Here is a 55242-nt window from a genome sequence, read left to right on the forward strand (position 1 = left end):
CCTTCCCGAGGTCGTCGACGGGCAGCTCGAGGTTGCGGGCGAGCAGGTTGCCGGTGCCGCCGGGGAGCAGGCCGAACGGCGTGCCGGTGCCGATGAGCTCCTCGCCGACGGCGCGCACCGTCCCGTCGCCTCCGAGGGCGCAGACGAGGTCGACGCCCTCCTCGAGGGCCTGGCGGGTCTGGCCGTAGCCGACGTCGTGCACGGTGGTCTCGAGCATGAGCGGCTCGTCCCAGTCGTGCTCGGCGCAGACCGCGGCGAGCGTGCGCCGGGTCTCGTCGAGGTCCTCGAACTTCGTCGGGTTGACGATCACCGCGACCCGCTTCTTCGGCGGGGGCTGGTCATCGGCGCCCTGGCGGAAGGAGTTGCGGGCCGGCCGGGAGTCGGGCCGCGCCTGGCGTCCGTCGTCGCGGGAGGTGATGAGGAGCACCGCCCCCGCGATCGCGAACACGACGGCGACGCCGATCCCGATGTACGTCCACGTCTCGCCCGACACAGACGCAACGTACATGAGGGGCGGCGACATCGGGCTATCGCCGTAGGCTCCCGGACATGAGCGACCCCGGCGCGGGCGAGATCCGGCCCGACACCAAGGACTGGACCTGGACGCTCGAGCGCGCGTGCCCCGACTGCGGGTTCGACGCCGCGACGGTCCGCCCGGACGACCTCGCCGGGCTCGTCACCGTCCTCACCGACCCGTGGCCGCAGATCCTCGGGCGCGACGGGGTGGCCCGCAGGCCCGACCCCGGCACGTGGTCGCCGCTGGAGTACGGCTGCCACGTGCGCGACGTGTGCCGGGTGTTCGACGAGCGCACCCGCCTGCTCCTCGACCAGCACGACCCGACGTTCGCGAACTGGGACCAGGACGAGGCCGCGGTGGCGCAGGCGTACGGCACCCAGGACCCCGGCACGGTGGCGTCCGAGATCCGCAGCGCCGCGGCCGGCTGGGCGGCCACGGTCGCCCGCGTCGGCCCGGACGAGTGGGACCGCCCGGCCACCCGGTCCAACGGGTCCCGGTTCACCACGCTCAGCCTCACCCGGTACGGCCTGCACGACCTCGCGCACCACCTGTGGGACGTCGGGGTCTCCCGCTCGTGAGCGCCACCCTCGTCTACGTCCTGCTCGGGGCGGCGCTGCTGCTCGCGGCGGTGCTGCCGCGGGTGCTGCACCGCTGGGCCCTGTCCGCGCCGATCGTGCTCGTCATCGCGGGGATGCTCATCGGGCTGCTGCCGCCGACCCGCTCGGTGTCGGTGGACCCGGTGGCGCTGCGGCCCTGGATCGAGCACCTCGCCGAGGTCACCGTGCTCGTCGCCCTCATGGGGGTCGGGCTCGCCCTCGACCGGCCCCTGCGGCCGCGGCTGCGCGCGTCGTGGGCGACGTGGTCCCCGACCTGGCGTCTGCTGGGCATCACGATGCCGCTGACGATCGCCGGCGTGGCGCTGCTCGCGTGGGGCCCGCTCGGGGTGGCGCTGCCCGCGGCGCTGCTGCTCGGGGCGGTGCTGGCGCCGACCGACCCGGTCCTCGCCTCCGACGTCCAGGTCGAGGGTCCCACCCTGGAGGGCGACGGTGGGGCCGTCGACGAGGACGACGAGGTGCGGTTCGCCCTGACCAGCGAGGCGGGCCTGAACGACGGCCTCGCGTTCCCGTTCGTGTGGGCTGCGGTGTTCCTCGCCGCCGGGGCGCCCGCCGGCGGGGTGTGGCGCTGGGTGGGCTGGGAGCTGGTCGGCAAGGTCGCGGTCGGGGTCGCCGTCGGAGTGGTCCTCGGCTGGGTGCTCGCACAGATCGCGTTCCGGTCCCGGGCCCGCTCGCTCCGGCTCGCCGAGACGGGGGAGCCGCTGCTCGCGCTCGCCGCGCTGCTGCTCGCGTACGGGCTGGCCGAGGCCGTCCACGGCTACGGCTTCCTCGCCGTGTTCGCCTGCGCCGTGACGATCCGCTCGGTGGAGCGGCAGGACGAGTACCACCAGCAGCTGCACGACGTCGTCGAGCGGCTCGAGACGCTGCTGACCCTGGTCCTGCTCCTCGGGCTCGGGTTCGCCTTCACCCGGGGGCTGCTCGCCAACCTCGACTGGCGGGGGGCGCTCGTCGGGGTTCTCCTCGTCTTCGTCATCCGGCCGCTCGCGGGCTACGTGGCCTTCCTCGGCCATCGCACGCGGCCCGGCACCGCGGGGATCGACCGTCGCGAGCGGCTCGTCATCGGCTTCTTCGGGGTGCGCGGCATCGGCTCGGTGTACTACCTCGCGTTCGGGGCGGGGGCGGCGGCGTTCTCCGAGGAGCGCTGGATGTGGTCGACCGTGACCTTCACGATCGCGCTGTCGGTGCTCGTCCACGGGGTGCTCGCGACCCCCGTGATGCGCCGGCTGGAGCAGCACCGCCGCAACTCTGGCCGGGTGCATGGGCCCCCGCGGTCGGCGGGCGTCGATGGCTGACGGGCCCCGCCCGTCCCTGGAGGTCCTCGTCGTCGTCAACGACCCGGGCAGCGGGCCGGGGCGCTTTCCTGCCTGGCTCGAGGGGCACGGCGCGCGCCTGACCACCGTGGCAGGGGACGGCATCCCCGACTCCCCGGCGGGGTACGACGCCGTGCTGCTGCTGGGCGGCGGGTTCATGCCCGACGACGACGAGCGGGCGCCGTGGCTTCCGCGCGAGCGGCTGCTCGCCCGCCGGGCGCTGCGCGACGGCGTGCCCGTCCTGGGGATCTGTCTGGGCGCGCAGCTGCTCGCCCTCGTCAGCGGCGGGACCGTCGTGGCCGACTCCGGCCGCCCCGAACGCGGCTCGGTCATGATCCGGCGGCTGCCCGAGTCCGCCGCGGACCCGGTGCTCGGCGGCCTGCCCGACGAGTTCCCCGCCATCCAGCACCACCGCGACGAGATCGTGACGCTGCCGCCGGGGGCCGTCCACCTGGCCTCGTCCGAGCGCTGCCCGGTGCAGGCCTTCCGGCTCGGCGAGGCCGCCTGGGGGCTCCAGTTCCACCCCGAGGTGGCCGCCGAGCGCCTCGACCGCTGGGACGCGACCCGGCTCGCCGCCGAGGGCGCGGACCTCGACGAGCTCCGCGCGACGGCCGCCGCGGCCGAGCCCGCGTCGTCCGCTGCGGCCCGCGCCCTGCTGGACGGCTTCGTCGCCGTCGTCCGGGCGCGCGCGGCAGCCCGGCCGGCCGAGGCTCGGGTCAGCTCCGGACCAGCGAGCGGCCCGGGATGGCGTCGATGAGCCGCCGCGTGTACTCCTCCGCAGGGGCGGTCAGGATCTGCTCGGGCTCGCCGTGCTCGACGACCCGGCCATGGCGCATGACGTAGACCTCGTGGGCCACGAGCCGGACGACCGCGAGGTCGTGGCTGATGAAGAGGTACGCGAGCCCCAGGTCGCGCTGCAGCTCGACCATGAGGTCGAGGATCTGCTCCTGGACGAGCACGTCGAGCGCGCTCACGGCCTCGTCCAGGACGACGAGGTCGGGGCCCAGGGCCAGTGCCCGGGCGATCGCGACCCGCTGCCGCTGCCCGCCGGACAGCTCGTGCGGGCGGCGGCCGGCCAGCTCGGCCGGGAGTGCGACCTGCTCGAGCAGCTCGGCCACCGCCCGGCGCCGGTGGGCGCGGTCGCCGATGCGGTGGACCTCCAGTGGCTCGGCGACGACCTGGGCGACGGTGTAGCGCGGGTCGAGGGAGGCGTACGGGTTCTGGAAGACCGGCTGGACGGAGCGGCGGAACCCGAGCAGGTCCTTGCCGCGCAGGCCGGCGACGTCCCGGCCGTCGAAGGTGACCGTGCCGCCGTCCGCCGCCTCCAGCCGGAGCGCGAGCCGGGCGGTGGTCGACTTCCCCGAGCCGGACTCGCCGACGATGGCCACGGTCCGGCCGCGCGGCACGGTGAGATCCACGTGGTCGACGGCGAGGAAGGGCTCGGCGCGCCCCGGCATCGGGTACCGCTTCACCGCGCCGGTGAGCCGCAGCAGCGGTTCGCCGTCGGTGGCCGGCGCCGGCCCGCCCCCGGCCGTCACTGCCACCTTTCGCTCGGCCAGCCCGGGCGCTGCCGCGAGGAGCCGCCGGGTGTACTCGTGCCGGGGCCGGGAGATGACCTCGTGCGCCGGGCCCGACTCGACGATCTCGCCGCGGTACATGACGACCACCCGGTCGGCCCGCTCCGCGGCCAGGGCGAGGTCGTGCGTGATGAGCACGACGGCCGCGCCCACGTCCGCCGCCAGCTCGGCCATCTGGTCCAGGACGAGCCGCTGCACGGTGACGTCGAGCGCCGAGGTGGGCTCGTCGGCGAGCAGCACCTCCGGCCGGCAGGCCAGCGCCATCGCGATGAGGACCCGCTGCCGCATCCCGCCGGAGAACTCGTGCGGGTACTGGCCGAAGCGGGCGTCGGCGTCGGCGATGCCGGCGCGGGTCAGCAGCGCGACCGCCTCGGTGCGCGCCGCGGGCCCGGAGGCGCGGCCGTGGACCTCCAGCGCCTCGACGATCTGGGCGCCGACCCGCATCACCGGGTTGAGGCCGGTCATCGGGTCCTGCGGCACCAGCCCGATGCGGCTGCCCCGGACCCCGCGCAGGGTCCGTTCGTCCGCGGCCGTGATGTCGAGGTCACGCAGCATGACCGACCCGGACGTGATGCGCCCGTTGTCGGCGAGCAGCCGGTTGACGGACGCGGCGAGGGTCGACTTGCCGGACCCGGACTCACCGACGACGGCGACGGTCTCGCCGGCCGCGACGTCCAGGTCGACCCCGCGCACCGCCTCGACGTCACCGCGCGAGGTGGAGAACGCCACGGTGAGGTCGCGGATCGACAGGACGACGTCGGCGGCTCCGGGGTCGGTCATGGCAGGGCTCCTTCGGCCGTCGGTGCTGTCGTGGCGGCGTCGAGCACGACCCCGGCGATCTCGTCGCCGGTGGCCACCCCGTGCAGGGGGTCGGCGGGGTGCGCCCCGGTCGCCAGCGGCCCGACGGTGCCGTGCAGCCGGGTCGCCCCGCCGGCGACGACGGTGCCCGAGCGGGGCTCCACCGCCCAGAACGCGCCGGGAAAGCCGCCATGCCACAGCCAGGTGACGGGACGGCCGCCCGGGCCGGACCGGACGCTGCGGCGGAAGCCGAGGGCCTGGTCGGGGGCAGCCGGGGTGGGCCGCGCGGCGATGTCGAGCAGCTCGGGACGGACGAGGGCCCCGTCGCACAGGGCGGTTCCGAGGGTCAGCAGGTCGGCGACCGGGCCGAACGCGCCCGCGTGGCCGGCGACCCCGCCGAGGGCGTGCGCCGTGTTGCCGTCGTGGACCTCACCGCGGACCGGGCCATCACGCCACCCGGTGAACGAGCCGGCGTCGGGCGGCACGGGGTAGGGGCGGCCGGTCGCGACCATCGTCTGCTCGACGACGTCGGAGTCCGCCGTCGTCGCGGCCAGGTCGGGGGCCACCGGGCCGAAGCGCAGCGCGAGCCCGAGAGGCTCGGTCACGAGGTCATGGAGGGCGGCGGCCAGGCCGAGCCCGGTGACCCGCTCGACGACGAGCCCGGCCAGGAGCGGGCCCAGGTCCGAGTACCGGTGGGCGGTGCCGGGCGCCGCCTGCAGCGGCAGCGCCTGCGCCCGGGCCAGGGCGCCGTCCCGGTCGGTCGTCTCGGCGTAGAGTGGCCACCAGGGCGGCAGCCCGGCCGTGTGCGTGAGCAGGTCCGCCACCCGGACCCGGTCGGCGCCGGGCACCGCGAACCCCGGGAGATAGCGGGTCGCGGGATCCGCCAGCGCGAGGTCACCGCGATCCACGAGCCGCAGGACGAGCACGGTGGTCACCGCGACCTTCGTGACCGAGGCCCAGTCCAGCCACGTCGTCGGGGTCATGGGGACGCCGTCCGTGCTCGCCGTCGGCAGGGCCGCCCAGCCCCCGGCCCGGACCTCGGTGCCGGCCGCGGACCGGAGCCCGACGACCGCGCCCGCCGGGTGCCGGCCGTCGGCGCCGAGGGCCAGGAGCCGGTCGATGCGCTCGGCCACCACGGTCACGAGGCGGGCCCCGGGGCATCGACCCGCAGCGCGTGCGGCCAGCGCGCCAGGGGCGGCGGCAGCTCCAGCGCGCGGCCCACCGGCGGGGTCACCCGGCCGAGGACCCGAGGGCCCGCGGCGCCGGTGCAGCTGGGGACGTTGCCCGGCAGGCCGGACGCGGTCGCCCACCCGATGAGCGCGAAGGCGACGGCCTCCTTCTCGTCGGCGGGGACCCCGAGGTCGTCGGTCCGGAGCACGTCGACCGCTCCGACGAGCTGGGTGAGGCGCCGCATCAGGGTGGTGTTGCGGACCCCGCCTCCGGAGACGACGAGCACGTCGAGCCGCGCGTGCACGGTGGCGTCTGCCACGGTGCGGGCGGTGAGCTCGGTGAGGGTGGCGACGAGGTCGGCGACGTCGGGCCGGCGCCCGAGGCGGTCGAGCGCGGCGTCGACGTAGCCGCCGTGGAACAGCTCCTTGCCCGAGCTCTTCGGTGCCGGCAGTGCGTAGTAGGGCTCGGTGAGCAGCTGGTCCAGCAGGTCCGGCAGCACCGTGCCGGCCGCTGCCAGGGCGCCGCCTGCGTCGTAGCTCTGCTCCCCGTCGGTGGCGGCCGTGACGACCGCGTCGACGAGCGCGTTGGCGGGGCCGATGTCCCACGCCACCGGCTCCGCGTCCGGGGCGCAGACGGTGACGTTCGAGATGCCGCCGAGGTTGAGCGCGCCGGCGCGCCGGCCGTCGGCGACGAACGGGGCGAGCAGGAGGGTGTCGAGCACCGGGACGAGCGGGGCCCCGTGGCCACCCGCCGCGATGTCGGCGGCGCGCACGTCGGAGACGACCGGGGCGCCCGTCGCCTCGGCGATCCAGGCGGGCTGGCCCAGCTGGAGGGTGCCGAGCGCTCGGCCCCCGTCGACCCAGTGGAACACCGTCTGGCCGTGGGTGCACACGAGGTCGACCGGGCCCGGGGCGGCGGCGACGGCGGTGCGCGCGGCGTCGGCGAAGGCTTGGCCGATGGCGGTGTCGAGCTCGCAGACGACGTCGAGGCCGACCGGCGCCGGCGGGAGCGCGCACCGGAGCCGGTGGCGGAGTGCGGGCTCGTACGGGATGAGGGCGGTGTGCTCCAGCCGGGCGTGCAGGACGTCGTCGACGACGGCGAGGTCGACGACGGCGACGTCGATGCCGTCGTGGGAGGTGCCCGAGATCATGCCGACGACGCGCATCAGCGGTCCGCCCTTCTGGGGTCGAGCGCCGAGCGCAGGCCGTCGCCGAGGAGGTTGAGCCCGACGACGGCGAGCACGAGCGCGGCCCCGGGGAAGGCGAGCATCCACGGCGCGATGACGGCGAGGGTCTGCGCCTCGTAGACCATCCCGCCGAGCGACGCCGCCGGTGGCGGGGTGCCGAAGCCGAGGAAGCTGAGGGAGGCCTCGGTGAGGACCGCCCAGGACAGCGACAGGGTCGTCTGGACGACGAGGATGCCGGCCATGTTGGGCAGGACGTGCTCGACCAGCGTCGACAGCCGGCTGCGGCCGATCGCGTCGGCCGCGACGACGTAGTCGGCGGTCCGCAGGCTGAGCACCGGCCCGCGGGCCACCCGGGCGAAGATCGGCACGTAGACGACGGCGATGGCCACGCTCACGGTGACCCAGCTGCGCTCCAGGGTGGCGGCCAGGGCCAGGGCGAGCAGCAGCGAGGGGAAGGCGAACAGGACGTTGTTGACGACGCCGACGACCCGGTCGGCGAGCCCCTGGTAGTAACCGGCGACGACGCCGAGGGTGATCCCGACGACGCCGGACACGGCGACCGACACGACGGCGACGCGCATCGAGTTGGCGAGGCCGGACGCCACCCGGCTGAAGACGTCGCGGCCGAACTGGTCGGTGCCGAACCAGTGCGTCCCGCTGGGGCCGAGCAGGCCCTGGCTGACGTCCTGGGCGCGCGGCGACGCCGGGGTGAGCCCGAGCACCGCCATCGCGGCGAGGACGAGCACGCCGGCCATGAGGAGGACCCCGGCGATGCCCGAGGGCGTGGCGAACGCCGACCGCCAGGTGCCGCCCCGCCGACGGGCCCCCGCGCCCGGCGGGGACGCGGGCAGCTCGAGGCCGGTATCGGCGCTCATCGGACCCGCACCCGGGGGTCGACGAGGCGGTACACGAGGTCGGTGAGCAGGTTGACGAGCACGAAGATCGCGGCGATGACGAGCACCGTGCTCTGCACGACCGCGTACTCCTGCTGGTTGAGCCCGAGGAGCACCTGCCGGCCGATGCCGGGGATGGCGAAGATCTGCTCGGCCACCAGGGCGCCGCTGAGGAGAAAGCCGAACTGCAGACCCGTCATCGTCACGACGGGGATGAGCGCGTTGCGCAGGATGTGCCGGACCTGGAGCCGCCGCGGAGGCACGCCCTTGGCCCGGGCGGTCCGGACGTAGTCCTCGGCGCGGATCCCGAGGATCGCGGCCCGGGTCGTCTGGAGCACCGGCGAGGCGATGCTGATCCCGAGCACCGTCGCGGGCAGGAGCATCTGCTGGAGGTTCAGCCACGGGTCCTCGAGCAGGGTGCGGTACCCCTCGCCGTTCGGGTACCAGCCGAGCTGGTTCGCCAGGAACGTCGCCACCGCCGTGGCGAGCAGGAAGGACGGGACCGAGAGGGCGACGAGGCTGCCCAGCTGGGTGGCGCCGTCGCGTGCGCGGCCCGGGCGGCTGGCGGCGAGCATGCCGCCGGGGACGCCGAGCAGCAGCCCGACGACGATCGCCAGGACCGCCAGCTCGATGGTGTTCGGCAGGGCCTGCGCGGTGAGGGCGGCGACGGTCAGCCCCGAGTTGGCCGAGATGCCGAGGTTGCCGGTGAGGACGCCGCCGAGCCAGCCGAGGTACTGCACGGGCAGCGGCTGGTCGATGCCGTAGTACGCCTGGAGCGAGCGGATCTGCTCGGGGCTGAGCTCGCCGGCGGCGATCCCGTACGCGGCCGTGATCTGGTCGCCGGGGACGACGCGGAGCACGACGAACGTCAGCAGCGACACCCCGAGCAGGGTGATCGCGGCCTCCCCCACCCGGCGGGGCAGGGGGTGCGAGAAGGCGGTGCGCAGGCTCGTCATGTCAGCCGATCGAGGCCTTCCACAGGCCGGTGAGGCTCGCGTCGGTGCGCGGCTCGAGGTCCTGGACGGCGGAGTCGGCCACGAGGAAGAGTTTCGGGGTGAACAGCCAGACCCACGCGGCGTTGTCGACGAGCTCGGCCGAGATCTGCTGGTAGACCGTGGCGCGCTCGGCGGCGTCGGTGGTCGCGACCCCCTCGGCGAAGAGCGTGTCGAGCGTGTCCGAGGAGTAGCCGGCCACCTTGTTGAAGCTGCCGCCGGAGGTGAAGTACCGGGCGTACATCGTGTTCGGGTCGGCGCTGCCACCGTTGAGGGCGATGGCCGCGTCGAAGTCCCCGGCGAGCCAGCGGTCGACGTAGGCGCTGGAGTCCAGGCTCTGCACCTCGACCTCGATGCCGACCTCGGCCAGCTGGGCCTGGATGGCCTGCGCCTCGTCGACGGCGGTGGAGTACAGCCCCTGGGACGTCATCAGCTTCAGCGTGAAGCCGTCGGGCGTGCCGGCCTTCGCCAGGTACTCCTTGGCCTTCGCGAAGTCCTGCTCCGGGCACGGCTGGGCGGCCGGGTCCGACCGGTACTCGGGCGAGGTGATGGGCCCGGTCACGGCACCGGCCCCGAGGGCGGCCGAGTCGATGATCTCCTGGCGCGAGATCGCGCACTGGATGGCGAGCCGGCTGTTGACGTCCTCCAGGACCGGGGAGGCCGCGCGCAGCTGGAGCACGTGGTAGCTGAGCGAGTCGACCGGCGTGCTCTCGACGTCACCGGTCGCGGCCGTCCGGGCGGTGATGGGGTTGTCGAAGACGGTGACGTCGATCGACCCGGTGCGTAGCGCCGAGACCATCGCCTGCTCGTCGGGGATGACCCGGAACTCGAGCTCGGCCGCGCCGGGCTTGCCCTTGAAGTAGGAGTCGTTGCGGGACAGCGTGATCGACTGGTTCGGGGTGCGCTTCTCCCACGCGTAGGGTCCCGACCCCACCGGCGTCTTCTCGAGCGTGGACGGGTCGACGTCGGCGGGGACGATCGCGGTGTTGACGCCGGTGAGCCCGGACGGGAAGGACGCGTCCGGCTGCTCGAGGGTGACGACGACCGTCTGCGGGTCGGGCGCCTCGACGCTCTCGACCGAGCCGAAGTAGGAGGCCGAGGTGGCCTTGGAGTCCGGGTCCAGAATGAGGTCGAAGGTGTGCTTGACGTCCTTGGAGTCGAGCGCCGACCCGTCGGTGAAGGTCACGCCATCGGTGAGCGTGAACGTGTACGTGAGGCCGTCCTCGGACACCGTCGGCAGCTCGGCCAGCCCGGCGACGGGCTCGGCGTTCTCGCCGGTGTCGAGCAGGGTGCTGTAGACCTGCGACAGCACCTGGATCGCCTGCTTCGAGGTCACCGTCCAGGGCAGCGTCTGCGTGGGGTCGGCGGTGATCCCGACGACGATGGTGCCCTCGCCGGGGGTCGCCGAGTCCGGCGTGGTGGCGCCGGCCCCGCAGCCCGCGAGGGCGAGCGCGGCGGCGACGGCCAGGGGCCCGGCGGCCCGGACGGTCTGGCGGGGGCGGTGGAGGTTCATCGGACGTCTCCCTGGGAGGCTGGGGCGGGGCACGCGCGTGTCCGGGTCGTCGGGCACGGGTTGCGTCGATGCTAGGTCAATTAGTTCTCTCTGGGAACGTCTCGACGACAGTTTCTTACATCTCGAGCGGGCGGGCGCCGCTGCCGGGGCAGGGCAGGCGTCGCGTCCCTTCGGCGGTGAAACCGGGGTGACGACCGAGTGGCCGCGGCCGCACACTGGGCGGGTGCCGAGCCTCTCGAGCGTCCTCGCCTTCGCGCTGGCGTCCGTCGTCATCGTCGCGATCCCGGGCCCGTCCATCCTCTTCACCATCGGGCGCGCCCTGTCGGCGGGGCGCCGGGCCGCGCTGCTCACGGTGCTCGGCAACGCGGGCGGGATCCTCACCCAGATCGTGGCGATCGCGGTCGGCCTCGGCCCGGTCGTCGCCGCGAGCGTGCCCGCGTACACGGCGCTCAAGATGGCCGGCGCCGCCTACCTCGTCTGGCTCGGGGTGCAGTCGTTCCGGGCCCGGCACGCCCTGGCGGCGTCGATGACCGGCCCGCTGCCCACGGCGCGCGCGGCGGGCGCCATCCGGGCGGGCTTCCTCGTCGGGGTGACCAACCCGAAGTCGCTCGTGTTCTTCATGGCGTTGCTGCCGCAGTTCGTCGACCGGTCCCGGCCGGTCGCGAGCCAGCTGCTCGTCCTCGGGGCCGTCTTCGCGGTCGTCGCGCTGGCCATGGACGGCTCCCTCGCGCTCGCGGCCTCCCGCTTCCGGCAGTGGTTCGCGTCCTCGCCGCGCCGGCTGGCCCGGGTCGGCGGCGCGGGCGGGCTCATGATGGTCGGCCTCGGCGCAGGCCTGCTCGTCACCGGCCGTCCCGACTGACCTGCGTCGTTAGACTCCCCGGGTGATCGACATCAGGCTGCTCCGGGAGGACCCCGACACGGTGCGCGCGAGCCAGCGCGCCCGCGGCGAGGACGACGGTGTCGTCGACGCCGTGCTCGCCGCCGACGAGCGCCGCCGCTCCTCCCTCACCGCCTACGAGCGGCTCCGGGCGGAGCAGAAGTCGATGGGCAAGGACGTTGCCCGCGCCCAGGGCGACGAGAAGCAGGCCCTGCTCGCCCGCACCAAGCAGCTGGCGACCGAGGTCAAGTCGCTCCAGGCGGAGGCGGACACCGCCCAGGCCGAGCTCGACGCCCTGATGCGGACCATCGGCAACGTCGTCGAGCCCGAGGTCCCCGCCGGCGGCGAGGACGACTACGTCGTGCTCGAGCACGTCGGCACCCCCCGCGACTTCGGCGCCGAGGGCTTCGAGCCCAAGGACCACCTGGCGCTGGCCGAGGCGCTCGACGCGGTCGACATGGAGCGCGGCGCCAAGGTGTCCGGCGCCCGCTTCTACTTCCTCAAGGGCGTCGGCGCGCGGCTCGAGATGGCGATGCTCCAGCTCGCGATGCAGCGGGCCATCGGCCTCGGCTTCGTCCCGATGGTCACGCCCACCCTCGTCAAGCCCGACGTCATGGCGGGGGCCGGCTTCCTCGACCACCACGCCGACGAGGTCTACCGGCTCGAGGCCGACGACCTGTACCTCACCGGCACCTCGGAGGTCGCGCTCGCGGGGTACCACGCCGACGAGGTCGTCGACCTCTCGCGCGGCCCGCTCCGCTATGCCGGGCAGTCGACGTGCTACCGGCGCGAGGCCGGGTCGTACGGCAAGGACACGCGCGGCATCATCCGTGTGCACCAGTTCAACAAGATCGAGATGTTCGTGTACTGCCGGCCCGAGGACGCGCAGGCCGAGCACGAGACCCTCCTCGAGCTCGAGAAGGGCATGCTCACCGCGATGGGCCTGCCGTTCCGGGTCATCGACACCGCGGCGGGCGACCTCGGGGGTCCGGCGGCGCGCAAGTACGACTGCGAGGGCTGGGTGCCCAGCCAGGGCCGCTACCGCGAGCTGACGTCGACGTCGAACTGCACCACGTTCCAGGCCCGCCGCCTCTCGACCCGGTTCAAGGGCGAGCAGGGAAACGAGGTGGCCGCGACGCTCAACGGCACCCTTGCGACGACCCGCTGGCTCGTCGCGATCCTCGAGAACCACCAGCAGGCCGACGGCTCGGTCGTCGTCCCCGAGGCGCTGCGCCCGTTCATGGGGCTCGACGTCCTCACCCCCGTCCGCTGACGACGACCAATCCCTCCCTGGTCCAGGCGATCTGCGCTGCTCCTGGTGCGGTGGCGCCAGGAGCGGCGCAGATCGCCGGGACTAGGGGACGGTCCTGTCGTCTCCGATGGGAGCCGCCTGCCGCGAAGGACGTCGAATCCGGTCGGCATAGGCCACCCATAACCGGAACGCGGCCCAGAGCACACCCGTGACCGCGGAGGCGACCAGGACCACCACGAGGTCGGGCGCGAACAGGCGCAGCGTGCCCAGCGGGGTACCGAACAGCGACGGCACCAGTCCGACGAGGACCCACGCCGCCACGAGCGTGGTGAGCAGTGGGAACCACAGGCTGAACAGGCCGGAGAAGCCCCCGGTGACCTTGGCGCGAATCTGGCTGCGACGACGCCATGCCCACGCCATGCTGAGGAGATAGGTGATCGGCATGACCACCAGGCTGAGGAAGAACGCCTGGCGGGACCACGCGGACCCGTTGTCGTCGTCGAGGCCGAGCGCACGGGCGGCAATGCCGCTGCGGAGGTGCCCCGTTTCCCCGAACCCGAATCCACTGCCGCCGTTGACGAGCACGACGGCTGCCGTCTTCTCCGTGGGCAGCATGCTGGCGAGGGTCTCGACGCCCGGACTCACCCCGTCGTGCCACACCGCCCCGGTGCCGGGATCGACTCTCCAGCCGAGGCCGTAGAACGGCGACATGGCGCTCGCCGGGCGCATCATCAGCGACTTGCCGCCGGCGCTGAGCACGTCGTCCTGGCCGTTCATCATCATCCGGAGGTAGCGCGCCAGGTCGTTCGCGCTTGCGACGACTCCTCCCTGTGGGGCGCTGCCACGGCTGGTCCTGTTCCCGGGCAGCGGACGTTTCGTGCCGAACCACGGCGTGTGGCCGGTTGCCATCGCCTCGTGGATCTCGCCGTCGGCGACGAAGCTGTTCGCCATGCCCACCGGCTCGAGGATGGCCTCTGCGACGTAGGCCTGGTACTCCCGGCCGCTGACCACCTCGACCAGGCGGCCGAGGATCTCGTAGTTGGTGTTCGAGTACTCCCACTGCTCATCGGGTGGGTTCGCGGGAGCGACGTCTGCCAGGTGGTCGACGCGCCGCGCCAGCTCGTCCTGCCCTGGGGTGACGTCGGCGTGGGACGCGTTTCCCTGCACGGTCGAGTACCCGCTCGTATGGCTGAGGAGCTGCCGGACCGTGATGGCGCCTGCGGGCCGATCCGCGAAGACGTCGAGATAGCGAGAGAGCCTGGCGTCCAGATCGACCTTGCCCGCCTCGACCAGCTGCATGACCGAGAGCGCCGTGAAGCTCTTGGAGATCGACCCGGTGACGAAGGGGGTGTCCGGCGTGACTGCCTCGTCCCTCCCCCGCTCGACGACACCGCGCGCGCCGACCGATGTGACCTCGCCATCGGCCACGAGGGCGTAGGCCAGGCCAGGCGCGCCGGAGCCGGGGAACTCGGTGTCGACGAAGCTCTCCACCGATCCCGGCCCCGACTGCGCACGTACGGGCGCCGGCCAGGCGCCGGCGAGCGCGACGGCACTCAGCGCGGCAGCAGCCAACACACGCCTCACGATCACGGACTCCCGGAACTCGTGTTCTCGGACCGACGGACCGACCTCTCGAGTCCGTCGAGGATGAGGTCGAGTCCGAACTCGAACTCGGCCCGGAAGTCGTAGCCGGGCTGCAGCACGTAGTCGGTCGTGAACTCGGTGAGGTGCGGGAACGCGCCGTCGGGAAGCGGTTCGATGAGGGAGGTTGCGAGGTCGGCCAGCTCCGCGCCACCGGTTGCCGGGAGGCTCGCCTCCTGGAGTGCGAAGCCGTAGGTGTAGCTGTCGAGGAGCGCGTAGGCGTGCGCCGTCATCTCGAGCGACAGGCCGCCCCGGCGCAGGCAACCGAGGACGGCGTCGTGGTGGCCGAGGGTCTCGGGGCCGGGGGTGGTGCGGGACTCCATGAGCGGCGCGGCCCACGGGTGGCGGCTCAGCACCTCCCGGGCCGACAGGCAGCGGTGGCGGATGGCCGGCTTCCAGCCGAGGTCGGCGGGTGGCCGGTCGATCTCGGCGAAGACCCGGTCGACCATGCCGTCGAGGATGGCGTCCTTGCTGGGGAGGTGGTGGTAGATGGTCATGGGCTTGGTGTCGAGCGCGTCGGCGAGCTTGCGGATCGTGAGCGCATCAGTGCCGATGAGGTCCGCCAGGGCCATGGCCCCGTCGAGCACCCGATCGGCGGTGAGCCGCCGGCGTGTCGTGTCAGGCGATGTCGTCACGTCTGGTTCCGAGCCCTCCTGTTGCCAACAGTACTAAGTACGAGTACCGTACACCCCATCGACCCGTACAAAGTACGACTCATGGAGGAGCACGATGCAGACTCAGAACGACCGATCAACCGAGGCGCGGGAGGCCACCACGATGCGGGCGGTCAGGCAGCTGGCCTACGGATCGACCGACGTGCTGGAGGTCGCCACGATCGAGCGGCCGACCATCGCCGACGACGAGGTCCTGATCGAGGTCGAGGCGGCCGGACTCGACCGCGGGGTGTGGCATCTCATGACCGGCAGGCCCTACCTGATGCGGATCATGGGTTTCGGACTCACCAGGCCGAAGAACCCGGTGCCGGGCATGGACGTCGCCGGACGCGTCGTCGCGATCGGGGCTGACGTCAGCCGGTTCGCCGTCGGCGACGAGGTGTTCGGCATCGGCGGGGGTACCTACGCCGAGTTCGCGGCGGCCAAGGAGTCGAAGCTGGTCCACAAGCCCGACGCCGTCACCTTCGAACAGGCCGCCGCATCGACCATCTCGGGCATCACCGCGCTCCAGGCACTGACCGGCCGGGGACGTCTCGAGCCGGGCCAGCACGTGCTCGTGATCGGGGCATCCGGCGGTGTCGGCTCGTTCGCCGTGCAGCTGGCCAAGGCGCTCGGAGCCACCGTCACCGGCGTTGCCAGCACCAGCAAGCTGGATGCCGTTCGCACCCTCGGCGCCGACCACGTCATCGACTACACCAGGCAGCACATCGACGACGACGATCGGCGCTACGACCTGATCATCGACACCGGCGGACGCAACCCACTCGCCCGTCTCCGGCGGGCGCTCGCCCCGACGGGCACGCTCGTCATCGTCGGCGGAGAGGGCGGCGACCGCCTCACGGGTGGTATCGGTCGCCAGCTCCGGGCCGCGTTGTTGTCCCCCTTCGTCAAGCAACGACTCTCGTTCTTCATGAGCAGCGAGTCGCTCGACTCCATCGAGGCGCTCGCCGAGCACCTCTCCCGAGGCTCCGTCGCCGCCGCGGTCGGCCGGCGGTTCACGCTCGAGGAGGTGCCGCTGGCCATCGACGCGATGGAGGCCGGCACGCTCACCGCCAAGTCGGTCATCACGCTCAAGGGGTAGGCCGACCACGGGCGCGAGCGGCCCACGCCGCCGCATGCCGACCTGGCGACCCGCTCGGCCGGGACGTCCTGCGCCTCGGCCCGCGGTCCCGGCCTGTGGGGTCGCGCACGATCCGTGGGAGGTGGGTCGCCCCGGTCGTAGGGTTGAGGCGCCGGGATTTGCACGTCGAGATCACTGCGTGCCCCGGCAGGAAGGGGACCGGCCCCTGGCCGGAACGCACCATGGCACACCTGGCGCCCACCTCGACCACCTCCACCGGACTGCCCGACACGGCGTCTCCGCTCGCTCTGCGCATCGGGTCGGTGGTCGCGCTGACGATGACGGCCGTCACCGTCGGCACGTTCGCGCTGGCGTTGATGGCCGGTGCGGACGACTCTCCCTATCCGTTCACCAGCGATGTCATCGCGGCGCAATGGCCAGGGGACTACCTGTGGATGTACCCGGCCATGCTCCTGATGCTTCTCTTCGTGGTGGTCATCGCGGCGGTCCACGAGTACGCCCCCGCTGACCGCAAGATCTTCAGTCTGGTCGGCGTGTGCCTGGCGGTCATCGCGGCGGCAGTGCTGCTGATCACCTACTTCATCCAGGTCACGGTGATGCAGCCGAGTCTGGAGAAGGGCCAGCTGGACGGCTGGGCGATGCTCACCATGTACAACCCCAACGGGGTCTTCATCGCTCTCGAGGAGCTCGGATTCCTTCTGATGAGCCTCGCACTCGCCGTCCTCGCTCCGGTGTTCAGGCAGAGGAACAAGGTCGAGCGGACGATCCGCTGGCTCTTCGTCGCCTGCTTCGCCCTTGCGGTCGGTGCGCTCGCGGCCGTCTCGGCCACGCGCGGCATCGATCGGGGAGTCTTCTTCGAGATCAGCGTGATCTCCATCGTCTGGTCAACGCTGATCGTCGCGGGGCCGCTCCTCGCGGTCGTGCTCCGGCGGGAGCCTGCCGAGTCGACCAGCGCGAGTCCTGTCACCGAAGACGGTGCCTGATGGGTCCTCGAACACCTGGCGCCAGCGCTGGTCCCCCAGCTGCCACCCCTGTGCCTGCGCATCAACAGCGCGCGGCGTCCCCGCCGCAGCCCCCACCGTGAAGCGCGACCAAGCGAACCGCGGTCCGGGCCGCCCGAGAAGACTCGCCGTCGCCACGGCAACTACCGGCCGCGCGGCCACCAGGAGCACCCACGTGTGCGTCCTATCGCCGCCAGTCCACCTACCGGGTCGCGGCATGTGAGCGTGGGCCGTGGCTGGCTCGCCTCAGCGCTCACGGCGACAGCTTCGGATGCGAGTTCTGGACCTGCAGCCACGACGGCCTGGGCGGCGCGATGGAGTGAGGGACGGCCGTGATGGCGCCCATTGACCGTTCGGACGCGCGGACGATGCCCGCCGCACGCTTGTGGCCAGTTGCGGCAACTCCGCCTTGCTTCGGACGGGGATGTCGATGTCGGACGCGGTTGTAGCGCCGTCCGACACCTACAACCCCGTCCACGTGGTCGCGCGTTCTCGGCTCACGCGCCACCCAGGTGTGCGCCCCACACAGTGGCGCGTCACAGCGGCGCCTGCCGACTCCGGGCGGGTCCTGGGACGAAGGGCCCAGGGCAAGGGGAAGACCGGCGCTCCTGGTATCGCGTGCAGATCACGACCGCGGGCATAATCCAGACCGGAGGTGGTGGGCATGAGCGGGACGGACGGGGCCGGTCGAGGAACAAGCGCTGACCGGCAGAGCCTCGAGGAACGAGTACGCGTTGATGTGCCTCGGGTGCTCCCGCAGGACATGGTGACCACCCAAGTCGTCGACCCCCCACCGGACCCGGAGGGCGGCCGCAACACGGACATGGAGTTCATGACGCGCAACGCCGGCTGGTAGATCAGCCGATCACGAGCTGAGTCCCATCGCCGCCAGCCGCCGCCCGTCAGCGGCAATTGCGGCCCTCGCTACCCGCAGCACGTGCATGATCGGGGCATGAGCGACCGCGGACCCACCGGGGATGGGGTCGACCCCTCGTCCGGGTCAGTCGCATCTTCTCGAAGTTCGACGCGGCTGCGCGTTCCAGGACGTGCGCTGAAGAAGGCTCTGGCGTGGCTCGTCGACCGGATCGGGTTCCTCGGGAGCTGACGACGCCGCGGGACGGCTGCGCTGAACCGGACTGCTCGCGCTGGCCGGCGCCGAGCCGTCGACCGAGGGCTGGCGATCCCGGCAGACGCGCCTCCATACTCGCCCTGTGGGTACCAAGACCCCGAAGTACCACCTCAGCCCTGCTCGACGGTTCGCGAACCGGCTCATGGCAATGCTGATCCGCGTCGGAGCGGCGCCTCGCCACAGCTACCTGCTGACCACCGTGGGCCGCAAGAGTGGCGTGGCACGGACCACCCCCGTCACCCTGCTCGAGAACGCCGACGGGCGGTTCCTCGTGGCCCCGTACGGCCCCGTGGGCTGGGTGCACAACGCGCGATCCCTGGGTCAGGTCACCTTGCGCAGGGGCCGCCACACCGAGACCTGCGCCGTGGCCGAGCTGGAACCAGGCGACGCCGCACCAGTGCTGAAGCAGTACGTCGCCGAGGTCGCCGTCGTGCGGCCGTTCTTCGACGTGGCGCCGGGCTCGGCCCTGCCCGACTTCGCCGCGGAGGCTGCGCGACACCCGGTCTTCCGGCTGGACCGCCTGGAGTAGACCCGGAGGTGGCCCTTGGCGCCTCGCCACCAGCTCCCCGATGCGGCGGAGCAGCCGTCCACCCTCAGGGGGAGGGGGCGCGCCCACCGCGGAACCTACGCTGAGTCCATGGCCACCGCCGCGCGCTCCGCCCTCGCCCGTCTGGGGCGCTGGTTCGGCGTCGAGGACCCCTGGGTGCGTCCCTCCCCGCCGGTGGGCCGCGCCGACGTGCTGCTGGCCGCCGGCATCGCCGGCTTCGGGCTCGTCGCGCTCGAGCTCGTCCGCAGCGTCGGGGCCCTGGACGAGGTCACCCTGCCGTGGTGGGTGCAGTGGATCGCCGTTCTCAGCGGGGCGGCCCTGCTCGTGGGGCGCCGTCGCCGGCCCGTCGCCGTCGCCGGGCTCGCGGCCCTGCACATGCTCGTCGTCGGCATCACGATGCCGATGGTCATGGGCCAGGTCACGCTCCAGGTCGTCTACTTCGTCGCCATCCTCTCCGGCGTGGCCTGGGCCCGCGACCGGCGCTGGATGCTCGTGGTCGTCGGCGCGATCGTCGTCGTGATGTTCACCTGGATCGCGCTGCAGTTCGCCATCGGCAGCGCGGCCCAGGACTTCGTCGACGAGCAGCAGGGCAGGACCCGGCCCGGCCTCGTCCCGGCGATCCCGGCGGCCGTCCTGCTGACCGTGGTCATCAACGTCGTGTACTTCGGCGGAGCCGTCATCTTCGGCCAGATGCTCTGGCGCAGCGCCCGCGACCGTGCCCAGCTGGAGGACCAGGCGAGCACCATCACCGCGCAGGCCACCGCGCTGCGCACCCGCGCCGTCACCGAGGAGCGGCTGCGGATCGCTCGGGAGCTCCACGACGTCGTGGCCCACCACGTCTCGGTCATCGGCATCCAGGCCGCCGCCGCGCGCCGGGTGATGGACCGCGACCCCGACGCCACCCGCGCCGCGCTCGAGGGCATCGAGGGGTCCTCGCGGGAGGCGGTCTCGTCGATGCGCGGGCTCCTCGGGACGCTGCGCGGCAGCGAGCGGGCCGGGCCGGTCGAGACCGACCGCGCGCCGCAGCCCGGGCTCGGCGAGATCCCCGTGCTCGTCGAGGCCTGCCGCACCCCCCGCCGGCACGTCGGCTACGACCTCGTCGAGAACAGCCCCGGGGCCGCCGACCGGCTCGGCCCGCCGCTCGCACAGTCCATCCACCGCACGGTCCAGGAGGCCCTGACCAACGTCGAGAAGCACTCGACCGCCGCCCGCGTCTCCGTCGTCGTCCGCCTCGACGAGGGGCCGGCGGGCTTCGCCGAGGTCGAGGTCGTCGACGACGGCCGGGCGCGCACCGGCTCGTCCGGCAGCGGCCTCGGCCAGCTCGGCATCCGCGAGCGGGCCGCATCGCACCGCGGCACCGTCGAGATCGGGCCGCGCCCGACCGGCGGGTACCGGGTCCGCGTCCGCTACCCCTGGGTCGGGGCCGCCGCACCGGCTCCCGGGCCGGCCTCCGGGCTCGCCAGCCGGGTCCGCGGAGGCACCCGATGACGGAGCAGCAGGGCGACGTGCCGCCGGGCCGCTCCGATCCGCTGCGGGTGCTGCTCGTCGACGACCACGCCATGGTGCGCTCCGGCTTCGCGATGATGCTGTCGGTGGAGGACGACGTCGAGGTCGTCGGCGAGGCGGCCAACGGCGCCGAGGCGGTCGTCGTGGCCCGGGCCACCCGCCCCGACGTCGTCCTCATGGACGTGCAGATGCCCGTCCTCGACGGCATCGAGGCCACCCGCCGCATCGTCGCCGAGGACCTCGGGCGCGTCGTCATCCTCACGACCTTCGACCGCGACGACTACCTCTTCGACGGGCTGCAGGCGGGCGCCAGCGGCTTCCTCCTCAAGAACGCCGAGCCCGAGCAGCTGCTCGACGCGGTCCGGGTCGTCGGCTCCGGGTCCGGCATCCTCGCCCCGCAGGTGACCCGGCGCGTCATCGAGCGGATGACCGGGGAGCGCTCGGCGCCACCGCGGCCGGAGCCCGACGGCCTGCGCCGCCTCACCGAGCGCGAGCGTGAGGTGCTCGTCCTCATGGGGCGAGGGCTGTCGAACGCCGAGATCGCGGCCACGCTGTTCCTCGGCGAGGCGACCGTGAAGACGCATGTCTCCAGCTGCCTCGCGAAGCTGCATGTGCGGGACCGGGTGCAGGCGGTGGTCCTGGCGCACGAGTGCGGGCTCATCACCCCGGACGAGGGCCAGATCAGCCCGTAGGCGGATCCGTTCCCGCCGCCCCGGCCGTAGCGTCGGCGGCATGTTGGAGATCAGCGGCCTCACCCGCCGGTTCGGTGACGTCACCGCCGTCGACGGTGTCTCGTTCGACGTCCGCGACGGCGCCCTCACCGGCTTCGTCGGCGGCAACGGTGCGGGCAAGACGACGACGATGCGGATGGTCATGGGCGTGCTCGGCCGGCACGCGGGCGAGGTGCGCTGGCAGGGCCGCCCCATCACGGCGACGGACCAGCGGCGCTTCGGCTACATGCCCGAGGAGCGCGGCCTGTACCCCAAGCAGCGGGTGCTCGACCAGCTCGTGTACCTCGGCCAGCTGAAGGGGATGTCGGCGACGGCAGCCCGCCGCGGCGCGCAGGCCCACCTCGAGCGGTTCGGCCTCGCCGACCGGACGACCGCCCGGCTCGAGGAGCTGAGCCTCGGCAACCAGCAGCGGGTCCAGGTGGTGGCCGCGCTGCTCCACGACCCGGTCGCCCTCGTCCTCGACGAGCCGTTCTCGGGGCTCGACCCGACGGCCGTCGACTCGATGGCCGACCTGCTGCGGGAGCACGCCGCCTCGGGAGTGCCGGTGCTCTTCTCGAGCCACCAGCTCGACCTCGTCGAGCGGCTCTGCGACCGCCTCGTCATCCTCGCCCGCGGCCGGGTCGTCGCCAGCGGCGACGCCGAGGAGCTGCGGTCCGGGGGGCCGGTCCGCTACCGCCTGACTCTCGAGCACGACGCGGGGTGGGTCCGGGACGTCCCCGGGCTCCACGTCGTCGACGTCGACGGGCGCCACGCCCTCGTCGAGGTGCTCGACCCGGGCGCCGAGCAGGCGGTGCTCCGTGCCGCGTCGGCGCGCGGTGCGGTGCTCGAGTTCACGCCCGTGCGCCCAGCCTTGTCCGACATCTACCGAGAGGTGGCGGCCTGATGGCCACGACCCACGCCCCGGCCGACCCGACGAACGCCGGCCTGCCCGCGCCGCCGGAGGCCCGCGACGGCCACGCGCCCTGGGCTCTCGTCGCGCGCCGCGAGGTCGTCGTCAAGCTCACCGACCGCGCGTTCGTGCTCGGGACGGTCGTGACCCTCGTGGTCATCGCCGGCTTCATGGGCTGGCAGGCCTGGTCCGCGGGCCAAGCGACGACGTACACCGTGGCGGCCACCGCCGCCGACCGGCCGATGGTGGAACGGGTGTCGGCCGAGGCGGGCGACCTCGACGACACCGTCGCGGTCGAGATCGGCGACGTGCCCGACGCTGCGGCGGCCCGCGCGGCCGTCAGCGACGGCGAGGCGGACGCCTGGCTGCATCGTGCCGACGACGGCTGGGTGCTGACCACCGACCGGGAGGAGCAGGGCTCGCTGACCGCCGTCGTCCGGCAGGTCGTACGGCAGGCCGCCCTGGAGCAGCAGGCGAGCGGGCTGGGGACGACGGTCGAGCAGCTGGAGGCCGGCGGGGCCGTGACGACCACGCTGCTGAGCGGCGACGCGGAGCGGGCCGGCCTCGCCGCCGGCGTCGCGTTCGCCTTCGCGTTCCTCTTCTACATCGCGACGCTGACCTTCGGGATCACCCTCGCCAACAGCGTCGTCGAGGAGAAGCAGTCGCGGATCGTCGAGATCATCGCGACCTCCATCCCGGTGCGCCAGCTGCTCGTCGGCAAGATCGTCGGGAACAGCATGCTCGCCGTGACGCAGATGGTGCTGTTCGCCGGCGTCGGCCTGCTCGGGCTGTCGTTGACGCCGTACTCCGCGCTCGTCCCGGCCGTCAGCGGCCCGGTCGTCTGGTTCCTCGTGTTCTTCGTCGCCGGGTTCGCGGCGCTCTGGGCGGTGGCCGGGGCGCTCGCGTCGCGGACCGAGGAGATCCAGAGCACGTCCACGCCGCTGACGATGCTGGTCCTGGCCGTGTTCTTCGGGTCGTTGTTCCTCGACGGGACCGCCAAGCTCGTCGCGTCGTACATCCCGCCGTTCTCGGCCGTGCTCATGCCGACCCGGCTGCTCGAGGGCACCGCGCAGTGGTGGGAGGCGGTGCTCGCGCTCGGGCTCCTGCTGGCCGCGGCCGGCGCCGTCGTCACCGTCGCGGAGCGGCTGTACCGGCGCTCGCTGCTGCAGACGAGCGGGAAGCTGTCGGTCCGGCAGGCCTGGTCCGCCCCGGAGTGACCGACCGCTCGAGGCGGGGGACGCACCGCCTGTTCACCCGGCGTCGGTAGCGTGGGGAGCGATGAGAACCCCACACCTGGTCTGCCTCGACATCGACGGCACGACCGTCGACCACGACGGCCACCTCCACGAACCCGTCCGCGAGGCCGTGCGTGCCGTCGTCGACGCCGGGCACCACGTCACCTTCGCCACCGGTCGGGCCATCGTCGGCACGCTGCCGGTCCTGGACTCCCTGAGCATCACGACGGGCTTCGTCGTCTGCTCCAACGGGGCCGTGACGCTGCGGCTGGACCCGCGGCACGAGGCGCGCTACCAGGTGCTCGAGGCCGTCACGTTCGACCCGGCCCCGGCGCTGCGGGTCCTGCGCCGCGAGTTCCCGACCGCGCTCGTGGCCGTCGAGGAGCTCGGCGTCGGCTTCAAGGTGTCGGCGCCCTTCCCCACCGGCGAGCTCGACGGCACGCCCCAGGTCGTCCCGTTCGAGGAGCTCATGGCCTGCCCGGTCACCCGCCTCACGATCCGCGACCCCGACAGCACGAGCGAGGAGTTCCTCGCCCAGACCGACCGCATCGGCCTGCACGGTGTCGAGTACGCCGTCGGGTGGAGCGCCTGGCTCGACATCACACCCGAGGGCGTCTCGAAGGCGGCGGCCCTCGAGGCCGTCCGGCGCCGGCTCGGGATCGAGCCGGCAGCCACCATCGCCGTCGGGGACCAGCGCAACGACATCGAGATGCTCGAGTGGGCGGCCCGCGGGGTGGCGATGGGCAACGCGCCGGACGAGGTCAAGGCCGTCGCCGACGAGGTCACCGGCGACGTCGACGACCACGGGCTCGTCGACGTGCTGCGGTCCCTGCTCTGAGGTTGCTCCGTCCGGATCTCGACGGCGCGGCTCCGCTGGTGGCAGGGTGCACCCATGAGCAGCCAGGACGTCCGCCAAGCCACCCGTGAGGCCAACGACAGCAAGGCCGTCGAGTGGGGGGCGCGGACCGGCTTCGCGGTGCTCGGTGCGCTGCATCTGCTCATCGCGTACATCGCGGTCAAGGTGGCGTGGGGCATCGGCGGCGGCTCGAAGAACGCGGACTCGGCCGGGGCGCTGTCCACCATCTCCAGCACCACCGGTGGCGCCCTCCTGCTGTGGGTCGGCGTCGGTGGCTTCGCCCTGCTCGCGCTGTGGAACATCACCGAGGGGGCGATCAGCCACGGGGAGGCGTTCGACCGGCTCAAGCTCGTGGCCAAGGGCATCATGTACGCCTTCTTCGCGTTCACCACGTTCCGGGTCGCCGCCCTCGGCGGCTCCGGTGGGGGTGAGCAGCAGACCGACGACTTCACCCAGAAGCTCATGAGCAACCCGGCCGGCCAGGTGCTCGTCGGCATCGTCGGGCTCGTCGTCCTCGGGGTCGCGGGCTACCACGTGCACAAGGGCTGGACGAAGGCCTTCCTCGAGGACCTGCGCGAGCACCCCGGGACCTGGGCCGTCCACGCCGGCCGCGCCGGCTACATCGCCAAGGGCGTCGCGCTGATGATCGTCGGCGGGTTCTTCCTCGTCGCCGCGTGGACCTCCGACCCGGAGGACGCCAAGGGTCTCGACGGGGCGCTCAAGGCGCTCAAGGACATGACCGGCGGGCCGGTCATCCTCACCGTCGTCGCCGCGGGCCTCGCCGGCTACGGCATCTACTCCTTCGCGCGGGCGCGTTACGTCCGGCTCTGAGCCCGGTCCGCGGCGTCGGCCGCGGGCGCCTCGTGCGCGTCACGGCGCAGGTACCGCCAGGCGAGCAGCGCGCACACGACGCCGTTGACGAGGCCGACGAGCACGTCGGTCAGGTGGTGGGCGCCCCGGTACAGCCGGGCGTAGGACACCGCGAGCGGCACGAGGATGCACAGCACGACGAGGACCCGTCGCGCGACGACGTTCTCGATGCGGGTCGCCATCAGGGCGAACGCGACGTAGAGCGCGGTCGAGGCGCCCACGTGGCCGCTCGGGTAGCTGGACGTCGGCGGGGTGGGGTCGAGCCGCTCCACGTTGGGCCGGCTGCGACCGACGATCCACGCCGCGACGACGAAGAAGGTCGCCTGCAGCGAGATCGCCAGGAGCGGGACGACGGCGAACCACCAGGCCTTCGTGCGCCACAGGACGAGCAGCGCGACGAGCACCGCCACCCCGATGACGTACTCGGTGTTGCCCATCGACGACATGACGAGGGTGATGGACTCCCCGGTGGCGGTGCGCCGCTCCTGGAACCAGCGGTTGAGGTCGTTCTCGCCCTCGAGCCCACGCAGCGGCCCGGTGATGACGAACCCGATGGCGACGATGGCCGCGAAGAGCCCGAGACCGGGGAGCAGTGCGCGCACGGCCGCGTCCCGGAGCGCGGCGGTGAACGACGGACGCGAGGTGTCGTCCCAGCGGGTGAGGAAGGACATGGTGCTCCTAGCGGGAGGCGTGGCGGTCGTCGACGACGTCGGGGTCGGCGCCGGTGTCGGTGGAGAGGTCGGGGTCGTGCGCGGGCTCCGGGTCGGTGGGCCGCCAGTTCGAGTACCCGGCGTAGGACGCGAGGACGAGACCCGCCCCGGTGAGCACGCCGACCGTGACGTCGCTGGGGTAGTGCACACCGAGGAAGACGCGGTCCAGGGCCGTGGCCAGGACGACGGCCGCGCCCACGGCGACCATCACGCTGCGAGCCACCCGACTGGTGACGATGGGCCACACGAGGATGATGACCGTGACCGTGAAGGCGGCCGAGTTCAGCGCGTGGCCCGAGGGGAAGGAAAAGCCCGGTGCCTCCGACACGGGGTCCTCGACGATGGGGCGCGCGCGCTGGAACAGGTACTTGGCGCCGAGCCCGACCGCCCACGACACCATGAGGGTGGCGAACGCCCACCAGGCCCGGGTGCGCATCCCGCGGCCCAGCCAGACCCAGAGGCACAGGAGGGTCCCGGCGGTGTGGAGCAGGATCGGCCGGGTCGCCTCCTGCCAGAGGATGAGGGCGTCCCGGAAGCCCGGGCTCGACCGGGTCACCGCGGTGAGGGCCCCGATGACGCGGTCGTCGAGCGCGATGAGGGGGTCCCACCTGCTGCGGACCAGGAAGCCGACCCCGAAGAGGACCGCCCCGGTGACCAGGGCGTACACCGCGGCCCGGCCGAGCCGCCGGCCGCGACGGCGGGAGGAGGCGGCGCCGGTGCTGGTCACCGGGTATTTCTACCGCACGGTACGGCGGCATGGCGGCGCACGCCCGGGCCGGACGCGTCCGCGTGGGATGCTGTGCGCGCCATGGCCGAGCTGCACATCACCTCCGCGACCAACCCCCGCCTCAAGGCGGTGACGGCGCTGCGTCGCCGGCGTGCCCGCGAGGAGCAGGGCCTGACCGTCGTCGACGGGTACGACGAGCTGGCCCTCGCGGTCGAGGCGGGCGTCGTCCCGCACACCCTGCTGCACTGCCCCGAGCTGATGGCGGACCCCGCCACGCAGGGCGCCCTCGTCGAGCGGGTTCGCACCCTCGGCGCCGGCACGATCCGGTGCGGGCGGGCCGCCTTCGAGAAGGTCGCCTACCGCGAGGGGCCCGACGGCTTCCTCGCCGTCGTGCCGGTGGCGGGCGTCCCGCTACGGTCGCTACGGCTGCCGCCGGACCCCCTCGTCGTCGTCGTCGAAGGCCTCGAGAAGCCGGGCAACCTCGGCTCGGTGCTGCGCAGCGCGGAGGCCGCCGGGGTGGCGGCGGTCGTCGCCGCCGACGCGGCCACCGACTGGGGCAACCCGAACGTCGTCCGGGCGAGCAAGGGGACCGTCTTCTCGGTGCCGGTCGCGTCCGCCCCGCTCGGGGACGTCCTGGACTGGCTCAGCGACCACGACGTCCGGCTCGTCGCCACGACCCCCGACACCGACCTGCTCCACACCGAGGCCGACTACCGCGGTGCCGTCGCGATCGCGGTCGGCACCGAGAAGACCGGGCTCAGCGACGCGGCGCTCGCCGGGGCCGACGTCCGCGTCCGCATCCCGATGGCGGGCCGGGTCAACTCGCTCAACGCCGGCGTCTCGGCCGCGATCGTCGTCTACGAGGCCGTCCGTCAGCGCGGTTCCTGAGGCAGGTGGGGCCCCTGTGAAAGGGGGGCGCACAGCCCTCCGCGGGGCCAGGACCGGTGTCCGGAGCACCTGCTGGCGTGTGCGACGATGAACGGCATGCGAGTTGACCATGTTGTCTACGCGGCTGAGCACGATGGCGTGCACGCGACGGCTGCACGCCTCGCGAAGCTGATCGGCGTCGAGCCGGTCGACGGGGGAGTCCACCCGCGCTTCGGGACGCGGAACGTCATCCTCCCGCTGGCCCACGAGCGCTACGTCGAGGTCGTCGAGGTGCTCGAGCACCCCGCCGCCGACAAGGCGCCGTTCGGCCAGGCCGTCCGTGCTCGTTCCGAGGCCGGCGGGGGCTGGCTCGGCTGGGTCGTCCGCGTCGACGACATCGCCGAGCAGGAGGCCCGTCTCGGCCGCGAGGCCGTGCAGGGCAACCGGCACCGGCCCGACGGGGTCGAGCTCCGCTGGAAGCAGCTCGGGGTCAGGGGCCTCATGGCCGACCCGCAGCTGCCGTTCTTCGTCGCCTGGGAGGGTGGGGTCCCGCACCCCTCCGAGGACGCCCACACCGACGTCACCATCGAGTCGCTGACCATCGCCGGCGACCCCGACCGGGTCCGTGAGTGGCTGGGCCTTCCCGCCGACTACACCTCGTCGGTCATCGGCTTCTCGTTCGTCTCGCCGCACGGCACCCCCGGGCTCATGTCCGTCACCTTCGAGACCCCCCAGGGCGAAGTCGTCATCTGATCCACCCGGGGTCGGGGGATGCGGCGTCAGCCGCGGGGGGCCCACCGCCGCAGCCGCAGGCTGTTCGTCACGACGAGCACGCTGGAGGCGGCCATCGCACCGCCGGCCACCATCGGGCTGAGCACTCCGCCGACCGCGAGCGGGATGGCGGCCACGTTGTAGCCGAACGCCCACACGAGGTTCTGCCGGATGGTGCGCAGGGTCGCCTTCGACAGCGCCATCGCCTCGACGACGGCGGGCAGCTCCGAGCGGAGCAGGACGATGTCGGCCGCACCCGCCGCGACGTCGGTGCCGCTGCCCATCGCGATCCCGAGGTCCGCCTGCGCCAGCGCGGCCGCGTCGTTGACGCCGTCGCCGACCATCGCCACGACGTGACCCTTCCGCTGCAGGTCGGCGATCATCGCGTGCTTGGCGTCGGGCCGCACGTCGGCGACGACCCGGCCCACCGGGATGCCGACGTCCCGGGCGACGGTGAGGGCCGCGCGGTCGTGGTCGCCGGTGAGCAGGTACGTCGTGAGGCCGGCCTCGGTGAGGTCACGCACCGCCCGGGCGGAGCTGCGGCGCACCGTGTCGGAGACGGTGAGCGCGGCACGGGCCCGGCCACCCCAGCCGACCCAGACCGTCGTGCCCTCCGCGTCGGGGCGCGCGATCTCGCGGGGGACCTCGTCGAAGAGGTCGGCGCGCCCCACGGTGACGACGGTGCCGTTGACGTCGGCGCGGGCCCCGGCCCCGGGCAGGGACTCGAAGTCGGTGGCGGCGGGCACCTCGAGGGCGCGGCGCCGCGCAGCCGTGACGACGGCCCGGGCGACGGGGTGCTCGCTGGCGTCCTCGACGGCGGCGGCGGCCCGCAGCGCCTGGTCCTTGAGGAGCCGGCCGGCGGTGACGACGCCGACGAGGGCCATCTCGCCGGTCGTCACGGTCCCGGTCTTGTCCAGGACGATGGTGTCGACCCGCCGGGTGTCCTCGAGGACGTCCGCGCCCTTGATGAGGATGCCGAGCCGGGCGCCGCGCCCGGTGCCGACGAGCAGGGCGGTCGGCGTCGCCAGGCCGAGGGCGCACGGGCAGGCGATGACGAGCACGGTGATGGCGACCTCGAGGGCGCGCACCGGGTCGCCGGTGCCGATCCACCAGCCGGTGAAGGTCAGCGCCGCGAGGACGAGCACGATCGGCACGAAGACGGCCGAGACCCGGTCGGCGAGGCGCTGGACGGGAGCCTTGCTCGTCTGGGCGCGCTCGACGAGCCGGGTGATGCCGGCCAGCGTGGTGTCGCGGCCGACCGCGGTGGCCTCGACGACGAGGCGGCCGGTGCTGTTGACGGTGCCGCCGGTGACCTCGCTGCCCGGGCGTACGTCGACGGGCTGGGACTCGCCGGTGACGAGGGAGGCGTCGACGGCGCTGGAGCCGTCGCGCACCACCCCGTCGGTCGCGACCTTCTCACCCGGCCGGACGACGAAGCGGTGCCCGACGGCGAGCTCGTCGACGGGGATGCGCCGCTCGATGGTCGCGCCGGACGCGGGGTCGGTGCGCAGGACGGAGACGTCCTTCGCACCGAGGTCGAGCAGCCCGCGCAGGGCGTCCCGGGTGCGGTCGGTGGCGCGCGCCTCCATCCAGCGCCCGAAGAGGAGGAACGTGGTGACGACGGTGGCCGACTCGAACCAGACGTGCGAGCCCTCCATGCCCATCCCGCCGGCGTTGCCGGTGACGACGACCGACAGGGACCACAGGTAGGCGGCGAGGACCCCGAGCGAGACGAGGGTGTCCATGGTCGAGGTCCGGTGTCGGGCCGCCTGGAGCGCGGCCCGGTGGAACGGCAGGCCGGCCCAGAGGACGACCGGCGTCGCGAGGATGAGCTGGACCCACGCCTCGTTGGGGACATCGGCGCCCGGGACCATCGCGAGGATCACGACGGGCACGGTGAGGGTCGCGGCGCTGAGGGCCCGGGAGCGCAGGTCGGCCATCCGGACGGCGCCGGGGGAGGGCGCGGGCGTCGTGGCGCGGTCCGCCTCCGCGGCGTCCTCCCGGCGGGTGGGGGGCGTGGCTCCCGAGCCGTCGGCGTGGTCGCGCGCGCCGGTGCCGGGGCGGTCGGCGACGGTGCGCAGGGCGGGCCCCGCGCCGCCGACCACCTCGGCGCCGTAGCCGGTGCCGCGGACGGTGGCGAGGAGGTCCTCGACGGTGACCGGCCCGGTCCAGCGGACGGTGGCCTTCTCGGTGGCGAGGTTGACGAGGGCGTCGACCCCCTCGAGCCGCTCGAGCTTCTTCTCGATCCGCGCGACGCACGAGGCACAGGTCATCCCGGTGATCGCGAGGTCGACCTCGTGCACGTCCCCCGTGGGGCGGTCCGCTGTCTGGGTCATGTCAGCTCCTCAGCAGACGCGTGACGGCAGCGGTGACCTCGCCGACCTTCGCGGCCGCGGCCTCGTCGGACTCGCGGGCGGCGTCGACGACGCAGTGGGCGATGTGCTCCTCGAGCAGGTTGACGCTGACCGCCTGGAGCGCGCGGGTGGCTGCGCTGACCTGGGTCAGGACGTCGATGCAGTAGGCGTCGTTCTCGACCATCCGGGCGATGCCGCGGATCTGGCCCTCGATCCGTCGGAGTCGCTTGAGCTGGTCGTCCTTGGTGTCGCTGTACCCGGGCGGTGTCACCGCCGAGGCTGGGGTCGTGACGCTCATGCCTAGATAGTACCCCCCTAGGGTATCCGGTGGCGAGTCGGGGCGGGCGGTCGTCAGGATCCTACGGCGCGTCCTCGCCGCAGGACGAGGACGTCGACCGTGGTGCTCGCGGCCGGTGGGGCGGGCTCAGACGAGGCGGACGTCGACCCCCGCCCGGCGGAGCCGGTCGACCTCGTCGGCGGGGGCCGCGGTGTCGGTGACGAGCACCGTGGCGCGCGCGGCCGCGACGATCTGCGACAGCGTGACGCGCCCGACCTTCGTCGAGTCGGCGACGACGATGAGCCGCTGCGAGCGCTCGGCCAGGCCCTGGTCGGTCCGGGCCTCGACCGCATCGTGCGTCGTGAGCCCCCCGGCGGCCGAGATGCCGTCGACGCCCATGATCGTGACCCCGAAGTTCAGGCCCTCGACGAAGCGGTCGGTCATCGGCCCGACGGCCTCGTAGCTCTCGGGGCGCATCGTGCCGCCCGCGACGATGACCTTCATCCCGGGGTGGGCCGCGAGCTCGACGGCGATGTTGACCGCGTTGGTCACGATCGTCAGCTCGGTGCGCCCCACGAGCCGCCGCGCGACCTCGGTCGTCGTCGTCCCGCCCGAGATCGCCACCGCCATCGGGCGGCGGGGCAGCTCCTCGACGCACGCGGCGGCGATGCGGGCCTTGGCGTCGCGGTTGCGGGTGTCGCGGTACCGCACCGGGTGTTCCGCGCCCGGGCGGCTGGTCGCGCCGCCGTGGATCCTGCGCAAAAGCCCGCGCGCCTCGAGGACGGCGAGGTCACGGCGGACCGAGGCGCGCGACATCCCGAGCTCGGTGGCGAGGGAGGCCACCCGCACCGTCTCGCGGGCCGTGACGGCGTCGACGATCGCCGACAGCCGGTCGCTGCGTCGGGTCGACACCGCGGGGTCGGGGCGGGGTGCAGGGCGGGGGTCCATCCCCTCCAGTCCACCAGAGCGGCGCGGCAGGCGGTGCGCGAACGCGCAGTTCGCCTGCGCGAATGTGCGGTTCTCGGGCGCACGGCCGTGAGGATGGGCCCATGACGACCCCGATGCAGCCCTCGGTCCCCGATTCCGTTCCCGCGACGACCCCGGGCGGGACGACGACGATGCGGGAGATCGACAGCCAGCCCGAGGTGTGGCGCGGGGTGCTCGAGCGCACCGCGGCCCTCACCGAGCTGCTCGCGGCGCCCGGCGAGCGGGTCCTGTTCATCGGCTGCGGCACCTCCGCCTTCGTCGCGCACTCCCTCGCGACGCTCCGTGAGGCGGCGGGGCTCGGTGAGTCCGACTGGGCGTACGCCTCCGAGGTCGGCCCGGCCCGGCCGTGGGACCGGGTCGTCGCCATCACCCGCTCGGGCACGACCACCGAGGTGCTCGACGCGGTGCGGGCGCTGCGGACGGCGGACGCGGGCCCCCGGGTCGTCGCGATCACGGCCGTCGACGGCATGCCCGTCGCGGACCTCGCCGACGACACGGTCGTGCTCGGCGAGGCCGACGAGGAGTCCGTCGTCCAGACCCGGTTCCCGACGACCGTGCTCATCCTGGGCCGGGCGGCGTTCGGTGAGCGCGTCGACCACCTCCCGGCCGAGTGCCGGGCGGCGCTCGCGACGACCCGGCCGGACCCGGCGTCGTTCGAGCACTTCGTGTACCTCGGTCGCGGCTGGTGCCAGGGCCTGGCCGACGAGGCAGCCCTGAAGATCCGCGAGGCCGCTCAGGCCTGGGCCGAGAGCTACCCGGCGCTGGACTTCCGGCACGGCCCGATCGCCGTGGCCGGCGCGCGCAGTCACGTCTGGGTGTTCGGGCCGGTGCCCGACGGTCTGGCCGACGACGTCCGGTCCGTCGGGGCGACCGTCCGGGAGTCGACGCACGACCCGCTCGTCGAGCTCGTCCTCGCCCAGCGACTGGCGGCCGACCTGGCCGCAGCGCGCGGTCTCGACCCGGACGCACCCCGACACCTGACCCGCAGCGTCGTCCTGGACGCCTGACCCCACATCGACCAATAGGTCACGCCAGGTACGGCCCGATCCGTCCCGACATCGACCGATAGGTCACGCCAGGTACGGCCCGTCCCGTCCCGACATCGACCGATAGGTCACGCCAGGTACGGCCCGTCCCGTACGTGGCGTGACCTATTGGTCGTTCCAGGTACGCGGGCCAGCACGGGCACGGGCACGGGCAGGGGCGGCAAGGTGGGCAGGGGCGGCAAGGTGGGCAGCGGCAGCAAGGTGGGCGGGGCGGCGGGGGCGGCAGGGGGCGACGGGGCCTGCCTGCGGGGCTCAGCCGAGGTGCTCCTTGACGAGCTTCTTCGGCGCGCGGGTCGCCCAGGCGTCGGTGATGATCTCGGCGAGCTCGAGGTAGTCGAGCATCTCGAGGTCGCGCTCGCGGACGAGCACGTAGTCGTACCCGTCGAAATGCGGTGTCGTGAACCACGGCTCGCCGAGCTGGAGGACGGCCTGCTTGTCGTCCGGGCCCGGGGTGACGATGGCGATGACGTCCGGCATCGGCTCGCCCGACCCGGGGTCCACGGCGTCCTTGCGGGGCCCCCGCCAGAGCACGAACGCCTTGCCGCGCACCGCGTACGAGGGCAGCTCGTCCGTGCCCTCACGGGTCACCTCGGGCAGGGCCATCGCGATGCCGTCGATGTCGTCACGGTCGACGGGCCTGCTGTCGTTGGTCGCCACGGGGCCACCTTCCCACAGCGACCGGGGCACCGGCCGACGGGAGTCCGGGGCTCAGAGGGCCAGGGTGAGGAAGACGCTGTGCCGGTCCGGGCGGTAGTCGCCGAACGGCTCGCAGTCGGTGAAGGAGTGTGCGCGGTAGAGCGCGCGGGCCGGCGCGAACACCTCCGCGGCGCCCGTCTCGAGGCTGACCCTGGCGGCGCCGCCCGCCCGCGCCTCGGCCAGCGCGTGCACCAGCAGCGCCCGCCCGAGCCCGGTGCCGCGCAGGGCGGGGCTGACCCGCATCGTCTTCAGCTCGAGATGCCCCCCGCCCAGGTCCTTCAGGGCCACGGACCCGACGAGGTCGCCGCCGGCCTCGGCCACCCACAGCCGCACCGCCGGATCGCGGAACTCCTCGACCGTCAGGGCGTGACGGCTGCAGGCCGGCGCCGTCGGCTCCATCTCGGCGAGATGCTCGTCGACGAGGACCGCGACGCGCGGGTCGTCGGGGTCCGCCCGAACGAGGGCGACCCCAGGCACGGCCTCGGCGGTCATGGCAGGTGACGGACCAGCTCGGGGGCCAGGCCGACGTACGTGGCGGGGGTCATCGCCGCGAGCCGCTCCTCGACCTCGGTGGGGAGCCCCAGCCCGCGGACGAACGTCACGAGGTCGTCCTGCCCGATGCGCCGGCCCCGGGTCAGCTCCTTGAGCCGCTCGTACGGCTCCTCCATGCCGGGGACGCCCTGGGCCCCGAGCGCGCGCATCGCCGACTGGACGGCCTCGCCGAGCACCTCCCAGTTCCCGTCGAGGTCGGCGGCCATCGTGGCCGGGACGGCGTCGAGCCCGTCGAGCCCGCGGTGCGCGTTGTCGATGGCGAGGAGGCTGTGCCCGAAGGCGGACCCGATGTTCCGCTGCATCGAGGAGTCGGTGAGGTCGCGCTGGAGCCGGCTCTGCACCAGGGTCGCCGACAGCACGTCGAGCAGCGCGTTCGACACCTCGAGGTTCGCCTCGGCGTTCTCGAACCGGATCGGGTTGACCTTGTGCGGCATCGTCGACGACCCGACCGTGCCCTGACCGCGGACCTGCGCGAAGTACCCCATCGAGATGTACGACCACACGTCGGTGCACATGTTGTGCAGCACCCGGTTGAAGCGGGCGAGGTCGGCGTAGAGCTCGGCCTGCCAGTCGTGGCTCTCGATCTGGGTCGTCAGCGGGTTCCAGGTGAGGCCGAGGTGCTCGACGAAGGAGCGGCTGACGTCCTCCCAGTCGGCGCCGGGGACGGCCGCCAGGTGGGCGCCGTACGTGCCGGTGGCCCCGTTGAGCTTGCCGAGGAACTCCGCGTCCTCGATGCGGCGCAGCTGCCGCCGCAGGCGCCATGCGAGGACGGCGAGCTCCTTGCCCATCGTCGTCGGCGTCGCCGGCTGCCCGTGGGTGTGCGCCAGCAGCGGCACCTCGGCGAGCTCGCGCGCCATCTCGGTGAGCTTCGCGACGAGCGCGTCCGCCCGCGGGAGCCATACGTCGCGGACCGCGCCGCGCACCATGACGGCGTAGGACAGGTTGTTGATGTCCTCGCTCGTGCAGCAGAAGTGGATGAGCTCGGCGAGCCCGGCGTCCTCGTCGACCGGGGCGATGTCGCGCAGCCGGGTCTTGAGGAAGTACTCGACGGCCTTGACGTCGTGCAGCGTGACCCGCTCGATGTCGCCGAGCTCGGTGATCTCGGCGGCGCCGAAGGACGCGACCACCTCGCGGAGGGCGGCCTTCTCGGTGTCGGTGAGCCGCCGCACTCCGGGCACGACCTCGCGCTCGGTGAGGTGGATGAGCCACTCGATCTCGACGTGCACCCGGGCCCGGTTGAGCGCGGGCTCGGAGAGGTGGTCGACGAGCGGGGCGACGACCCCGCGGTACCGGCCGTCCAGCGCCCCGAGGGCGATCTGCGGGTCGACGTCGGCGAGGCTCGTGGCGCGGGACAGGCCGGATCCGGCATCGGTCGTGCTCGACATGCCGCCATCCTCCCAGAGTCGGCGCCCTCCTCGTCCCCGGGCCCGCGGCCGCCGCGCACCCCGCCCGGTCAGGCGTCCAGCGCTCGCCGGACGTGCTCGACGATGCCGGGGACCGCGGCCCCGATCTCGGCGTAGGTCTGCTCGTACTCGGCGTCGCCGCCGTACCAGGGGTCGTCCATCCCCAGCTCCCCGGCCGCGGCCGCCTCGGGGTCGAAGGAGCGGAGCAGCCGGATCCGCCCCCGCTCGTCCGCGTCCCTCGCGAGGCGCTCGAGCCGGTCGGCGTGCGGGTGGTCGGCGGCCAGGACGAGGTCGACGTCGTCGAACCAGTCGGCCCGGAACTGCCGGGCGCGGTGGTCGGCCCAGCCGACGTCGGGGTGCCCGTGCCGCCGGAGCGTCGCGATGGTCCGGGGGTGCGCCGGGTTGCCCAGCTCCTCGGTCGAGGTGCCGGCGGAGTCGACCTCGACGAGCCCGTCGAGCCCGGCGTCGGTGAAAGCCTCGCGCAGCAGGAACGCGGCCATCGGGGACCGGCAGATGTTGCCGTGGCAGACGACGGTGATGCGGTAGGGACGTTCGCTCATGGCCGCCATCCTCCCCAGCGCCGTCCGCGCCCCCGTGGCCGGGTCCCGTGGCGCCGGGGCCCGTCAAGGGTCAGGTGATGTCGAACCAGCCGGGCACGGCCGCCGTGAAGTCGGCCGTCGACAGGGCACCCGCGCCCTCGGGGATGCGCCCCCACAGCGGAGCGCCGGTGACCCGGGGCAGGTCGTGCAGGTTCTCGGTCTCGGCGAGCCCGGGCTCGGCCGGCCAGGAGCCGATGACGACGCCGATCAGCGGCAGGTCCCGGGCGGCCAGGGCCTCGGCCGTGAGGGCGGCGGTGCTGAGCACCCCGAGCCCCGCCGAGGCGACGAGCACGACGCCGCACGACAGTCCCTTGTAGCGCAGGGCGGCCCCGAGGTCGGCCAGCGTGCCGCCCCGGCCGTCGAGCCGCACGAGCAGCCCGCCGGCCCCCTCGACGAGAGTGACGTCGGTCTGTGCGGCCAGCTCGGTGACCCGGCGGACGTGCGACGCCACCGGGGGCAGGGCCACCCCCTCGCGGCGGGCCGCTGCCTCGGGCGAGAGGGGGTCCCGGAGCCGGACGAACTCGTGCGTCTCCAGGTCGTCGCCCACGAGCCGCCGCACGTCGTCGACGTCGCCGGGCTCGCCCGGGAGCAGCCCGGTCTGGGTCGGCTTGACGACGGTGGCGGCGCTGCCCGGGCCACGGCCCCGCACGAGAGCCGCCAGGGCCGCCGTGACGACGGTCTTGCCCACCCCGGTGCCGGTCCCGGTGACGAGGACGACCGACGGCAGTGAACGAGGGTCGGACACGGGGCCGGTGCTCAGACCCGGGCCGGGACGAGGCCCGCGAGCACCGTGCAGGCGCGGTCGAGCATGTCGGAGGTGTGGTCGGCGTGGGCGGTGAGGCGGAGCCGGGAGGTGCCGTCGGGGGTCGACGGCGGCCGGAACGCCCCGACCCGGATGCCCTGGGCCTTGGCCCGCTCGACGGCCTCGACGGTCTCGTGCGGACCGGGCATGACGACCGACATCACCGCGCCGTCGGGGGCGTCGACACCGCAGGCCTGCGCCATCCGGGCGGCGTTGGCGTGGACCCGCGCCGCCAGCTCGGGGTGCTCGCGGAGCACCCCGATGGCGGCCAGGGCGGCGCCCGCCGCTGCGGGGGCGAGCCCGGTGTCGTAGATGAAGGGGCGCGCCGTGTTGACGAGGTGGTCGCGCACGTCCGGGTGCGCCAGAACCACCCCGCCCTGGGCGGCGAACGACTTGGACAGGGTCGAGGTGACGATGACGTGCTCGGCCTCGAGCAGCCGCGCCTGCGCGAGGAGCCCGGCGCCGCCGGGGCCGACGACCCCGAGGGCGTGGGCCTCGTCGATGACGAGCAGGGCGCCGGTCTCGGCGGTCAGGGCCACGAGGTCCTCGACGGGAGCGGCGTCCCCGAGGACGGAGTAGATGGACTCGGCGACGACGACGGCCCGGGGGGTGTCGCGACGCGCGAGGAGCTCGGCGACGTGCTCGAGGTCGTTGTGGCGGGCGACGCTGACCGCCGCGCGCGAGAGCCGGCAGCCGTCGATGAGCGAGGCGTGGGCGTGCTCGTCGCTGACGACGAGCGTGCCGGCGTCGGCGAGGGTGGTGAGCGCCGCGAGGTTGGCCGCGTACCCGCTGGACAGGACGAGCGCCGACGGGGCGCCGGTGAGCCGGACCAGGGCGTCCTCGAGCTGCTCGTGGATGTCGAGGGTGCCGGTGACCAGGCGCGACGCCCCCGCGCCGGTCCCGTAGGTCTCGACCGCCGCGACCGCTGCGGCGACGACGGCGGGGTGCGTCCGCAGCCCCAGGTAGTCGTTCCCGGCGAGATCGACGACGTCGCCGGGCGTCGTCACCGAGAGTCGACGGACGAGCCCCGCTTCCTCACGAGCGGCGGCGGCGTCCCTGATCCATTCGAGCGGCCCCGTCACGTCACCGATCCTGCCACGGATGCCGGAGGTGTCCACTTGTGGCAGGTACTTGACACAAGACCGCGCAGGGAGGACCCTCCATTTGTGTCAATGTATCGATACAAGATGGAGTGGTCATGGTCGCCCTGAGAGTCCTCCCGGTCGTCGTCCTCGTCGGCGTCGCCACCTTCGTCCTGGCCCTCGTCCGGCGCCGCACGGTGGCGGTCCCGGCCGCGGACCACGCCGAGGTCGTCCGGGTGGCCCGCCGGACCCGGACCCTTCGTGCCCTGGGGCTGGCCGTCGGGGCGGCCCTTGCCCTGCTCGTCCTGGTCGGGGGGCAGGCGCTCGACGCCCTCGGCCGGATCACCTCCCTCGCCCCGGCCGTCCTCGGGGCGGGGGTCCTGCTCGGGACGGTCGTCGGGGAGCTGACGGCACGTCCTCGGGTGGGCGCCCGGCGCTCGGCCGCTGTCGAGACCAGGACGGTCCGTGGTGTCCTTCCCCGCACCTGGACGGCCCTCGCCACGGGCTCCGCGACGGTCCTCGGCGCCGCCCTCCTGCTCGGCATCGCGTGGGGGTCCGCAGACGACCTCGGCCGAGCCGGCCGCAGCTTCGCCGTCACCTGCACCCAGGTCATCGACGGGACGGCGGTCCAGATCGGCAGCTCCCGCGGCCCCTGGCCGGGCTCCTACTACGCGGTCCCCCTCCTCGGGGCGCTGCTCGTCCTCGGCCTCCTCGCCGCCCTCGCGCTCGTGGCGGTCGTCCGCCGCCCTCGGCCGTCCGTCGACAGCCTCGACCTGGACACGCTGCTGCGCCGGGGGGCGGCGGCGAACGTCCTCACCGCCACGACGTTCTCAGCGCTGGCGACGCTCGCCCCGGTCGCCCTGTTCATCGCCTCGGGGCTGGCCGACTCCGGCTGCGCGTCGACGCCGCTCCAGAGCGCGGTGGGGTGGGCCGCCTGGGTCGTGGCACCCCTGGCGCTGGCCGGTGCGGCGGCGGCCCTGGGGATGCTGCTCGCCGGCCCCGTCATCCGGGTCGCCGACCAGCAGGCGGCGGGCTCCGGCGTGGCGGCCGAAGGCACTCCGGTCCGATGACCCTGTCCACGGTCACCGTCGACGACCTCGACCCGACGCCACCCTTCGAGCAGTTGCGGCGCCAGCTCGCCGACCTCATCGGCAACGGGGTCCTCGCACCGGGTGACCGGCTGCCCCCGGTGCGCCAGCTGGCTGCCGACCTCGGCCTCGCGGCCGGCACCGTCGCCCGGACCTACCGCGAGCTCGAGCATGCCGGGTACGTCCGGTCGCGCCGGGGCGGCGGCACGCGCGTGGCCGCGGCCCCGCCGGAGGCCGCGACGCCCGAGGCCGCCCTCGACGACGCTGCCCGGGCCTATCTCGCCCGCGCGCGGGTGCTGGGCGTGGCACCGGACGTCGCGGCCAGGGTCGTCGACCGTCTCGCGCGGGGCTGACCGGCGGTCCGGCCGGGCGGGCGGGCATGCTGGGGGTGCCCACCCCCTGAACTAGGAGTCCTCGTGCCCAAGGCCCCGCTGCCCGACGACGTCGCCGAGCTGTTCCGGCAGCCCAACCCCGCCGTCGTCGCCGTCCTCCTGCCGAGCGGCGCGCCGATGTCCGTCGCCACCTGGTACCTCGTCGAGGACGACGGCACCGTGCTGCTCAACATGGACGCCGAGCGTGCCCGCGTCTCGTGGATGAAGGAGCACCCCGAGGTCGCGCTCACCGCGCTCAAGGACGGCGAGTGGTACACGCACGTCAGCATCCGCGGGCGGGTCGTGCGGTGGGAGGCCGACGAGGCGGCGGCGATGGCCGACATCGACCGGCTCGCGCGGCACTACACCGGCAGCGAGTACCGCAACCGGGAGCGCGCCCGGATCAGCTGCTGGGTCGAGATCTCGAACTGGCACGGGTGGGGTGCGGCCAAGGCCGACTGACCGGTCCTACCGTGAGGGGTCGCGTCCAGTCGTACCCGGAGGACCCCATGAGCGAGCGTCCGAGTCAGACCCTCCCCCTCACCAGTGCGCGGCATGTCCCCGACCGCACCTGGCACGCCCGACCCGCCGGGTCCCTCACGGTCGGCGAGCGCGCCGCGGACGTGATGCGCAACGGGATGGGCAGCTGGCGCTTCGTCTTCGCCTTCCTGGCCTTCATGGCGGTGTGGGCCCTGCTCAACTCCGTGTCCCGGGCATGGGACCCCTACCCCTTCATCCTGCTCAACCTGTTCCTGTCGATGCTCGCCGGTCTTCAGGGCGCCATCCTGCTCATCGCCGCGAAGCGGCAGGACGCGGTGACGGCCGACCTCGCCCAGCACGACTACGACACCAACATCGCCGCGAAGGAGGACGTGGAGGCGCTCCTCCGGCTCCACTCGACGCAGGTGGAGATGCTCGAACAGGTGTTGGGCCGCCTCGCGTCGCTGGAGCACGGAGCCGGCGGCGCGGCCCGTCCGTGACGGCGTGCGTCAGCCGTGGACGTCGGCCACGGCACCAACCAGCGCGGCGGTGAGCGTCCCGAGGTCCTCGTCGGACGTGACGTACGGCGGCATCGTGTAGACGAGGTCTCGGAACGGCCGCACCCATGCCCCTCGGGCGATGGCGGCGGCGGCGACCTCGGCCACCCGCACCGGCTCGCGGAGCTGGACCACCCCGACAGCCCCGAGGGTGCGCACGTCGGCGACGGTCGCGAGGTCGCGCGCCCCGGCCAGGCCGTCGCGGAGCCCGGTCTCGACGCGGCGGACCTCGGCCTCGGTGTCGCGCGCCGCCAGCAGGTCGAGGTTGGCGCTCGCGACGGCGCAGGCGAGCGGGTTGCCCATGAACGTCGGCCCGTGCATGAGGCCGCCGGCCGCGCCCCGGCTGACGCCCTCGGCGACCTCGCGGGTGCAGAGCATCGCGGCGAGGGTCAGGTAGCCGCCGGTCAGGGCCTTCCCGACGCAGAGGATGTCCGGGGGCGTGTCCACCCGGTCGCCGGCCCAGCGCGGCCCGGTGCGGTGGAACCCGGTCGCGATCTCGTCGTGGATGACGAGCGCGCCGTGCTCCCGGGCGAGCCGGTGCAGCACGTCGAGGACGTGCGGGGCGTAGACGTGCATCCCGCCCGCGCCCTGGAGCACGGGCTCGACGATGACCGCAGCCACCTCGGCCGCGTGCGCGGCGTACAGGTCGGTCGTCGCCCGCTCCCACGCGACCATGGCGGGGTCGTCCGGCGGCACGTCCAGCCCGGCGGGGGGGCGGGGCGCGAAGACGTGCTCGGGCAGCACGCCCCGGAACAGCGCGTGCATGCCGCCGACCGGGTCGGTGACCGACATCGGCGAGAACGTGTCGCCGTGGTACCCGCCGCGGATCGTGAAGAACCGGGTGCGGTGACGGCCGGCGGCGAGGTGGAACTGGAGGGCGGCCTTCATCGCCACCTCGACCGAGACCGACCCGGAGTCGGCGAGGAAGACGTGCTCGAGTCCGGCCGGGGCCTGGGCGAGCAGCCGACGGGCGAGCGCGACAGCGGGCTCGTGGGTCAGCCCCCCGAACATGACGTGCGACATCCGGTCGAGCTGGTCGCGGGCCGCGGCGTCGAGCTCCGGCACCCGGTAGCCGTGCACGGCGCACCACCACGAGCTCATCGCGTCGATGACCTCGCGGGCCGTCCCGTCACGGTCTCGCAGCCGCAGGCGGACGCCCTGGGCGGACTCGACGAGCCAGGGGTCGGACGGCGTCAGCGCCGACGAGTAGGGGTGCCAGACGTGGTCGCGGTCGAACGCGAGCAGGGCGGCGTGGTCGTCGGACATCGCCGCCATTGTGCCGGTCGCCTCACTCCGCACCGAACGTGTGTGAACACGCCGGGCAACACCGGCGTGTTCACACACGTTCGGGGGAGGGGGAGGGAAGGGGGGGCTGCCAGGGGCGTCAGGCAGCCGCGCGGGCGACCTCGACCTCGCGGGCGAGGCGGCCGACGAGGTCCCGCAGCTGTGCGTCGAGCTCGGTGTCGGTGAGGCGACCGTCCTCGAACGCCTGGAAGGACGCGCCGACGCCGACGGTGTCGTCGATGACGTCGGCCCCTGCGACGGTGAGCACGCGGACGCCCTCCTCGCGGGCCCACTGGGCTGCGCGCGGCGACCCGCTGGCCCCGACGACCGCGGCGGGCTTGCCGGCGATGGCCGCAGCACCGCGCGGGCGGGAGACCCAGTCCACGGCGTTCTTCAGCGCGCTCGGCATCGACCCGTTGTACTCCGGGGTGACGAGCAGCAGGGCGTCGGCGTCCGCGACGGCCTCGCGCAGGTCGCGGGCGACCTCCGGCAGGGCGTCGTCGTGGTCCAGCTCCTCGGAGTAGTGCGGCAGGTCGGCGAGCCGGGCGAACACCGTCCCCTCGACGGTCTCGGGCAGGTGGGTGACGGCGGCGTCGGCGAGCTGGCGGTTCGTGGAGGCGGCGCGCAGGCTGCCGACGAGGACGAGGACGTTCACGGGAGCTCCTGGGGTCGAGCGGTGGGCAGAGGTCGAACTAGATGATTGAACCGTCAACCATCCGGGTTCATTCCCCGATGCTGACCGCAGGCCTAGGACGACCAGGTGGAGCGCTCGATGCTCCCGTGCTCGATGCAGCTCGCCGTCCACGCGCCCGGGGTCACCTGGACCTTCATCCGGCGGCGGCAGTGGACGCACCAGCGCGGCGGCTCGAGGTCGCTGCGGCGCGCGCAGCGGGCATGGTCGGCGCCGTCGACCGGCTCGCCGCACTGCCCGCACCACGAGCCGCGGTCAGCACCGCCGGCTACCGGCTCGGACGCCCCCGTCCGCGTGACCACCGTGGGCCTCAGAGGGTCTCGTTGAGGGCCTTGATCGGCATCTCGAGCTCGTCGAGGAGCGCAAGGTCCTCCTTGGGGTCGCGCCCCAACGTCGTGAGGTAGTTGCCGACGATGACGGCGTTGATGCCGCCGAGCAGCCCGTCGCGGGTGCCGAGGTCGCCGAGGGTCAGCTCGCGCCCGCCGGCGTAGCGCAGGATCGTGCGGGGCAGGGCGAGCCGGAACGCGGCGATGGTGCGCAGCGCGTCGGCGGACTCCATCGGCTCGAGGTCGCCGAAGGGGGTGCCCGGCCGCGGGTTGAGGAAGTTGAGCGGCACCTCGTGCGGCTCGAGCTCGCCGAGCTGGGCGGCCAGCTCGGCGCGCTGCTCGATGCTCTCGCCCATCCCGACGAGCCCGCCGCAGCACAGCTCCATCCCGGACTCCTTGACCATCCGGCAGGTGTCGAGGCGCTCGTCGAAGGAGTGCGTCGTGACGACCTGCGGGAAGTACGACCGGCCGGCCTCGAGGTTGTGGTTGTAGCGGTGCACGCCCATGTCGACGAGCTCGTCGACCTGGGCCTGGGTCAGCATGCCGAGCGACGCCGCGACGTGGATGTCGACGGCGGCCTTGATAGCGGCGACGCCCTCGCGCATCTGCTGCATCAGCTTCTCGTCGGGGCCGCGGACCGCCGCGACGATGCAGAACTCGCTCGCGCCGGTGGCCGCGGTCTGCTGGGCCGCGCGCACGAGCTCGGGGATGTTCAGCCACACCGAGCGGACCGGGGAGGTGAACTGGCCCGACTGGCTGCAGAAGTGGCAGTCCTCGGGGCAGCCGCCGGTCTTCAGCGAGACGATGCCCTCGACCTCGACCGCGGGCCCCTGGTACTTCATCCGCACCTCGTGCGCGAGGGCGAGCAGGGCCTCCAGCTGGTCGTCGCCGGTGCGCATGACCTGGGCGATCTGCTCCTGGCTCAGCGGGACCCCGCGCTCGAGCACCTGCTCGCGCGCGACGTCGAGGATGTCGGTCCCGGTCACCTGTGCCGTCATGCGGTCGATTGTTGCGCACCCCCGCGGCGGAGGTATCACCCGACCACGCCCGGCCCTCCTCACCCCCATCATCCCGCGCGGTCCGAACGGTCGCATCGCTGCCTCGGTCCGCGCCGACGGAAGGACAGCACCATGCCCAGCACGAAGAAGGCTGCCGCGGCAGACAAGGGGCTCACGACCAGGACGCGCTTCCGCCGGCTCCTCGCCGGCAACCCCAACTACTTCGGGACCGCGCCGGACACCGGCTTCGCCGTCGTCGAGAAGATCGTCGCGTCGACGAGCTACGAACAGCTGACGAGCGTGGGCTACAACCCGCGCGCCCGCCAGGTCTACGCGACCTTCGACATCAGGAAGAGCTCCGGCTACGGCGGCGGTCTGTGTGCCTTCGGCGGGACCGAGCACGTGCGCTTCTACGGCCAGGCCGGCGGCGGCTGGACCGACCTCGGCACCGCCGCCACCGAGGTGCACGACATCCCTGCCGGGAAGGACTGCCGCAACCGCTCCACCCACCCGCTCAGCTACAGCGTCCAGGTGCCCTACGCGCCGGCCCGCCGCTGGTGCTTCGTCCCGCAGCTGAGGAAGGTCCGCGCAATCCTGTCGTACGGGGTCGTGCCGCCGCCGAACCAGCCGGACTGGGTCCCGGTCTGGGGCAACGTGCTCGAGTGCCACGTGCAGATCGACAAGACGACGCTCTTCTCGGACCTGTTCCTCGACGACAAGTTCACCGCGACGATCGACCCGGCCATCCTCGACGTCATCGTCGCGCAGCTGCCGCCGCCGGTCCCGCCGCCGATCCCCGACCTGCCCGACCTCCCCCCGCTGCCGGACCCGCCGGGCCCCGGGCCGCTCCCGGGCCCGCTCCCGCCGGTCAGCCTCCAGCAGCGCCTCGAGACCTACGCCGAGGGCTCCGGCCGGCGCCGGAAGTTCAGCGTCGAACCGGCTCGCTTCGCCTTGCCCGAGCTCGAGGAGATCGTGGCGAGCCCGTCGTTCACCCCGGCCGCGTCCACGGCGCTCGCCGGGCTGCTCCAGCCGTACGGGATCGACCTCGGTGACCTCGTGGCCGTGCTGGAGGACACGACGGGCAACATCGACTACGAGGAGCTCGTCGACGTCGGGCTCGACGTCAACCGTCACCGCGTCGACGCCACCTACGCCGTCAAGAAGGGCGGCGGCTACAGCGGCGGTCTCTGCACGGCCGGGAGCACCGAGTACGTCGCGTTCTGGGCGGACTGGAACGACACCTGCGAGTGGACCTTCCTCGGCACCGTGCCCGTCGCGGCGTACGACTTCGGCACACTGCCCGACGGGCGGCTCTGCTACACGGCCTCGCTGCCGGTGGACCTTTCCGAGGTGATGGACCGCTGCACCCGCCCGAAGGTGGGCAAGGTCCGGGCCGTGCTGTCGTGGAACACCCCGCCGTCGACGACCGATGCCGACGCCGTGCCGACGTACGGCAACCGGCTCGACACCCATGTTCTGCTGCCGGTCCGCGCTGGGACCCCCGGCACGCTGACCACCGTCGGGGGCGTCAAGACCGACTTCATCAGCGACGTCACCGGCCTCACGACGCCGACGGCGAAGTTCGTCGACTCCGGTGCCGACGTCGACGCGCTCGGCCGGCCGTGCCCCTTCGGCGGGCTCGTCGTCGTGCGCGGCCCGGCCGTCGCCGGGAAGCGGTACCGGCTCCGGGTGGTCGACGGGGCAGGTGGGACGCAGACGCTCACCGAGAAGATCTGGGTCACCCCGGCCGCGCCGGGCAGCCCCGGGTCCTACGTCAACGGGACGCCGGACGGGTGGTTCGACTACCGGCCGCTCGCCGACAACTTCAACCAGACGCTCGGCTACTACCGCAGCACGGGAGACGCGAAGGTCGACATCGTGCTCGAGATCGAGGGCGAGGGCGACGTGGACCACCAGGTGATCCAGCTCGACAACACGTGGCCGACCGTCGCCGTCGACATCACGACGCCCGGGAACTGCGAGGTCGCCTCCCCCGGGACGGTCATCGAGGGCACGGTGGCGGTCCACGACACCTACCTCGGGTCCTGGAGCGTCGTCATCGACGGCGGGCCGCCGGCCTTCGGTCCCCACACGATCGAGACCGGGACCACCAACACGCCCCTTGGGGGCGCCGCGTGGTCGACGGCCACTCCGGCCCAGCCCTTCCCCGCGTCCCTGGCCCCGTGCGGCTACGTGGCCCGGGTGACGGCCGGCGACCGGACGATCGTCGGCAGCACGCCCGGTGGCCACACGTCGACGACGGATGTCGGGTTCAGCGTCGTCTGACCCGCAGCCCGACCCGGAGCGGGTGCCCGCGGACAGTCCGCGGGCACCCGCTCCTGACGCGCGGGGTCAGCCGCCCAGGAGGTCGCCGAGCATGCCGCCCTTCTGCTGCCCGCCGCTCTGGTGGCCGCCGTTGACGACGTTCTCGCTCGGCTGGACGAGCACGTACCCCTGCCCCCCGAACGCCATCTGCAGCAGCTCGCCGGTGCCACCGCGCAGCATCGACCCGAAGCCGCCGGTGTCGACCCGCACGTCCATCGTCACGCCCGAGGTCCACAGGACGACGGCCTGGGCGTCGGCGAAGGTCGGGGACGACGCGACGTCGAGGGCCACGGGGTCGCCCTTCGTCGTCACCGCGACGTACCCGGTGCCGCGCAGCGAGACGTTGTAGAGGCCCCCGGTCATCGCCGCGCCCCGGGCCTGGATCCGGTGGATGTCCCACTGGATCGAGCTCGAGAACGCGAGGACGTTCTGCCCGTTGACCGAGATCATGTCGTTCTCCAGGTACATGACCTGCACCTCGGCGGCCTCGTCGGCGACGAAGAGCTCGCCGGAGCCGCTGCACTCCATCATCCGCACGCCCTCGCCGGTCACCGCGGCCTTGAGGAACTTCCCCATCCCGCCGGAGCCGCGGTTCTGGAAGCGGACGTCGCCCTGGTAGGCGACCATCGAGCCGGTCTTCGCCTGGACGGCGCCGTACCGCATGTCGATGCGGAGCAGCTTCTTGTTCTGGAGCGAGAACGGGTCCTGGCTCTCCTTCTCGCGGAAGTCCTGGAACAGCGAGCCGTGGATCGTCATGGGGTCACCTTCCGTGCACCCGGGTGGAGGGTCCACCCGTCCGGGCCCAACGCTAGAAGTCTGGGGGCCGCCGGGGCTAGGGTTTCGAGTGACGACGAGGGTCGGACCAGGGAGGTCCCCGATGAGCTTCTTCGAACGGGCCAAGGCGGCGGCCGACGACCTCATGGCCAAGGCCGACGTCGCGATGTCGAACGCGGGCGTCAGCGTCCCGGGCATCGGCCCCGACCGGGCGCTGCGCGACCTCGGGGTCCTCGCCTGGCTGGAGGCCACCGGCCGGCAGGTCGACCCCGCCGACCGCGACCGGGTCATGGCGACCCTGCGCGAGCTCGAGGCGTCCGGCCGGCTCGGGCCGCTCACCGTCACCCCCGCCCAGCCGTACGGCCAGACCCCGCCCCCGCCGGGTGCCGCCGCCACCGCCGCCGCCACCGGCGCCGCTGCGGGGGTGCCGCCGGCCCCGCCGCCCCCGCCCACCGGCGCTCCCCAGTCCGCAGCGCCCCCGGCGGCCGGTGGTGTCATGCCGATGCGCGACGCTCCGGCACCCCCGCCGCCCGGGTCGGCCCCCGACGCGCGTCCGACGCTCGAGGAGCCCGAGAAGCCCGAGGACGCTCCGGAGCGGCCCCCGCCGCCGCCTCCGCCCAGCTGGGCCTGAGCACCCGCCGCGCGTCGGTCAGAGCCAGGCGAGCCCGAGCAGGCCGACCGGAGTCGCGACGGCGAGCACGGCCAGCGCGTACGCCACCACCGAGAGCGCGGAGTGCGGGCCGGCCGCGATGAGCCGCAGCCGCACCGGCGCGGACGTCCCCGCGCTCATCCCCAGCTCGGGGGCGCGGCCCTCGGCGATGGCGACCATCGCCCGAGCCGTGGCCACCGCGCCGCTGCGCCGCACGGCGGCCCGGTCCGCGAGGGCCTCGACGAGGAGCCGGACCTCGGCGAGCGCCGCCGGCGAGCGGAGCATCGGGGGCACCGACCGGTCGAGGACGGTGAAGAACTCCAGCAGTAGGTCGTGCCGGGCCCGCAGGTGCGCGCGTTCGTGGGCGAGGACCGCGGCCAGCTGGTCGTCGGGCAGTGCGTCGAGGACCCCCCGGGTCAGGACGACGCGCGAGCCCCGGCCCGGGATGCAGTAGGCGGTCGGGGTGGGGTGCTCGAGCACGACGACGCCGTGGTCGTCGCGCGCCCCGAGGACGTCGACGAGGGCCCGGTGCTCCGCGCGGGCCGACCGGATACGGGTGCCGACGAGATGGCCCGACACCAGGAGCCGGGCGATGACCGCCGCACTGACGAGGAGCGCGAGGGCGACGAGCCCGGGGTGGTCGGCCACGCCCTCGCGGCCGAGAACGGCCGGCAGGGCCGCCGGGGTGACGGACACCGCGGCGAGTACCCCACCGAGCGAGGCGGCCTGCCACGCGGCCAACGCCGCGCGCGGCGACCGGCGCAGGCTCGTGCGGCGGGCCAGGACCCGCGGCGCCACCCACACCAGGGCGACGGCGAGCCCGGCGAGGGCGAGCGGGAGCACCGCACCATCGTCGCAGTGCCCGTTCGGCCGGGAGTCAGCGACCCGGCGGTGGCGCCGAGCCGGGGGCGGCGGACCCGCCGGCGGCCCGGGCCTCGACCTCGGCGAGGGCCGCCTTGAGGTCGGCGATCTCGTCGGTGCTCGCACCGTCGAGGAAGTGCAGCAGCGCGGCCCGACGGTCGGTGACCTCCATGTCGTCGAGGGTGCGGCGCATCGTCCGGGCGGTCATGACCTCGCGGCTGTCGGCCGGCAGGTAGCGCCACGCGCGGCCGTCCCGTTCCCGGGTGACGAGCTGTTTCTTCGCGAGCCGGTCCAGGACGGTCATCACCGTCGTGTACGCGATGTCCCGGTCCTGCTCGATGGACTCGTGCACCTCGCGCACCGTGGAGCCGGAGGCGTTGCCGCCGGCGGCGGTGGCGGCGTCCCAGAGTCGCTCCATGACGACGCGCTCAAGGTCGCCGAGGCGCGGGGCGTTGGTCGAGTGCGGCATGGCTACTCCTTGGGTGGGGGCGAGGGGGCGTCGCCGAGGTCGAGCACCGCGGCCATGCGGTCGAGGTTCTCGGGGCGGTGGCTCAAGAGGACGACCGACCGGTCGCGCACCGCGTCGAGGACATCATCGAGCACGGCGGTCGCCGTGGCATGGTCGAGGTGGGCGGTGGGTTCGTCGAGCAGGACCAGGCGGCGGTCGGCGAGGACGGCGCGAGCCACCCCGAGCCGGGTGCGCTCGCCTCCGGACAGGCCGCGCCCGCCGGTGCCGAGGCGGGTGTCCAGCCCGTCGGGCAGTGCGTCGGCCCAGGCGTGGAGCCCGGCGAGGGTGAGAGCCCGGCGCAGCGCGTCGTCGTCGCACCCGGGCCGGGCGAGCCGGAGGTTCTCGGCCACGGTGGTGGCGAAGACGTGCGGCTCGTCGTCGACGACGGCGATGTCGCGGCGGACGTCGGCGAGGGCGCGGGCGCGCACGTCGGTGCCGTCGACGGTGTGCCGCCCGGTCCGCACATCCAGGGCGCGCGCGAGGACGGCCAGCAGCGTGCTCTTGCCCGAGCCGTTGGGTCCGACGACGGCGACGTGTCGGCCCGGGGTCACGTGCAGGTCGGTGGCGCGCAGGGCGTCCTCGCCGCCGGTCCACGCCGCCGTCGCCTGCTCGAGGCGCACTCCCGCGCCGGGCAGAGCCGGTGCGGCCGATGGCCGGGCCGGGTCGTGGACGGCGGGCTCCTGGTCGAGCAGGCTCGTCACGCGCCGGCCGCTGCCCTGGGCGCGGGCCAGCGCGCGCATCGCGTCGACGAGCGGCGCCAGAGCGTCACCGACGGCCACCGGCAGCAGCACGAGCAGGGCGGCCACCGGGGCGCCGACCTCGGCGGGGTCGACGAGCCACGCGGCCGCAACGGTGGCCGCGGCGGTGCCGATGGGGAGGAGCGCCGCGACCGTGGCTCGGCCGTGGCTCTGGCGTCGCACGGCCCGCCGGACGGTGCCGTGGGCCGTGTCGAGCCGACCGAGCGCGGCGGCTCCGGCCCCGAGGGCCCGCAGCTCGCCGGCTTGTCGGGCGACGAGGTCGGCGAGCCGGGCCACCTCGGCCCGCGCCGCCAGCAGCGCGTCCTGGGAGCCGGACTCGACCCGCCACGCGAGGGCGCAGTCGAGGGCGACGACCGCGACGAGCCCGGCCAGCACGAGTCCGACGGCGGGAGCGAACCACGCGGCGAGGGCGGTGGCGACGACGGCGGCGATGGCGCTGGAGAGAACGGGGACGGTGACCCGGACCTGCGCCTCGACGACGTCCGTGAGGTCGTCGACGACCCCGGTGAGCACTCGGGAGCGGGAGCGGCGACCCAGCCGCGCGGGGGTGAGCGGGACGAGGGCCGCGTAGACCGACGCGCGCTGGTCGGCGAGGTCGGCCAGGGCTGCGTCGTGCGAGACGAGCCGCTCGAGGTAGCGGAAGAACGGACGCACCATCCCGAACGCCCGGACCGCGACGATCGCCGCGAGGAGGGTGAGGATGACCGGGCGTTCGCTCGCTCGGACGACGAGCCACCCGGACGTCGCGGTGAGCGCGATCCCGGCGGACGTGGCGGCGCCGCCGAGCAGCCCGCCGAGGAGGATCGCCGGGGTCGGCCGCAGCCCCGGTCGCCACTCCGTCGCCGTCATCGGCGGGCCTCCTCGAGGTCGCCGCCGAGGACGGCGTGCCCGTCGGCGAGGTCGGCCAGGTCCGGGTCGTGGGTGACGGCGAGGACGGTCCTCCGCGCGGCCAGCTCGACGAGGAGAGCGTGCACGAGCGCCCGCGCCTCGTCGTCCAGGTGCGCCGTCGGCTCGTCGACGAGGAGCACCGGGTCGCTCGACAGCAGCGCGCGGGCGAGGGCCAGACGCGAGCGCTGCCCGGCGGAGAGGCCCGTGCCGTCGTCGCCGATGGGGGCCGCGAGCGCGCCGGGGAGGCGGGCGACGACGCCGTCGAGGCCGACCCGGCGCAGCGCGTGCCAGAGGGCGGGGTCCTCGGCGTCGTTGCCGAGCCGGAGCGCGTCGCGCACCGTGCCGGCCGGGAGGAACGGGCGCTGGCTCACGAGATGGGCGGGCCCGGCCGCGACCCGGCCGGAGGTCGGGGTGCGCAGGCCGGCGGCGAGCTCGAGGACCGTCGACTTGCCGGCCCCGGAGGGCCCGGTGAGCACCGTGAGGCCCTGGCCGGCCACGAGGTCGACACCCCGGAGCACTGGCGTGCTCGCGCCCGGGTACGTGTACGTGACGCCCCGGAGCAGGACTCCCGCGGTTCCCGCTGCCCCGTGCGAGGCGGGGCTCGTCGGGGCCGGCAAGTCGACGGGAGGGGCCGGGGCGGGAGCGACCTCGGCGAGGACGTCGGCGACGGCCTGCGCCCCGTCGGCGGCAGCGTGGAACTCGGCCCCCACCCGCCGGATCGGCCAGTACGCCTCGGGGGCGAGGAGGATCGCGAGCAGCCCCGGCTCCAGCCCCACGGTCCCGTGCGTGAGGCGCAGGCCGACGGTGACGGCGACGATGGCCACCGAGATCGACGCGAGCAGCTCGAGGGCCGCCGAGGACATGAACGCGAGCCGGAGGGTGCGCATCGTCGCGCGGCGGTGGCGGGCACTGACCTCCCGCACCACCTCCACCTGGCGCTCGGCGCGCCCGTAGCCGACGAGGGTGGGCAGCCCGCGCATCACGTCGACGAAGTGACCGGCGAGCGAGGACAGGGCCTGCCAGCGCCGCTCGGTCTCGTCGCGGGTCGCCGCCCCGATGAGCGCGGCGAACGCGGGCAGCAGCGGGAGCGTGAGGACGACGACGAGGGCACTGACCGGGTCGACGACGACGAGGGCACCGACCGCGAGGACCGGGACGACGGCACCCGACACGAGCGCCGGCAGGAACCGCGCCGCGTACGGCTCGACGGCGGCGACGCCCTGGGCCGCGAGCGTCGCCCCCCGGTCGGGGTCGGGCCGCTGCTCGGCCGGGGCCGCGAGCCAGTGCGCGAGCAGGACCGTCCGCAGGGCCGCCGTGACCTCGACCCCGGCCCAGGCGGCCACCCGCTCGGCGACCCACCCGAGCCCGGCGCGCAGGCCGAGCAGACCGGCGAGCCACAGCGCGGGGGTCCGCAGCGATGACCCCTCGACGAGCGCGACGACGAGCGCCGCCAGCGGGAAGGCCGTCGCCACGGCAGCGGCCCCGGTGAGCACCCCGACCGCCGCGAGCCAGGCGACGGGTCGCCGGGCCCGCGGGGCGGTCGTGAGGAGCCGGGGGTCGAAGGGGGTCATCGTCGGCCGGGGTCCGTCCTCACGAGACGGCGACGGCCGCAGGGATGTGCTGGGTCCCGATCCGTCGGCGGAACGTGTAGTACGTGTACCCGGTGTAGACGAGCACGACGGGGGTGAAGACGACCGCGGCCCACGTCATGATCTGCAGCGTCAGCGGGCTGCTCGAGGCGTTCTCGATCGTCAGCGAGGTGCCGCCGGCGAGCGTCGTCGGCATGACGTCGGGGTAGAGCGCGAGGAAGTACGTCGCGACGACCGTCGCGGCCGTCACCGCCGTCCCGACGAACGCCCAGCCCTCGCGGCGGCGCGCGTTGGCGCCGATCGCCCCGAGCAGCGACACCGCGGCCACGACCGTGGTGACCCACGACCACACCGACCCGCTCGTGAGGCCGAGCCAGCCGAGGGTGAGGACGGCGACGACGGCGGTGCCCAGCCCGAGCGTCGTGCCGAGCCGGCGCGCGTCCTCGCGGATGGCGCCGGTCGTCTTGAGCGTGAGGAAGAACGCGCCGTGGGTGAGCGACAGCGCGAGGACGGCCAGCCCGCCGAGGATCGCGAGCGGGTTGAGCAGGGTGAGCACCGACCCGGCGTACTCGAGGTCGGCGTCGATGGGCAGCCCGCGCACGACGTTGGTCAGGGCGACCCCGACGAGGAAGGGCGCGGCGACCGAGCCGCCGATGATCGCGAGGTCCCAGCGCCGGCGCCACGCGACGTCGTCGCGCTTGTGGCGGTACTCGAAGCCCATGTTCCGCACGATGAGGGCGACGAGCAGCAGTAGGAGGGGCAGGTAGAAGGCCGAGAACATCGTCGCGTACCACTCGGGGAAGGCGGCGAAGGTGGCTCCGCCGGCGGTGAGGAGCCAGACCTCGTTGCCGTCCCAGTGCGGGCCGATGGTCGTGAGCATGACGCGGCGGCGCTTCTCGGTGTCCTCGGCATCGTCCCCGGAGCCGAGCGCGGGCAGGAGGGCGCCGACCCCGAAGTCGAACCCTTCGAGGACGAGGTAGCCGGCCCAGAGGAGTCCGATGAGGCCGAACCAGACGAGTTGGAGATCCATGACGTGTCCTTGGTGCGTGGTGGCGGGTCAGTACGCGAACTGGAGGGGGGCGTCCTCGTCGGCGTCCCCGTGCTCGGCCGGGTCGACGAACGGCTCGGCGCCGCGGTGGACGTAGGTGAGGAAGAGCTTGACCTCGACGACGGCCAGCGCGGCGTAGAGGAGGGTGTAGACGACCATCGACACCCACACCTCCGCGACGCTGACCGACGGGGAGACGCCGGTGGCCGTCGTCATCAGGCCGTACACCAGCCAGGGCTGGCGGCCCATCTCGGTGAAGATCCAGCCGAAGCTGTTGGCGAAGATCGGCAGGAGCGGGCCGACGACGGCGACGACCGTCCACCAGCGGGACCGCGGCACCCCCTGACCGCGGGTGACCCACAGGGCCGCGAGGGCCAGCGCCATCATGAGGAAGCCCAGGCCCATCATGAGCCGGAACGACCAGTACGCGACCGGGACGATCGGGGTGTAGTCGTCGGTGAGGACGAGGGGGGCGACGTCCGGGCCGTAGCGCTCGACGACCTTCTCGGCCATCGCGCGTTCGCTGCCCTTGAGGTCGTTGATGCCGTCGACCGTGCCGTCGACACTGCCCGTGCCGAGGAAGGACAACAGGCCCGGCACCTCGATGATCCGGGTCGCCTCCGAGCCGTCGAGCGGGCCGATGGACAGGACCGAGAACGGGGCGTTGTCCGTCGTCTCGTAGAGGGCCTCGGCGGCGGCCATCTTCATCGGCTGGACCTCGGTCATGATCTTGCCCTGGATGTCACCGGACACGACGACGCCGAGCGCGGCGACGAGGCTGACGACCGCCCCGACGCGCACGGCCCGGCGGTACAGGGGCTCGTCGTCGGTGCCGGCCTCCCGGCGCAGGAGCCACAGCGCGACGCCCATGACGACGGCGCCGCCGACCATGTACGCCGAGAGCACGACGTGCGGGAAGGTGACGAGCTGGACCTTGTTGGTCAGCACGGCGAGGAAGTCGGCCATCTCGGCGCGCCCGGTCTCGGGGTTGAAGCGGTAGCCGACCGGGTTCTGCATGAACGAGTTCGCCGCGAGGATGAAGTACGCCGACAGCACGGTCCCGATGTGGACGAGCCACATCGAGCTCGCGTGGAGCTTCTCGGGGATGCGACCCCAGCCGAAGATCCACACCCCGAGGAAGGTCGACTCGAGGAAGAACGCGAGGAGCGCCTCGAAGGCGAGCGGGGCGCCGAAGATGTCGCCGACGAAGCGGCTGTAGTCGGACCAGTTCATCCCGAACTGGAACTCCTGGACGATGCCGGTGACCAGCCCGAGGGCGAAGTTGATGAGGAAGAGCTTCCCGAAGAACTTCGTGAGCCGGTAGTACTCGGGGCGGTGGGTGCGGACCCACTGGGTGTGGAAGTACGCGACGACGGCGGACAGACCGATCGTGACGGGGACGAAGAGGAAGTGGTAGACGGTCGTGATGGCGAACTGCCACCGGGCGACGTCGAGCGAACCCATGGGTGCTCCTGCGAGGTGAATACGACGGTGCGTAGTACAAACTACAACGTGTCGTAGACGACCGCGACCCCCACATTCCGGGGTCACCCCGGAAGGTCAGCGCGGCAGGGCCTGCGAGGTCGTGCAGCGCTGACGAGGTCGTGTCTCGAGCCCTCGCGCGGGCCCGCGGGGATCAGGCGTCGGGGTAGCCGTGCGGGTTCTTCGACTGCCAGCGCCACGTGTCGACGCACATGTCGTCGACGGTGCGGGTGGCCCGCCACCCCAGCTCGGCCTCGGCCCGCGACGGGTCGGCGTAGGACGCCGCGATGTCGCCGGGCCGGCGCGCGACGACCTCGTACGGCAGGGTGTGCCCGCAGGCCCGCTCGAACGCCTGCAGCAGCTCGAGCACCGACGTGCCGTGCCCGGTCCCGAGGTTCCACGTCGACACGGCGGCGTCCGTCTCCCGGAGCCGGAGCAGCGCGGCGATGTGACCGGCGGCGAGGTCCTCGACGTGGATGTAGTCACGCACCCCGGTCCCGTCGACGGTGGGGTAGTCGTCGCCGAAGACGAGCAGCTTGTCGCGGCGCCCGACCGCGACCTGCGCGATGAACGGCATGAGGTTGTTCGGGATGTCCGAGGGGTCCTCTCCGATCGTCCCCGACGCGTGCGCACCGACCGGGTTGAAGTACCGCAGCAGCGCCACCCGCCACGTCGGGTCGGCCAGCGCCACGTCGCGCAGCACCTGCTCCTGCATGACCTTGGTCCAGCCGTACGGGTTCGTCGCCGACGTCGGCAGGTCCTCGTGCATGGGCACGGGGGCCTCGGCGCCGTAGACCGTGGCCGAGGACGAGAAGACCAGGGTGCGGACGCCG

Annotated in this window: 55 protein-coding genes (2 of these 55 cut by a window edge); 23 read left to right on the plus strand and 32 right to left on the minus strand. The window is 73.7% G+C overall.

Annotated features, from left to right (window positions below; genetic code table 11):
• Positions 1-493, minus strand: the beginning of a protein-coding gene (locus Q0963_RS05460) for a diacylglycerol kinase family protein (protein WP_299443813.1). It extends 650 nt beyond the left edge of the window; the window shows 493 of its 1143 coding nt (coding positions 1-493); the start codon lies at positions 491-493; the stop codon falls past the left edge of the window.
• A gap of 56 nt (positions 494-549) precedes the next feature.
• Here Q0963_RS05460 and Q0963_RS05465 point away from each other — a divergent pair, with 56 nt between their 5' ends.
• Genes Q0963_RS05465 through Q0963_RS05475 form a run of 3 tightly spaced genes read left to right on the plus strand, consistent with a single transcriptional unit; the run spans position 550 to position 3198 of the window.
• Complete coding sequence (locus Q0963_RS05465; RefSeq protein ID WP_299443816.1) at positions 550-1095, plus strand: DinB family protein; 546 nt, start codon at positions 550-552, stop codon at positions 1093-1095.
• Entirely contained in the window at positions 1092-2423 is a 1332-nt protein-coding gene (locus Q0963_RS05470) for a cation:proton antiporter (RefSeq protein WP_299443819.1), read from the plus strand. Before Q0963_RS05465 ends, Q0963_RS05470 begins: the two co-directional genes overlap by 4 nt.
• Complete coding sequence (locus Q0963_RS05475) at positions 2416-3198, plus strand: type 1 glutamine amidotransferase (RefSeq protein ID WP_299443822.1); 783 nt, start codon at positions 2416-2418, stop codon at positions 3196-3198. Before Q0963_RS05470 ends, Q0963_RS05475 begins: the two co-directional genes overlap by 8 nt.
• On the opposite strand, the gene Q0963_RS05480 is transcribed toward Q0963_RS05475, so the two are convergent.
• The 6 genes from Q0963_RS05480 to Q0963_RS05505 are packed head-to-tail and all read right to left on the minus strand — an operon-like array spanning position 3158 to position 10570.
• Positions 3158-4798, minus strand: coding sequence for an ABC transporter ATP-binding protein (locus Q0963_RS05480; protein WP_299443825.1), 1641 nt, complete (start codon positions 4796-4798; stop codon positions 3158-3160). The two genes, Q0963_RS05475 and Q0963_RS05480, sit on opposite strands and share 41 nt — an antisense overlap.
• Entirely contained in the window at positions 4795-5949 is a 1155-nt protein-coding gene (locus tag Q0963_RS05485) for a serine hydrolase (protein WP_299443827.1), read from the minus strand. Before Q0963_RS05485 ends, Q0963_RS05480 begins: the two co-directional genes overlap by 4 nt.
• A gap of 5 nt (positions 5950-5954) precedes the next feature.
• On the minus strand, positions 5955-7151 hold the full coding sequence (locus tag Q0963_RS05490) for an anhydro-N-acetylmuramic acid kinase (protein ID WP_299443829.1): 1197 nt from the start codon (positions 7149-7151) through the stop codon (positions 5955-5957).
• Positions 7151-8047, minus strand: a complete 897-nt coding sequence (locus Q0963_RS05495) for an ABC transporter permease (protein ID WP_299443831.1) — start codon at positions 8045-8047, stop codon at positions 7151-7153. Before Q0963_RS05495 ends, Q0963_RS05490 begins: the two co-directional genes overlap by 1 nt.
• Positions 8044-9021, minus strand: coding sequence for an ABC transporter permease (locus tag Q0963_RS05500; RefSeq protein ID WP_299443833.1), 978 nt, complete (start codon positions 9019-9021; stop codon positions 8044-8046). Before Q0963_RS05500 ends, Q0963_RS05495 begins: the two co-directional genes overlap by 4 nt.
• 1 nt (position 9022) lies before the next feature.
• The gene (locus tag Q0963_RS05505) at positions 9023-10570 is read right to left on the minus strand and encodes an ABC transporter substrate-binding protein (protein ID WP_299443836.1); all 1548 of its coding nucleotides are present in this window, start codon (positions 10568-10570) and stop codon (positions 9023-9025) included.
• Positions 10571-10793: 223 nt separating this feature from the next.
• Between Q0963_RS05505 and Q0963_RS05510 the strand changes: the two genes are divergently transcribed.
• On the plus strand, positions 10794-11429 hold the full coding sequence (locus Q0963_RS05510) for a LysE family translocator (RefSeq protein ID WP_299443839.1): 636 nt from the start codon (positions 10794-10796) through the stop codon (positions 11427-11429).
• Between the two features lie 22 nt (positions 11430-11451).
• Complete coding sequence (serS, locus tag Q0963_RS05515) at positions 11452-12720, plus strand: serine--tRNA ligase (RefSeq protein WP_299443842.1); 1269 nt, start codon at positions 11452-11454, stop codon at positions 12718-12720.
• An 81-nt stretch (positions 12721-12801) separates the two neighbouring features.
• Here the strand turns inward: serS and Q0963_RS05520 are convergent, their stop codons facing one another.
• A complete protein-coding gene (locus tag Q0963_RS05520) occupies positions 12802-14274 on the minus strand; it encodes a serine hydrolase (protein WP_299443845.1) in 1473 nt (490 codons plus the stop codon).
• A gap of 11 nt (positions 14275-14285) precedes the next feature.
• The gene (locus Q0963_RS05525) at positions 14286-14975 is read right to left on the minus strand and encodes a TetR/AcrR family transcriptional regulator (RefSeq protein WP_299443848.1); all 690 of its coding nucleotides are present in this window, start codon (positions 14973-14975) and stop codon (positions 14286-14288) included.
• A 94-nt stretch (positions 14976-15069) separates the two neighbouring features.
• On the opposite strand from Q0963_RS05525, the gene Q0963_RS05530 reads away from it, so the two are divergent.
• The 9 genes from Q0963_RS05530 (at position 15070) to Q0963_RS05570 (ending at position 24820) form a co-directional block, all read left to right on the plus strand.
• Complete coding sequence (locus Q0963_RS05530) at positions 15070-16095, plus strand: NAD(P)-dependent alcohol dehydrogenase (protein ID WP_299443851.1); 1026 nt, start codon at positions 15070-15072, stop codon at positions 16093-16095.
• Positions 16096-16316: 221 nt separating this feature from the next.
• Positions 16317-17078: a hypothetical protein gene (locus Q0963_RS05535; RefSeq protein ID WP_299443854.1), complete on the plus strand. Its 762-nt coding sequence runs from the start codon at positions 16317-16319 to the stop codon at positions 17076-17078.
• Between the two features lie 1229 nt (positions 17079-18307).
• Positions 18308-18754 carry a nitroreductase family deazaflavin-dependent oxidoreductase gene (locus Q0963_RS05540; protein ID WP_299443857.1) on the plus strand — a complete coding sequence of 149 codons (447 nt, stop codon included), beginning with the start codon at positions 18308-18310 and terminating at the stop codon, positions 18752-18754.
• Between the two features lie 108 nt (positions 18755-18862).
• The gene (locus Q0963_RS05545; protein ID WP_299443860.1) at positions 18863-20260 is read left to right on the plus strand and encodes a sensor histidine kinase; all 1398 of its coding nucleotides are present in this window, start codon (positions 18863-18865) and stop codon (positions 20258-20260) included.
• Entirely contained in the window at positions 20257-20970 is a 714-nt protein-coding gene (locus Q0963_RS05550; RefSeq protein WP_299443864.1) for a response regulator transcription factor, read from the plus strand. The genes Q0963_RS05545 and Q0963_RS05550 overlap by 4 nt, the downstream gene beginning before the upstream one ends.
• Before the next feature lie 40 nt (positions 20971-21010).
• Entirely contained in the window at positions 21011-21892 is an 882-nt protein-coding gene (locus Q0963_RS05555) for an ABC transporter ATP-binding protein (protein WP_299443867.1), read from the plus strand.
• Entirely contained in the window at positions 21892-23115 is a 1224-nt protein-coding gene (locus tag Q0963_RS05560; protein WP_299443870.1) for an ABC transporter permease, read from the plus strand. The genes Q0963_RS05555 and Q0963_RS05560 overlap by 1 nt, the downstream gene beginning before the upstream one ends.
• 61 nt (positions 23116-23176) lie before the next feature.
• Complete coding sequence (locus tag Q0963_RS05565) at positions 23177-23971, plus strand: HAD family hydrolase (protein ID WP_299443872.1); 795 nt, start codon at positions 23177-23179, stop codon at positions 23969-23971.
• A 54-nt stretch (positions 23972-24025) separates the two neighbouring features.
• Complete coding sequence (locus Q0963_RS05570; protein ID WP_299443875.1) at positions 24026-24820, plus strand: DUF1206 domain-containing protein; 795 nt, start codon at positions 24026-24028, stop codon at positions 24818-24820.
• On the opposite strand, the gene Q0963_RS05575 is transcribed toward Q0963_RS05570, so the two are convergent.
• Positions 24805-25530 carry a phosphatase PAP2 family protein gene (locus tag Q0963_RS05575; RefSeq protein ID WP_299443878.1) on the minus strand — a complete coding sequence of 242 codons (726 nt, stop codon included), beginning with the start codon at positions 25528-25530 and terminating at the stop codon, positions 24805-24807. The two genes, Q0963_RS05570 and Q0963_RS05575, sit on opposite strands and share 16 nt — an antisense overlap.
• Positions 25531-25537: 7 nt before the next feature.
• A complete protein-coding gene (locus tag Q0963_RS05580; protein ID WP_299443881.1) occupies positions 25538-26296 on the minus strand; it encodes a phosphatase PAP2 family protein in 759 nt (252 codons plus the stop codon).
• 81 nt (positions 26297-26377) lie between these two features.
• Here Q0963_RS05580 and Q0963_RS05585 point away from each other — a divergent pair, with 81 nt between their 5' ends.
• Both Q0963_RS05585 and Q0963_RS05590 read left to right on the plus strand, forming a co-directional pair.
• Positions 26378-27184, plus strand: a complete 807-nt coding sequence (locus tag Q0963_RS05585; protein WP_299443884.1) for a TrmH family RNA methyltransferase — start codon at positions 26378-26380, stop codon at positions 27182-27184.
• A gap of 96 nt (positions 27185-27280) precedes the next feature.
• The gene (locus tag Q0963_RS05590) at positions 27281-27916 is read left to right on the plus strand and encodes a VOC family protein (protein WP_299443887.1); all 636 of its coding nucleotides are present in this window, start codon (positions 27281-27283) and stop codon (positions 27914-27916) included.
• A gap of 26 nt (positions 27917-27942) precedes the next feature.
• On the opposite strand, the gene Q0963_RS05595 is transcribed toward Q0963_RS05590, so the two are convergent.
• The 3 genes from Q0963_RS05595 to Q0963_RS05605 all read right to left on the minus strand — a co-directional run bounded on the left by Q0963_RS05595 (position 27943) and on the right by Q0963_RS05605 (position 31513).
• Positions 27943-30270 carry a cation-translocating P-type ATPase gene (locus Q0963_RS05595; protein WP_299443890.1) on the minus strand — a complete coding sequence of 776 codons (2328 nt, stop codon included), beginning with the start codon at positions 30268-30270 and terminating at the stop codon, positions 27943-27945.
• A 1-nt stretch (position 30271) separates the two neighbouring features.
• Positions 30272-30586: a metal-sensitive transcriptional regulator gene (locus Q0963_RS05600; protein WP_299443893.1), complete on the minus strand. Its 315-nt coding sequence runs from the start codon at positions 30584-30586 to the stop codon at positions 30272-30274.
• A 126-nt stretch (positions 30587-30712) separates the two neighbouring features.
• Positions 30713-31513, minus strand: a complete 801-nt coding sequence (locus tag Q0963_RS05605) for a DeoR/GlpR family DNA-binding transcription regulator (RefSeq protein WP_299443896.1) — start codon at positions 31511-31513, stop codon at positions 30713-30715.
• Between the two features lie 101 nt (positions 31514-31614).
• On the opposite strand from Q0963_RS05605, the gene Q0963_RS05610 reads away from it, so the two are divergent.
• Positions 31615-32559: an SIS domain-containing protein gene (locus Q0963_RS05610; RefSeq protein WP_299443899.1), complete on the plus strand. Its 945-nt coding sequence runs from the start codon at positions 31615-31617 to the stop codon at positions 32557-32559.
• 291 nt (positions 32560-32850) lie between these two features.
• Here Q0963_RS05610 and Q0963_RS05615 read toward each other — a convergent pair whose 3' ends face one another.
• The 6 genes from Q0963_RS05615 to Q0963_RS05640 form a co-directional block, all read right to left on the minus strand.
• Positions 32851-33255 carry a hypothetical protein gene (locus Q0963_RS05615; protein WP_299443903.1) on the minus strand — a complete coding sequence of 135 codons (405 nt, stop codon included), beginning with the start codon at positions 33253-33255 and terminating at the stop codon, positions 32851-32853.
• A 51-nt stretch (positions 33256-33306) separates the two neighbouring features.
• Positions 33307-33786, minus strand: a complete 480-nt coding sequence (locus Q0963_RS05620; protein WP_299443906.1) for a GNAT family N-acetyltransferase — start codon at positions 33784-33786, stop codon at positions 33307-33309.
• Entirely contained in the window at positions 33783-35231 is a 1449-nt protein-coding gene (gene purB, locus Q0963_RS05625; protein WP_299443909.1) for an adenylosuccinate lyase, read from the minus strand. Before purB ends, Q0963_RS05620 begins: the two co-directional genes overlap by 4 nt.
• A gap of 68 nt (positions 35232-35299) precedes the next feature.
• Complete coding sequence (locus Q0963_RS05630; protein WP_299443912.1) at positions 35300-35809, minus strand: low molecular weight protein-tyrosine-phosphatase; 510 nt, start codon at positions 35807-35809, stop codon at positions 35300-35302.
• Positions 35810-35879: 70 nt separating this feature from the next.
• Positions 35880-36593 carry a dethiobiotin synthase gene (gene bioD / locus Q0963_RS05635; protein ID WP_299443915.1) on the minus strand — a complete coding sequence of 238 codons (714 nt, stop codon included), beginning with the start codon at positions 36591-36593 and terminating at the stop codon, positions 35880-35882.
• Between the two features lie 11 nt (positions 36594-36604).
• On the minus strand, positions 36605-37732 hold the full coding sequence (locus Q0963_RS05640) for an 8-amino-7-oxononanoate synthase (RefSeq protein ID WP_299443918.1): 1128 nt from the start codon (positions 37730-37732) through the stop codon (positions 36605-36607).
• A gap of 116 nt (positions 37733-37848) precedes the next feature.
• Between Q0963_RS05640 and Q0963_RS05645 the strand changes: the two genes are divergently transcribed.
• The 4 genes from Q0963_RS05645 (at position 37849) to Q0963_RS05660 (ending at position 40171) form a co-directional block, all read left to right on the plus strand.
• Positions 37849-38802, plus strand: a complete 954-nt coding sequence (locus Q0963_RS05645) for a hypothetical protein (protein WP_299443921.1) — start codon at positions 37849-37851, stop codon at positions 38800-38802.
• Positions 38799-39173 (plus strand): GntR family transcriptional regulator, encoded by a 375-nt coding sequence (locus Q0963_RS05650; RefSeq protein WP_299443924.1) that lies wholly within the window; start codon positions 38799-38801, stop codon positions 39171-39173. The genes Q0963_RS05645 and Q0963_RS05650 overlap by 4 nt, the downstream gene beginning before the upstream one ends.
• A gap of 63 nt (positions 39174-39236) precedes the next feature.
• A complete protein-coding gene (locus Q0963_RS05655; RefSeq protein WP_299443927.1) occupies positions 39237-39653 on the plus strand; it encodes a pyridoxamine 5'-phosphate oxidase family protein in 417 nt (138 codons plus the stop codon).
• A 47-nt stretch (positions 39654-39700) separates the two neighbouring features.
• Positions 39701-40171, plus strand: coding sequence for a DUF1003 domain-containing protein (locus Q0963_RS05660; protein WP_367180031.1), 471 nt, complete (start codon positions 39701-39703; stop codon positions 40169-40171).
• A 9-nt stretch (positions 40172-40180) separates the two neighbouring features.
• Here the strand turns inward: Q0963_RS05660 and Q0963_RS05665 are convergent, their stop codons facing one another.
• From Q0963_RS05665 to bioB, 4 genes are all read right to left on the minus strand, one after another.
• Positions 40181-41494, minus strand: coding sequence for an adenosylmethionine--8-amino-7-oxononanoate transaminase (locus Q0963_RS05665; RefSeq protein WP_299443930.1), 1314 nt, complete (start codon positions 41492-41494; stop codon positions 40181-40183).
• A 118-nt stretch (positions 41495-41612) separates the two neighbouring features.
• The gene (locus Q0963_RS05670; protein ID WP_299443933.1) at positions 41613-42167 is read right to left on the minus strand and encodes an NADPH-dependent FMN reductase; all 555 of its coding nucleotides are present in this window, start codon (positions 42165-42167) and stop codon (positions 41613-41615) included.
• Between the two features lie 92 nt (positions 42168-42259).
• Positions 42260-42505, minus strand: coding sequence for a hypothetical protein (locus Q0963_RS05675; RefSeq protein ID WP_299443936.1), 246 nt, complete (start codon positions 42503-42505; stop codon positions 42260-42262).
• Positions 42506-42513: 8 nt separating this feature from the next.
• Positions 42514-43527, minus strand: coding sequence for a biotin synthase BioB (gene bioB / locus Q0963_RS05680; RefSeq protein ID WP_299443939.1), 1014 nt, complete (start codon positions 43525-43527; stop codon positions 42514-42516).
• A 132-nt stretch (positions 43528-43659) separates the two neighbouring features.
• On the opposite strand from bioB, the gene Q0963_RS05685 reads away from it, so the two are divergent.
• The gene (locus tag Q0963_RS05685) at positions 43660-45813 is read left to right on the plus strand and encodes a hypothetical protein (RefSeq protein WP_299443942.1); all 2154 of its coding nucleotides are present in this window, start codon (positions 43660-43662) and stop codon (positions 45811-45813) included.
• 66 nt (positions 45814-45879) lie between these two features.
• Here Q0963_RS05685 and Q0963_RS05690 read toward each other — a convergent pair whose 3' ends face one another.
• Entirely contained in the window at positions 45880-46608 is a 729-nt protein-coding gene (locus tag Q0963_RS05690; RefSeq protein ID WP_299443944.1) for an AIM24 family protein, read from the minus strand.
• A gap of 121 nt (positions 46609-46729) precedes the next feature.
• Between Q0963_RS05690 and Q0963_RS05695 the strand changes: the two genes are divergently transcribed.
• On the plus strand, positions 46730-47257 hold the full coding sequence (locus tag Q0963_RS05695) for a hypothetical protein (RefSeq protein ID WP_299443947.1): 528 nt from the start codon (positions 46730-46732) through the stop codon (positions 47255-47257).
• A gap of 18 nt (positions 47258-47275) precedes the next feature.
• On the opposite strand, the gene Q0963_RS05700 is transcribed toward Q0963_RS05695, so the two are convergent.
• The 7 genes from Q0963_RS05700 to galE all read right to left on the minus strand — a co-directional run.
• Positions 47276-48118: a M56 family metallopeptidase gene (locus tag Q0963_RS05700; RefSeq protein ID WP_299443950.1), complete on the minus strand. Its 843-nt coding sequence runs from the start codon at positions 48116-48118 to the stop codon at positions 47276-47278.
• 34 nt (positions 48119-48152) lie between these two features.
• Complete coding sequence (locus Q0963_RS05705) at positions 48153-48605, minus strand: BlaI/MecI/CopY family transcriptional regulator (protein WP_299443953.1); 453 nt, start codon at positions 48603-48605, stop codon at positions 48153-48155.
• A 2-nt stretch (positions 48606-48607) separates the two neighbouring features.
• Entirely contained in the window at positions 48608-50251 is a 1644-nt protein-coding gene (gene cydC, locus Q0963_RS05710; RefSeq protein ID WP_299443956.1) for a thiol reductant ABC exporter subunit CydC, read from the minus strand.
• A complete protein-coding gene (gene cydD, locus Q0963_RS05715) occupies positions 50248-51861 on the minus strand; it encodes a thiol reductant ABC exporter subunit CydD (RefSeq protein ID WP_299443959.1) in 1614 nt (537 codons plus the stop codon). Before cydD ends, cydC begins: the two co-directional genes overlap by 4 nt.
• 19 nt (positions 51862-51880) lie before the next feature.
• Positions 51881-52909 carry a cytochrome d ubiquinol oxidase subunit II gene (gene cydB, locus Q0963_RS05720; protein ID WP_299443962.1) on the minus strand — a complete coding sequence of 343 codons (1029 nt, stop codon included), beginning with the start codon at positions 52907-52909 and terminating at the stop codon, positions 51881-51883.
• Between the two features lie 27 nt (positions 52910-52936).
• Positions 52937-54391 (minus strand): cytochrome ubiquinol oxidase subunit I, encoded by a 1455-nt coding sequence (locus Q0963_RS05725; RefSeq protein WP_299443965.1) that lies wholly within the window; start codon positions 54389-54391, stop codon positions 52937-52939.
• 172 nt (positions 54392-54563) lie between these two features.
• Positions 54564-55242: the 3' portion of a UDP-glucose 4-epimerase GalE gene (galE, locus tag Q0963_RS05730; protein ID WP_299443968.1), read on the minus strand. The gene runs 341 nt beyond the window's last position; only the last 679 of its 1020 coding nucleotides appear in the window; its start codon lies beyond the right edge, outside the window — the gene reads right to left on this strand; its stop codon occupies positions 54564-54566.

Source organism: uncultured Phycicoccus sp., from assembly GCF_947495705.1.
GTDB lineage: Bacteria > Actinomycetota > Actinomycetes > Actinomycetales > Dermatophilaceae > Phycicoccus.

Excerpts from the sequence above, each read along its gene's own strand:
- Q0963_RS05465 (WP_299443816.1), top strand. The coding sequence starts at position 550 with ATGAGCGACCCCGGCGCGGGCGAGATCCGGCCCGACACCAAGGACTGG.
- Q0963_RS05475 (WP_299443822.1), top strand. The coding sequence starts at position 2,416 with ATGGCTGACGGGCCCCGCCCGTCCCTGGAGGTCCTCGTCGTCGTCAAC.
- Q0963_RS05480 (WP_299443825.1), bottom strand. The coding sequence starts at position 4,798 with ATGACCGACCCCGGAGCCGCCGACGTCGTCCTGTCGATCCGCGACCTC.
- Q0963_RS05490 (WP_299443829.1), bottom strand. The coding sequence starts at position 7,151 with ATGCGCGTCGTCGGCATGATCTCGGGCACCTCCCACGACGGCATCGAC.
- Q0963_RS05495 (WP_299443831.1), bottom strand. The coding sequence starts at position 8,047 with ATGAGCGCCGATACCGGCCTCGAGCTGCCCGCGTCCCCGCCGGGCGCG.
- Q0963_RS05500 (WP_299443833.1), bottom strand. The coding sequence starts at position 9,021 with ATGACGAGCCTGCGCACCGCCTTCTCGCACCCCCTGCCCCGCCGGGTG.
- Q0963_RS05505 (WP_299443836.1), bottom strand. The coding sequence starts at position 10,570 with ATGAACCTCCACCGCCCCCGCCAGACCGTCCGGGCCGCCGGGCCCCTG.
- Q0963_RS05530 (WP_299443851.1), top strand. The coding sequence starts at position 15,070 with ATGCAGACTCAGAACGACCGATCAACCGAGGCGCGGGAGGCCACCACG.
- Q0963_RS05535 (WP_299443854.1), top strand. The coding sequence starts at position 16,317 with ATGGCACACCTGGCGCCCACCTCGACCACCTCCACCGGACTGCCCGAC.
- Q0963_RS05545 (WP_299443860.1), top strand. The coding sequence starts at position 18,863 with ATGGCCACCGCCGCGCGCTCCGCCCTCGCCCGTCTGGGGCGCTGGTTC.
- Q0963_RS05550 (WP_299443864.1), top strand. The coding sequence starts at position 20,257 with ATGACGGAGCAGCAGGGCGACGTGCCGCCGGGCCGCTCCGATCCGCTG.
- Q0963_RS05555 (WP_299443867.1), top strand. The coding sequence starts at position 21,011 with ATGTTGGAGATCAGCGGCCTCACCCGCCGGTTCGGTGACGTCACCGCC.
- Q0963_RS05560 (WP_299443870.1), top strand. The coding sequence starts at position 21,892 with ATGGCCACGACCCACGCCCCGGCCGACCCGACGAACGCCGGCCTGCCC.
- Q0963_RS05565 (WP_299443872.1), top strand. The coding sequence starts at position 23,177 with ATGAGAACCCCACACCTGGTCTGCCTCGACATCGACGGCACGACCGTC.
- Q0963_RS05570 (WP_299443875.1), top strand. The coding sequence starts at position 24,026 with ATGAGCAGCCAGGACGTCCGCCAAGCCACCCGTGAGGCCAACGACAGC.
- Q0963_RS05575 (WP_299443878.1), bottom strand. The coding sequence starts at position 25,530 with ATGTCCTTCCTCACCCGCTGGGACGACACCTCGCGTCCGTCGTTCACC.
- Q0963_RS05585 (WP_299443884.1), top strand. The coding sequence starts at position 26,378 with ATGGCCGAGCTGCACATCACCTCCGCGACCAACCCCCGCCTCAAGGCG.
- Q0963_RS05590 (WP_299443887.1), top strand. The coding sequence starts at position 27,281 with ATGCGAGTTGACCATGTTGTCTACGCGGCTGAGCACGATGGCGTGCAC.
- Q0963_RS05595 (WP_299443890.1), bottom strand. The coding sequence starts at position 30,270 with ATGACCCAGACAGCGGACCGCCCCACGGGGGACGTGCACGAGGTCGAC.
- Q0963_RS05600 (WP_299443893.1), bottom strand. The coding sequence starts at position 30,586 with ATGAGCGTCACGACCCCAGCCTCGGCGGTGACACCGCCCGGGTACAGC.
- Q0963_RS05605 (WP_299443896.1), bottom strand. The coding sequence starts at position 31,513 with ATGGACCCCCGCCCTGCACCCCGCCCCGACCCCGCGGTGTCGACCCGA.
- Q0963_RS05610 (WP_299443899.1), top strand. The coding sequence starts at position 31,615 with ATGACGACCCCGATGCAGCCCTCGGTCCCCGATTCCGTTCCCGCGACG.
- Q0963_RS05620 (WP_299443906.1), bottom strand. The coding sequence starts at position 33,786 with ATGACCGCCGAGGCCGTGCCTGGGGTCGCCCTCGTTCGGGCGGACCCC.
- purB (WP_299443909.1), bottom strand. The coding sequence starts at position 35,231 with ATGTCGAGCACGACCGATGCCGGATCCGGCCTGTCCCGCGCCACGAGC.
- Q0963_RS05630 (WP_299443912.1), bottom strand. The coding sequence starts at position 35,809 with ATGAGCGAACGTCCCTACCGCATCACCGTCGTCTGCCACGGCAACATC.
- Q0963_RS05645 (WP_299443921.1), top strand. The coding sequence starts at position 37,849 with ATGGTCGCCCTGAGAGTCCTCCCGGTCGTCGTCCTCGTCGGCGTCGCC.
- Q0963_RS05650 (WP_299443924.1), top strand. The coding sequence starts at position 38,799 with ATGACCCTGTCCACGGTCACCGTCGACGACCTCGACCCGACGCCACCC.
- Q0963_RS05660 (WP_367180031.1), top strand. The coding sequence starts at position 39,701 with ATGAGCGAGCGTCCGAGTCAGACCCTCCCCCTCACCAGTGCGCGGCAT.
- Q0963_RS05665 (WP_299443930.1), bottom strand. The coding sequence starts at position 41,494 with ATGTCCGACGACCACGCCGCCCTGCTCGCGTTCGACCGCGACCACGTC.
- bioB (WP_299443939.1), bottom strand. The coding sequence starts at position 43,527 with ATGACGGCACAGGTGACCGGGACCGACATCCTCGACGTCGCGCGCGAG.
- Q0963_RS05685 (WP_299443942.1), top strand. The coding sequence starts at position 43,660 with ATGCCCAGCACGAAGAAGGCTGCCGCGGCAGACAAGGGGCTCACGACC.
- Q0963_RS05690 (WP_299443944.1), bottom strand. The coding sequence starts at position 46,608 with ATGACGATCCACGGCTCGCTGTTCCAGGACTTCCGCGAGAAGGAGAGC.
- Q0963_RS05695 (WP_299443947.1), top strand. The coding sequence starts at position 46,730 with ATGAGCTTCTTCGAACGGGCCAAGGCGGCGGCCGACGACCTCATGGCC.
- Q0963_RS05705 (WP_299443953.1), bottom strand. The coding sequence starts at position 48,605 with ATGCCGCACTCGACCAACGCCCCGCGCCTCGGCGACCTTGAGCGCGTC.
- cydC (WP_299443956.1), bottom strand. The coding sequence starts at position 50,251 with ATGACGGCGACGGAGTGGCGACCGGGGCTGCGGCCGACCCCGGCGATC.
- cydD (WP_299443959.1), bottom strand. The coding sequence starts at position 51,861 with ATGACCCCCTTCGACCCCCGGCTCCTCACGACCGCCCCGCGGGCCCGG.
- cydB (WP_299443962.1), bottom strand. The coding sequence starts at position 52,909 with ATGGATCTCCAACTCGTCTGGTTCGGCCTCATCGGACTCCTCTGGGCC.
- Q0963_RS05725 (WP_299443965.1), bottom strand. The coding sequence starts at position 54,391 with ATGGGTTCGCTCGACGTCGCCCGGTGGCAGTTCGCCATCACGACCGTC.